The sequence below is a fragment of the Paraburkholderia panacisoli genome, assembly GCF_008369935.1.
Classification (GTDB): Bacteria; Pseudomonadota; Gammaproteobacteria; order Burkholderiales; family Burkholderiaceae; genus Paraburkholderia; species Paraburkholderia panacisoli.
In genome coordinates this window covers 56,940-101,989 of sequence record NZ_VTUZ01000036.1, presented here as the reverse complement: position 1 = coordinate 101,989, position 45,050 = coordinate 56,940, and the positions used below count along the sequence as shown (strand labels likewise).

Annotated in this window: 38 protein-coding genes and 3 pseudogenes (1 of these 41 only partly in view); 30 read left to right on the top strand and 11 right to left on the bottom strand. The window is 57.1% G+C overall.

What is annotated here, in order from left to right:
* Nucleotides 1-791: 791 nt before the first annotated feature.
* The 3 genes from FVF58_RS37070 to FVF58_RS37060 all read right to left on the bottom strand — a co-directional run bounded on the left by FVF58_RS37070 (nucleotide 792) and on the right by FVF58_RS37060 (nucleotide 3,421).
* Nucleotides 792-1,433, bottom strand: a complete 642-nt coding sequence (locus FVF58_RS37070; RefSeq protein ID WP_149674668.1) for an HD domain-containing protein — start codon at nucleotides 1,431-1,433, stop codon at nucleotides 792-794.
* 111 nt (nucleotides 1,434-1,544) lie between these two features.
* The gene (locus FVF58_RS37065) at nucleotides 1,545-2,555 is read right to left on the bottom strand and encodes a carbon-nitrogen hydrolase family protein (RefSeq protein ID WP_149674667.1); all 1,011 of its coding nucleotides are present in this window, start codon (nucleotides 2,553-2,555) and stop codon (nucleotides 1,545-1,547) included.
* Nucleotides 2,556-2,632: 77 nt separating this feature from the next.
* Entirely contained in the window at nucleotides 2,633-3,421 is a 789-nt protein-coding gene (locus FVF58_RS37060) for an alpha/beta fold hydrolase (RefSeq protein ID WP_149674666.1), read from the bottom strand.
* Nucleotides 3,422-3,585: 164 nt separating this feature from the next.
* Between FVF58_RS37060 and FVF58_RS37055 the strand changes: the two genes are divergently transcribed.
* Together FVF58_RS37055 and FVF58_RS37050 are read left to right on the top strand one after the other, a co-directional pair.
* Nucleotides 3,586-4,524 carry a LysR family transcriptional regulator gene (locus FVF58_RS37055; protein ID WP_149674665.1) on the top strand — a complete coding sequence of 313 codons (939 nt, stop codon included), beginning with the start codon at nucleotides 3,586-3,588 and terminating at the stop codon, nucleotides 4,522-4,524.
* 896 nt (nucleotides 4,525-5,420) lie between these two features.
* Complete coding sequence (locus FVF58_RS37050; RefSeq protein ID WP_149674664.1) at nucleotides 5,421-6,122, top strand: LuxR C-terminal-related transcriptional regulator; 702 nt, start codon at nucleotides 5,421-5,423, stop codon at nucleotides 6,120-6,122.
* A gap of 43 nt (nucleotides 6,123-6,165) precedes the next feature.
* Here the strand turns inward: FVF58_RS37050 and FVF58_RS37045 are convergent, their stop codons facing one another.
* From FVF58_RS37045 to FVF58_RS37030, 3 genes and pseudogenes are all read right to left on the bottom strand, one after another.
* Nucleotides 6,166-8,118, bottom strand: a complete 1,953-nt coding sequence (locus FVF58_RS37045; protein ID WP_149674663.1) for an ATP-binding response regulator — start codon at nucleotides 8,116-8,118, stop codon at nucleotides 6,166-6,168.
* A 71-nt stretch (nucleotides 8,119-8,189) separates the two neighbouring features.
* Complete coding sequence (locus FVF58_RS37040) at nucleotides 8,190-10,148, bottom strand: ATP-binding response regulator (RefSeq protein ID WP_149674662.1); 1,959 nt, start codon at nucleotides 10,146-10,148, stop codon at nucleotides 8,190-8,192.
* A gap of 1,078 nt (nucleotides 10,149-11,226) precedes the next feature.
* Nucleotides 11,227-11,382, bottom strand: a pseudogene (locus FVF58_RS37030) (IS5/IS1182 family transposase); the annotation flags it as partial.
* Between the two features lie 335 nt (nucleotides 11,383-11,717).
* Here FVF58_RS37030 and FVF58_RS37025 point away from each other — a divergent pair.
* Nucleotides 11,718-11,972 carry a hypothetical protein gene (locus tag FVF58_RS37025; protein ID WP_149674660.1) on the top strand — a complete coding sequence of 85 codons (255 nt, stop codon included), beginning with the start codon at nucleotides 11,718-11,720 and terminating at the stop codon, nucleotides 11,970-11,972.
* A 393-nt stretch (nucleotides 11,973-12,365) separates the two neighbouring features.
* Here FVF58_RS37025 and FVF58_RS37020 read toward each other — a convergent pair whose 3' ends face one another.
* The 3 genes and pseudogenes from FVF58_RS37020 to FVF58_RS51785 form a co-directional block, all read right to left on the bottom strand.
* Nucleotides 12,366-12,809: an SET domain-containing protein gene (locus FVF58_RS37020; RefSeq protein WP_149674677.1), complete on the bottom strand. Its 444-nt coding sequence runs from the start codon at nucleotides 12,807-12,809 to the stop codon at nucleotides 12,366-12,368.
* A gap of 195 nt (nucleotides 12,810-13,004) precedes the next feature.
* Complete coding sequence (locus FVF58_RS37015; protein WP_149674659.1) at nucleotides 13,005-13,274, bottom strand: DUF1488 family protein; 270 nt, start codon at nucleotides 13,272-13,274, stop codon at nucleotides 13,005-13,007.
* Nucleotides 13,275-13,454: 180 nt separating this feature from the next.
* A pseudogene (locus FVF58_RS51785) lies at nucleotides 13,455-13,793 on the bottom strand (tyrosine-type recombinase/integrase); the annotation flags it as partial.
* A 384-nt stretch (nucleotides 13,794-14,177) separates the two neighbouring features.
* On the opposite strand from FVF58_RS51785, the gene FVF58_RS37005 reads away from it, so the two are divergent.
* The 10 genes and pseudogenes from FVF58_RS37005 (at nucleotide 14,178) to FVF58_RS36960 (ending at nucleotide 21,745) form a co-directional block, all read left to right on the top strand.
* Nucleotides 14,178-14,837: a site-specific integrase gene (locus FVF58_RS37005; RefSeq protein WP_149674658.1), complete on the top strand. Its 660-nt coding sequence runs from the start codon at nucleotides 14,178-14,180 to the stop codon at nucleotides 14,835-14,837.
* Between the two features lie 187 nt (nucleotides 14,838-15,024).
* Nucleotides 15,025-15,258 (top strand): FitA-like ribbon-helix-helix domain-containing protein, encoded by a 234-nt coding sequence (locus FVF58_RS37000; RefSeq protein ID WP_149674676.1) that lies wholly within the window; start codon nucleotides 15,025-15,027, stop codon nucleotides 15,256-15,258.
* A complete protein-coding gene (locus FVF58_RS36995; protein ID WP_149674657.1) occupies nucleotides 15,245-15,664 on the top strand; it encodes a type II toxin-antitoxin system VapC family toxin in 420 nt (139 codons plus the stop codon). The genes FVF58_RS37000 and FVF58_RS36995 overlap by 14 nt, the downstream gene beginning before the upstream one ends.
* Before the next feature lie 517 nt (nucleotides 15,665-16,181).
* Nucleotides 16,182-16,526: a zinc ribbon domain-containing protein gene (locus FVF58_RS36990; protein ID WP_149674656.1), complete on the top strand. Its 345-nt coding sequence runs from the start codon at nucleotides 16,182-16,184 to the stop codon at nucleotides 16,524-16,526.
* A 218-nt stretch (nucleotides 16,527-16,744) separates the two neighbouring features.
* On the top strand, nucleotides 16,745-17,074 hold the full coding sequence (locus FVF58_RS53315) for a hypothetical protein (protein WP_246217350.1): 330 nt from the start codon (nucleotides 16,745-16,747) through the stop codon (nucleotides 17,072-17,074).
* A gap of 63 nt (nucleotides 17,075-17,137) precedes the next feature.
* Complete coding sequence (locus FVF58_RS36980; RefSeq protein WP_149674655.1) at nucleotides 17,138-17,419, top strand: hypothetical protein; 282 nt, start codon at nucleotides 17,138-17,140, stop codon at nucleotides 17,417-17,419.
* Nucleotides 17,420-17,612: 193 nt separating this feature from the next.
* Entirely contained in the window at nucleotides 17,613-18,005 is a 393-nt protein-coding gene (locus FVF58_RS54310; RefSeq protein WP_188131045.1) for a hypothetical protein, read from the top strand.
* A 1,319-nt stretch (nucleotides 18,006-19,324) separates the two neighbouring features.
* Nucleotides 19,325-20,359, top strand: coding sequence for a porin (locus tag FVF58_RS36970; RefSeq protein WP_149674654.1), 1,035 nt, complete (start codon nucleotides 19,325-19,327; stop codon nucleotides 20,357-20,359).
* A 184-nt stretch (nucleotides 20,360-20,543) separates the two neighbouring features.
* On the top strand, nucleotides 20,544-20,858 hold the full coding sequence (locus FVF58_RS36965; RefSeq protein ID WP_149674653.1) for a hypothetical protein: 315 nt from the start codon (nucleotides 20,544-20,546) through the stop codon (nucleotides 20,856-20,858).
* Nucleotides 20,859-20,959: 101 nt separating this feature from the next.
* A pseudogene (locus tag FVF58_RS36960) lies at nucleotides 20,960-21,745 on the top strand (IS5 family transposase).
* Between the two features lie 42 nt (nucleotides 21,746-21,787).
* Here FVF58_RS36960 and FVF58_RS36955 read toward each other — a convergent pair.
* A complete protein-coding gene (locus FVF58_RS36955) occupies nucleotides 21,788-23,170 on the bottom strand; it encodes an MFS transporter (RefSeq protein ID WP_188131044.1) in 1,383 nt (460 codons plus the stop codon).
* Between the two features lie 637 nt (nucleotides 23,171-23,807).
* Between FVF58_RS36955 and FVF58_RS36950 the strand changes: the two genes are divergently transcribed.
* From FVF58_RS36950 to FVF58_RS36920, 7 genes are all read left to right on the top strand, one after another.
* The gene (locus FVF58_RS36950; RefSeq protein WP_149674651.1) at nucleotides 23,808-24,569 is read left to right on the top strand and encodes an SDR family NAD(P)-dependent oxidoreductase; all 762 of its coding nucleotides are present in this window, start codon (nucleotides 23,808-23,810) and stop codon (nucleotides 24,567-24,569) included.
* Nucleotides 24,566-25,753 carry an acyl-CoA dehydrogenase family protein gene (locus FVF58_RS36945; protein ID WP_149674650.1) on the top strand — a complete coding sequence of 396 codons (1,188 nt, stop codon included), beginning with the start codon at nucleotides 24,566-24,568 and terminating at the stop codon, nucleotides 25,751-25,753. The genes FVF58_RS36950 and FVF58_RS36945 overlap by 4 nt, the downstream gene beginning before the upstream one ends.
* Entirely contained in the window at nucleotides 25,750-26,814 is a 1,065-nt protein-coding gene (locus FVF58_RS36940) for a phosphotransferase (RefSeq protein ID WP_149674649.1), read from the top strand. Before FVF58_RS36945 ends, FVF58_RS36940 begins: the two co-directional genes overlap by 4 nt.
* Nucleotides 26,811-27,614 (top strand): enoyl-CoA hydratase/isomerase family protein, encoded by an 804-nt coding sequence (locus FVF58_RS36935; RefSeq protein WP_149674648.1) that lies wholly within the window; start codon nucleotides 26,811-26,813, stop codon nucleotides 27,612-27,614. Before FVF58_RS36940 ends, FVF58_RS36935 begins: the two co-directional genes overlap by 4 nt.
* Nucleotides 27,611-28,765, top strand: a complete 1,155-nt coding sequence (locus tag FVF58_RS36930) for an acetyl-CoA C-acetyltransferase (protein ID WP_149674647.1) — start codon at nucleotides 27,611-27,613, stop codon at nucleotides 28,763-28,765. Before FVF58_RS36935 ends, FVF58_RS36930 begins: the two co-directional genes overlap by 4 nt.
* Nucleotides 28,766-29,225: 460 nt before the next feature.
* Entirely contained in the window at nucleotides 29,226-29,477 is a 252-nt protein-coding gene (locus tag FVF58_RS36925) for a hypothetical protein (protein ID WP_149674646.1), read from the top strand.
* Between the two features lie 326 nt (nucleotides 29,478-29,803).
* Nucleotides 29,804-30,661 (top strand): SDR family oxidoreductase, encoded by an 858-nt coding sequence (locus tag FVF58_RS36920; protein WP_149674645.1) that lies wholly within the window; start codon nucleotides 29,804-29,806, stop codon nucleotides 30,659-30,661.
* Between the two features lie 527 nt (nucleotides 30,662-31,188).
* Here the strand turns inward: FVF58_RS36920 and FVF58_RS36915 are convergent.
* On the bottom strand, nucleotides 31,189-32,049 hold the full coding sequence (locus FVF58_RS36915; protein ID WP_149674644.1) for an SDR family oxidoreductase: 861 nt from the start codon (nucleotides 32,047-32,049) through the stop codon (nucleotides 31,189-31,191).
* A 500-nt stretch (nucleotides 32,050-32,549) separates the two neighbouring features.
* Between FVF58_RS36915 and FVF58_RS36910 the strand changes: the two genes are divergently transcribed.
* The 10 genes from FVF58_RS36910 to FVF58_RS36865 all read left to right on the top strand — a co-directional run.
* Nucleotides 32,550-33,725, top strand: a complete 1,176-nt coding sequence (locus FVF58_RS36910; protein WP_188131043.1) for a cytochrome P450 — start codon at nucleotides 32,550-32,552, stop codon at nucleotides 33,723-33,725.
* Nucleotides 33,726-33,737: 12 nt separating this feature from the next.
* The gene (locus tag FVF58_RS36905) at nucleotides 33,738-34,985 is read left to right on the top strand and encodes an NAD(P)/FAD-dependent oxidoreductase (protein ID WP_149674642.1); all 1,248 of its coding nucleotides are present in this window, start codon (nucleotides 33,738-33,740) and stop codon (nucleotides 34,983-34,985) included.
* A 13-nt stretch (nucleotides 34,986-34,998) separates the two neighbouring features.
* Nucleotides 34,999-35,319: a 2Fe-2S iron-sulfur cluster-binding protein gene (locus tag FVF58_RS36900; RefSeq protein WP_149674641.1), complete on the top strand. Its 321-nt coding sequence runs from the start codon at nucleotides 34,999-35,001 to the stop codon at nucleotides 35,317-35,319.
* A gap of 3 nt (nucleotides 35,320-35,322) precedes the next feature.
* Nucleotides 35,323-36,759, top strand: coding sequence for an MFS transporter (locus tag FVF58_RS36895; protein ID WP_149674640.1), 1,437 nt, complete (start codon nucleotides 35,323-35,325; stop codon nucleotides 36,757-36,759).
* Between the two features lie 525 nt (nucleotides 36,760-37,284).
* Entirely contained in the window at nucleotides 37,285-37,992 is a 708-nt protein-coding gene (locus tag FVF58_RS36890) for a TetR/AcrR family transcriptional regulator (RefSeq protein ID WP_149674639.1), read from the top strand.
* Nucleotides 37,993-39,361: 1,369 nt separating this feature from the next.
* The gene (locus tag FVF58_RS36885) at nucleotides 39,362-40,351 is read left to right on the top strand and encodes an amidohydrolase family protein (RefSeq protein WP_149674638.1); all 990 of its coding nucleotides are present in this window, start codon (nucleotides 39,362-39,364) and stop codon (nucleotides 40,349-40,351) included.
* 69 nt (nucleotides 40,352-40,420) lie between these two features.
* Nucleotides 40,421-41,713: a Rieske 2Fe-2S domain-containing protein gene (locus FVF58_RS36880; RefSeq protein WP_149674637.1), complete on the top strand. Its 1,293-nt coding sequence runs from the start codon at nucleotides 40,421-40,423 to the stop codon at nucleotides 41,711-41,713.
* Nucleotides 41,713-42,780 (top strand): alcohol dehydrogenase catalytic domain-containing protein, encoded by a 1,068-nt coding sequence (locus FVF58_RS54305; protein ID WP_281291330.1) that lies wholly within the window; start codon nucleotides 41,713-41,715, stop codon nucleotides 42,778-42,780. Before FVF58_RS36880 ends, FVF58_RS54305 begins: the two co-directional genes overlap by 1 nt.
* Nucleotides 42,773-43,765 carry an aldo/keto reductase gene (locus FVF58_RS36870; RefSeq protein ID WP_188131042.1) on the top strand — a complete coding sequence of 331 codons (993 nt, stop codon included), beginning with the start codon at nucleotides 42,773-42,775 and terminating at the stop codon, nucleotides 43,763-43,765. Before FVF58_RS54305 ends, FVF58_RS36870 begins: the two co-directional genes overlap by 8 nt.
* On the top strand, nucleotides 43,762-45,050 hold the 5' portion of the coding sequence (locus FVF58_RS36865) for an AMP-binding protein (protein WP_223191196.1). 421 nt of this gene lie beyond the right edge of the window; the window shows 1,289 of its 1,710 coding nt (coding positions 1-1,289); the start codon lies at nucleotides 43,762-43,764; the stop codon falls past the right edge of the window. Before FVF58_RS36870 ends, FVF58_RS36865 begins: the two co-directional genes overlap by 4 nt.

Sequence of the window (45,050 nt, the reverse complement as noted above, 5' to 3'; positions counted from 1 at the left end):
CGAAGACGGCGTCTCGAAGACGTGGACCGTCTAATCTCGTCGCCGGCGTGACGTGGACGAGAACTTGCCGCGGTGCTCCCGATGTCGTGCGGAATGGGATATGCCGTTGAGTGGCGCATTGACAATGTCGCATTGGCATGACGGCTTTCCGCAGCGCCGCCGGCGTGTCCTCAACGTCGCGTATCACTGCAGCACCGGACTGTTCAAGTGGCTCATCACCGCGATGCGTATGAATGGCGCGAACCGGTTCAAACAGTCTGTTCCAAGGCGTGCATTTCCTGTGACCCTAGTCACTTGCGCGGGCATTTCGTGTTGTCTGACTTCGATATGCTTCTGTTTCCCAGCCACCTCCTAAGGCAAAAAATAGGGCGACCTGGTCCTGCGATATCCGTGATCTCATGTCTGCAAGTTCGCGCTCTGAACTGGCTAGAGTACGCTCGGCGTCCAAGGTGGCAAGCGCCGTGTTCCGACCGCTATCTTGCAATTCTTGCGCATCGGCCGCGGCTTTAGCGGCTTCGTCACGCGCAGCAATGAGCCTGTTCTCAGCGGCTCTTGTGGGTCGATCAAGGTAAACCGCATCGGCCAGAGTTCGTTGAGTGTTGTCCGACGCCTGCCAACACGCGCGGAGGCATGGCCACATTCCCGTGGTCAATGGCAGGCATCGAATAACCCTAAACGACTCCGGCGCCAGAACTCACTCGCAAGCGGGAGTTCGCTGCGCTCGGGACACGTCCTCGTAGCAGTTGTGCTTACGCTGCCGGAGAACGGTACTTTCCAGCAGCGCTGCTATTTCAGCTTTCGAAAGGAGAGTGGTCGATGAAGTCACATAGGTTCGCACACTCGAATCCATGAATGTGGCGACGCGCGACATCAGCCAATCCTGTTCCAATCGCAGTATGAGGCTTCTTCCTGGCGACCTCCGCAATCGCTTGCTGAAATGCCAATTTGAACCCGACTCGCGGATAGAGTTGGAGCACGTCGTCGACGAAGGACGGTGTAATCTCGTCCATGAACATACCAAACACGTCAACATGGGCACCCATGTAGATAAGGGCGATTTCAGGCTGCTTACGGTCTGCGATGCCACCGCTGGAGTGAAGCGCGATCCCATCCCAGACGAGTTGAGCTTTCGCCTCTGGATAGTTGTCCGTCAGCAAGATGCGACTTGCAGCATCGGCGCCATCGACTTCGAACCGGTTATCGGCGGAATATTCTTCCGAAAGACCGAGGTCGTGAAAGAGGGCCGCGAGGTAGACTACTTCTCGGTCATATTTCAAGCCGCGCTTCTTACCGAGGTACTCTGCGAACCACCACGTCCGGTGGACGTGACCCATCATCGCTTTTGAGTGAACTTGTTCGACGATCGAAGCGGCCTTGCGAGTAAATTCAGAATCGGGAGCGGTAAATCCTCCGATGGTCACAGGTGTACTCATAACATCCTCTGTAGATGAGAAATTGACAAGTCTTCGAGACTAGGAAAAATGCTTGACGTAACGGCGCCACAAGTGGGACGGGCCTGGACACTAATAGAGCGCAATTGCCAACTAGGGCTGAACCGGGCCTTCGGGCTCCGTGACCGTCTCCAGTGGTAACACCATATTCTGAACGCGCTTCGAAGGTGTCCGATTCAATAGAAGGCGTGTGACATCGGGCCGCGAATAGTGGCCGGCGGGGTCCGCTGCGCTCTTGGCGATCGAAATGACGCCGAGGTCGAGTTCCGCATAAAGCAGGCCCTCATACGTATCCGCTACCGTAGGCGTCAGCAGACTTCCATCCGGGCCGTAGATCGCGGCGTGCCCGCCACCCGCCCGAATCAGCCCGTGCTTTTCGGGCGTATCGCACAGTGTTTCGATCATGGCGTTCGAAATCGTCGCACACGGCGCGAGGAAAAAGCACTGGCCTTCCACGGCGTACACGCGGCTTACTGCGATATTGACTTCGGGACTCAGCGCATTTGCAAATGGTTGGTATAGCGAAAAGCTGGGCCATGCGCCAATGTGAATCTGCTCATTCTGGGCGTACATTGCGTATTTCGACAACGGTTGCAAATGCTCCCAGCAACAAAGTGAGCCGATACGTCCAAGCGCCGTATCATGCACGGAAAGATCGCTTCCGTCTCCCTCGCCAAATACAGTGCGCTCGACGTGAGTCGGCTTCAGCTTCCGCCGTCGTGAGATAGATTGCCCGTCGGGTCCGATGAGCCACTGCGCGATATAAAGCGTGCCTCCATCGCGTTCCGCAAACCCAAGCGACACCATAATGTTGTGCTCCGCTGCAGCCCCGGAGATTCGATCGGCTTGCGCAGAACGATGCTGCAACGCGTTGTCGAAATATCGTTGGACAAAGCCTTTTTCTATTGCCCACGCCGGGCTGCCCAGCCAGGTGTGCCACGGGTAACCGGGAATCCACGTTTCAGGAAAGGCGATCAGCTGCGCCCCTTCGGCCGCTGCTTCGGCGATGAGCGATACGGCTAGTTCGACGCCGCCGTCGAGATCGAGGAAGGCAGGCCCGGCCTGTACGACCGCAGCCTTGAATTTTGGATGGCGGATACCCACGAAAGTCTCCTTAACGAAAGCAACGCTCGGCAGGCAGCTCAAGGATTGCGCTTGAGTCGCGGCAAAACATTGAGAGCTCAGCGCTCGAGTTCACTGACGAACCGCCTGATTGCAGCTGCGACTGCGGACGGCGCTTCCAAAGGCGACAGGTGGCCGATTCCGGCCAGGACCTCAAGGCGAGCGTGGGCTATTCTCGGAAGCAGTTCCGCCTGCAGTGTTTCGACGCGATCCACCAGGTCCCGCTCACCGGCGATCACCAGAACGGGGACATTGATAGCTGCCACGTCGGCACTAATATCTTCCCGCGTCGCGATGTTCGGCCACGCCTCCTTCGCCAGCGGCGCGCCGCGCAGACTATCTTCGATGACCTGCTCGCGGCGCTCTGGTGCGAGCGGGCTGCCGGTCAGGACATTGTCCAGCACCCAGCCGACCGATTCGCGCGAGTTGTAAGCGCTCACCATGACCGCGCGCTGCTCATCCAGGAGCGCCATCGGCGAAGGCGGCGACGGCGCAACGAGCACGAGTCCCTCCAGCCCCTGTGGTTGGCGTGATGCGAGGAGTTGCGCGACCTTTCCGCCCATCGAATGACCGACGAGCACGTAGCGCGGAAGAGCCAGCGCTTCGATCGCGCCTTGCGCGTCGTCGGCCAGATCGGCAATCCTGTAGCCGTCGTCTGGTGCTTCCGAATGGCCCCAGCCGCGATGGTCGGTCGCGACGGTCCGGTATGCATCCGACAGTTCATTCGTGACGAACTGCCAGGTGCGCGACGATCCACCCCAGTAGTGCAGGAAGATCACCGCCCGTTCGCCGTCTCCCTTCTCGCTGACGTGAATGCGGATGCCGTTTGACTGGATGTCCATTCCCATGCTCGCTGTGCTCCGTGTGTTCGTGACGGGTTGGGGTTGCGGCCTTATCCGGCTGGACCAGCGTTCGGACCGTGGTGATATCGTAGATATTTGCGTGAGGTTTGATAATTGGCGTTTCGTGACGTGCAGTCGATAATGACGGTATCGAATCGAGGAGAAGGCTCATGGACCGGTTCACATGCATCGGCGTATTCGTGACGGCGGTCGACGAAGGCAGCTTCGCGGCGGCCGCCCGACGTTTCGGACTATCGGCGGCGATGGCCGGCAAATATGTGAGCGCGCTCGAGGCTGAGCTGAATGCGAGACTGCTTCAGCGCACCACCCGCCGCCTGAGCCTGACGGATGTCGGTCACGCTTACTACGACCGGTGCAAGTGGATTCTCGAAGCGTTCGACGAAGCGAATCGCGAAGCAAGCGATTCGCAAAACATCGCCCGCGGCGTGTTGCGAATCGCCGCACCCGTGACGTTCGGCGCGATGCATCTGGGTGGCGTTGTCGCGCGTTATATGGAGGAGCATCCGCACGTCAACGTCGAAGTGTTATTGAACGATCGCTATGCCGATCTGTTGGATATCGGAGCGGACGTGGCAATACGGATCGGGCGGCTGCGTGACTCCGGCCTCGTCGCACGGCGGATCGCTCCCTGCCGTATGGCCGTGTGCGCGTCCCCCGGTTATCTGAAGCGGTACGGAACCCCACGCACCCCCGATGATCTGCGGCGCGCGCCGCGGCTTGTATTCAGCGAGGCGGTGTCAGCCGGCGACTGGACGTTGATCGACACGAAAAACCGCGCGCATGTCATTGACGGACCGAGTCGCATGTCAGCCAACAACATGCAGATGCTGCTCGCCGCTGCACTTGCGGGAGCAGGCGTCGCATACGGGCCGACCTTTGTTTTTGGCGAATATCTTGCGCGCGGCGAACTGGTGGCGCTGTTTCCCTCTTACCGCGCGTCGGAATTGACGATTCAGGCCGTGTATCCTAGCGCGCGTCATGTGCCGCTCAAGGTGCGTCAGTTCATCGACCACCTGGTTGATGCATTCGGCGACCAGCCTCCGTGGGACTGCGTCCGGCCGTTGCACCGAGAGCAAGTGGTTTCGTGAATACGCGCTAACAACGCAAAATCGCGCGCCCCAAAGACGAATGCTCCTTCATCGGCCATTCCCGACATTCAAGCCTCATGGTTCATGAGGCAGCTTCAGGTCACCTTCCTGCCAATCGGATCCCTATGACCGCGAATGTCACCTTCACTTCCAGCGGATGCGTACTCTCAACCAGTTGCAGTGGTTCGACCCCAGGCAACCACAGCGCCGGCTTACGGGGCAGTTAATAAGGACCATTTGGAGTCGTATGCGAGTCGCGACGCCCAGCGGAGGCTGCGCGCTTGGCTTGACCGCGACAGTTTGTGGAACCCCGTGCGCGGAAGCGGAACCTCGATTGTCCGAGGTGGTCACCTGGAGGTTGCACTGCGCGAGCAACCCGCTGCCTTCCGGCGTCGGCGTCACGCCGTTGACGATTTCGATCGGCGTGCCCGCAAAGGCGATCTCCGGGACGACACAATGATGCGTCCCCGCAAACGCCGGCCAAATGTGAGTTCCGTTGACAGGGTGTTGGGATCTCATTGTGATGTTCCTCCCTTCCAGAACGCGATGTATGCTCTTCGATATGTCGCGCCACCGGCCGGTCGCGAAAAGCAAGAATCAGACCCTCAACGAGGCGAAGCAGGCGATGACGACTCTGAAAGGTTTGCGCGATCGCGCGATGCTGCCGACTCTGGATTCCGCGTATCCAGCCTGCGTGCGAGTGCAGCGCCAAACGGCCAGAACTGCGTCGATCCCGTCGACCCGAAGTCAAGGGCACGCGCCTACTGCGGCGCTTGAGGCACGAATTTCGACGCTCGGAGAATGCCAGTGTTCAAGTTAGCTATCAAGCGGTGTCGTGCACAAACGTAGCGCGCAATCGATGGTTTTTCTCTGAGGTATTGAGGGGGGATGCGGCCATGAAGATCCTATGGGTCGATGACCACGAAATTCTCTGCGTTGCTCTTTCCGAATATGTCCAAACACACGCATCGGAGTTGAGCGTAGTTCCAATCGAAGTCACACCCGTATTTACGCTTGCCAGCGCGCTTGAAGAAATGAGCAAGGCACCTCCCCCAGACCTTGTATTCCTGGATCTCAATCTGGACGGTGAGAACCGTGGCGCCACGACGCTGGAACATTTCCAGGCTGGCAATCCATCCAATGTTCCCGTGGTCGTCTGCACGGGACTCGCTCCTGGAAACGATGATGAAGTTGAAATCTTGCGAATGTGCATGCGTGACTACGCTGCTCGAGGAATCATTTTGAAGGGCGGCGCACACAAAAAAATGTTCATTGGACTGAGCAGGATTTTAGGAGGTGAACTCTGGATTCCGGAAGAAGTCTTGATGCGCTTTGCCTGCCCGACGCAAGCGCCTTCAGCTATCCGGAATCAGCATCATCTTGGACTCTCTCCACGAGAGTGGGACGTGGCGCGTTGCATTGCAGGTGGCCTCTCAGGAAAACAGATCGCAAGGGAGCTTAACGTCACCGAGGGACATGTCAGACAGGTTTCCTGTGTCATTTACGACAAGCTTCAAGTCAGAAATCGCGTAGAAGCGGCACTAAAAGTCAATGCCGAGATGGGCGGCGGAAGTGGGCCAGCCAAGAGACTGTCGTGAAGGTCTCTGCTACACCACGCCTTACGTTACGCCGCCATCACTTTCACCCGCTTTCGGTCGATGTTTTTGGCTTATGTTTTGCCAGCAAGGTCAATAAGGTCTGTTCAGAAACCGGTTTCGACAGAAGCTTCATGCCACTGGCGGCTACTTTTTTGAGAACAGCTGACGAGGTGTCCCCCGACCACAGGACCGCAGGGATCGAAGCGTCGGTAGCAGCGCGGACTGCCGCAATCGCGGCAACACCGTCCTCGTTTTTCAGCCGGTAGTCAGAGAGGATGAAGTGCGGACCACTTGCCAAAGCTTCGATGCGCAGCTGCTCGATCACGTCGGATGATGATTCTCCCGCCACGACGTAGCATCCATGCTCGATCAGGCGCATCGATATTTCGATTCTCAAGTCGCTATTGTCCTCGATGACCACCACGACCATACTGGTCAGGTCCAGGTCGCCGCTTTCAACCGTCTGAACCTCGAGCAACCCTGGCGGGATGCGTCCTGCGAAGGGGACCGTAACCGAAAAACGCGATCCCCGCCCTGGCGTCGAGTCCATGTCCAGTTTGTGACCAAGAAGGTTCGCGAGACCCTGAACTATGGACAGACCCAGACCAAATCCCTTTTCACGATCCCTCTCGGGATTATCGACCTGTACATAGCTTTTGAAGATATCCGCCTGTCTATCTTCGGGGATACCGATCCCGTTGTCCCAGACGCTTATCTTTACGAGGTTGCCCCGCCTTTGGCAACCCACCAGAATATGCCCCTTCGTTGCTCCCTGTTCGGAAGGCGTGTAACGGACCGCATTGGTCACCATATTTCGGACGATCCGGTCCAACGCATGTCGATCCGTATGGGTCAGATAGGGCCGGCTATGGAGTCTTAACTTCAGCCCCTTCGCCAGGGCTAGCGGCTGCATATCCACAACTATGCTGTGTAAAAGGGAAGCCAGCCCCACCTCCTGAATTTCTACACTCCAGGTGCCGGACTCGAGGCGGCAGATATCCAGCGTGCCGTTAAGCATCCCCTCCATCGCATCCACTTGCCTTTGCGCAATCGAGACGTCTTCGGCCAGCCTGGTTGATTCAATGGTCCGCTCGATATAGTTCAACTTCAAGCCGAGCGTTGTGAGCGGCTGGCGCAAATCATGGCTTATCGCAGCGATAAGTTGGTTCTTCTCCGCCCTTGCCGCTTCGGCCCGCGATCGCGCCTCTTCGAGAATAATCTCTTTTACACATGCGTGCTTCTGATCGTAACAAAGAAACCATGCGATGAGACAATAGCCAATTAGTTGAGCCGTAAGCGACTCAAACAAAGTTGGCCGATTAATTAACAGAACTCCTCCCACGCTAAATCCGAATGGGATAGTGCCGAGCACGAGTGAACCTAAAGTTGCACGAAGACTAGGTGCGAGCAGCAGCACAGTAAATACATGACACATCAGCGTCATCTTTAGGAAGAAAGTCCTGTGAAAAATAATATGAATATCACCGTGGTAGGCCCAGAAAATGGGTGGCTCTATCCCAAAGCTACCCGCCCCCCACCACACCGATGTCAGTATGACCAATGCAGCCCATGCCCCGTGCATCTGCTCGACCGGGTTGACGCCCGCGTGCTTTGGAAGCGCCATGGTCCTTTTCAGTAAATATATTGCCATGGGAGCGGCCATCCCCCACAGCCCGAAGATCCAGGCCACACGGAACAAACGATAAATATCCGACGTCTTGATCCAATTTCCAAGTACGAACACGAACAGGCTTACGAACAACATCAACGCCATCCAATACACCGCTCGACGCGACAGTGATTCCAATAAATCGCGTTTGACAAGGAGATTCTGCTCGGCACTGAGTGCCGCAACCGGTCCCCGAACAAGATTCACAAATTCACCGAATCTGCGGCGCCCGATTTTGTGAGCCGTTTCACTCCCGCTCAGTGATATTCTGGCCCCGGGCTTTTCGCACACGTCAGAATCACGTCGTGTTTGAGTACTGGACGCCATAGAAGGCCTCCTCGGAGGGGCACGTTCAGCATACGCCCCTTTGTGCTAATTACGTTCTACCGCCATCACCGTCACCTGCCTTCGGTGGAAGTTTTTGGCTTATGTTTTGCCAGCAAGGTCAATAAGGTCTTTTCAGAAACCGGTTTCGACAGAAGCTTCATGCCACTGGCGGCTACTTTTTTGAGCACAGCTGACGAGGTGTCTCCCGACCACAGGACCGCAGGGATCGAAGCGTCGGTAGCAGCGTGGACTGCCGCAATCGCGGCAACACCGTCCTCGTTTTTCAGCCGGTAGTCGGAGAGGATGAAGTGCGGACCACTTGCCAAAGCTTCGATGCGCAGCTGCTCGATCACGTCGGATGATGATTCTCCCGCCACGACGTAGCATCCATGCTCGATCAGGCGCATCGATATTTCGATTCTCAAGTCGCTATTGTCCTCGATGACCACCACGACCATACTGGTCAGGTCCAGGTCGCCGCTTTCAACCGTCTGAACCTCGAGCAACCCTGGCGGGATGCGTCCTGCGAAGGGGACCGTAACCGAAAAACGCGATCCCCGCCCTGGCGTCGAGTCCATGTCCAGTTTGTGACCAAGAAGGTTCGCGAGACCCTGAACTATGGACAGACCCAGACCAAATCCCTTTTCACGATCCCTCTCGGGATTATCGACCTGTACATAGCTTTTGAAGATATCCGCCTGTCTATCTTCGGGGATACCGATCCCGTTGTCCCAGACGCTTATCTTTACGAGGTTGCCCCGCCTTTGGCAACCCACCAGAATATGCCCCCTCGTTGCTCCCTGTTCGGAAGGCGTGTAACGGACCGCATTGGTCACCATATTTCGGACGATCCGGTCCAACGCATGTCGATCCGTATGGGTCAGATAGGGCCGGCTATGGAGTCTTAACTTCAGCCCCTTCGCCAGGGCTAGCGGCTGCATATCCACAACTATGCTGTGTAAAAGGGAAGCCAGCCCCACCTCCTGAATTTCTACACTCCAGGTGCCGGACTCGAGGCGGCAGATATCCAGCGTGCCGTTAATCATCCCTTCCATCGCATCCACTTGCCTTTGCGCAATCGAGACGTCTTCGGCCAGCCTGGTTGATTCAATGGTCCGCTCGATATAGTTCAACTTCAAGCCGAGCGTTGTGAGCGGCTGGCGCAAATCATGGCTTATCGCAGCGATAAATTGGTTCTTTTCCGCCATTGCCGCTTCGGCCTGCGATCGCGCCTCTTCGAGAATAATCTCTTTTACACATGCGCGCTCCTGATTGTAACAAAGAAACCATGCGATGAAACAATAGCCAATTAGTTGACCCATATACCAGCAAAACCATACTGGCCGTTCAAATAACAGATAATTTCCCACGCTAAATCCGAATGGGATAGTGCCGAGCACGAGTGAACCTAAAGTTGCACGAAGACTAGGTGCGAGCAGCAGCACAGTAAATGTATAGCTGATCAGCGTCAGCTCCAGGAAACCAATCCTGCCGGAACCGGTACCATGAAACTGGAATTGGAGGGGGATTAACCCAAAGCTACCCGCCCCCCACCACACCGATGTCAGTATGACCAATGCAGCCCATGCCCCGTGCATCTGCTCGACCACGTTGACGCCCGCGTGCTTTGGAAGCGCCATGGTCCTTTTCAGTAAATATATTGCCATGGGAGCGGCCATCCCCCACAGTCCGAAGATCCAGGCCACACGGAACAAACGATAAATATCCGACGTCTTGATCCAATAATCGGGTATTATCCAATATCCAGATTTGAGCTCGAACAAGCTTCCGAACAACGCTAACGCCATCCAATATATCGCTCGACGCGACAGTGATTCCAATAAATCGCGTTTGACACGGAGATTCTGCTCGGCACTGAGTGCCGCAGCCGGTCCCCGAACAAGATTCACAAATTCACCGAATCTGCGGCGCCCGATTTTGTGAGCTGTTTCACTCCCGCTCAGTGATATTCTGGCCCCGGGCGTTTCGCCCACGTCAAAATCACGTCGTGTTTGAGTGCCGGACACCATGGAAGGCCTCCTCGGAGGGTCACGTTTAGCATACGCCTCTTTGTGCTAGCGGTCTGTGCCCGCTGTGCCGGGAATTGGATGGAAGACTGTCAAAGCTGACAATCGAGGGTAAGTGTGCGGCGGTGCGCAGTATCAGCAACCCGCAGTTGTCCTTGTGTCGCGTCGACCTGAATCCGTTACCCGGCGTGTGCCCCGCGCTCTCAAGAAGTCACTTTGACGAATAGTCGCAAAGCGACACCGAACATTTGTTCGCCCCTTAAGGAACATTTGATACCGAGCATCAAATAATCGATCTAACTACAACTGACAAGGTTACACGGCAGAACAATGCAGCATAATTCGAAATAAGGATGGTGTAATTCATCGCAAGACAATTCAGATTCTTCTTTTCTCGCATACATATTAGGAATGGAGAATTATTATCGAACGGTGAGGAACATGCAGTGCATACATAGGCTCCATGTGCGATGTATTTCACCTCAATTGTCGTTGCCGACCTCGTTTTGATCCTGATGCCGATATTCAAGCGAACGCACCCGACGCCCAACGCATGCTCGAACCGACAGCATCGCGAATATACGGTTCATTCGTGCATCGGCAACTGCTTCAATTTCACGTCGGCAGCAATAGTGCGCTCTCTATTGCGCACCGGGCTTACCAGCCCACCGGCGGTCATTCAGGTGCTCCTGTCACCTCAGACGCTAAGCGCGGTATTGCCGCGCATGTCGGCCGCTACGTCCTCCGCCTATGTCAAAGCGGCCGCCCTAACTGAACCTGATTTCATACTGAAGGAGTTAAGCCATGAAGACGACAATATTCGTGTCTGCAGTGCTCCTGGGCATTCTCTCGCTTGCGGGCGTAGCGCAAGCGCAGGATGCATCCGGGCAACAAGATGAGCAATCGGCATCGGCCAATGCTAGCAATAACTCCGGGTATGGTGGGGTTTCAGGGAGCACCAGTGCAAGCGGCAGTATGGATCGCTGGGGGTCGGCTACCTGTGGTCATCTACCCCATTGCAACCCCGACAGTGGTCACTAGATAGTCACCCCTGAACATTTCGTGTCTCGTGCCGCCTGCGTCAAACCACTGCGTGGGCGGCAGTTTTACAGTTGGACAAAGCAGCGAGAATCAAGGCACAAAGAAGCCGCAGCTTCCTGATGATCATCCTCAGGTTGTAGCCCGCGCCGCACAGCACCGCGTGCATCGAATCGCCGAGCGTGCTTTTAAGCCAACTCGGACCTCAGTCAGCATCCAAGAAATCTAAGGGTGCCTCGCTTCCTCTCGCCGTAGCATCGCGTCTAGCTTGGTACGCGTCAAGAGATCTCAGTGTCATGGAACCACGTGGGTGGAAATGCGTCGATCTCTATGGCTCGAACGGCTCCATGATTTTGATGGCGCCGGACGACGCATGCCAGTTGGAGCCGCTCACGACAGTCCCATCAAGGGCCGCGGCATTCAGCTCAGCACGCGTACGGGGGTACGTCCGGGAGCTTTGGAGCAGCCAAGATCGCTGGACAGGGGTTTCCGAACCGACAAGGCTTCGTCGATGCCGTGGCGAATGAAAGTATCTTGCCAAAGGAAGCATTCAGAAACTGTGTCTTCCCTGACGATTGCATTCGTCGCTTTGGCTCGGATCAAGTTTCGTTTGAAACGCCAATCAACGAAGACGGCATAGGCACCATGAGCCGACTTGTGAAGTCGGAAGACCCGATTCTGGGCATGGCGAAGATGAACGAGGACAACGATGCCACGTTGCTTGTAATGCGGCTGAACCCGGCGCTCCGCAACCTTGGCCCAACCATCCTGAGCGTAGAGCTACCGTAGTGGATTGTTCAACCGAGCTGCCCACCGTGAATGATCGCTTTCCGGCTGCGGACTTCTCTTCTGGGTCGCGAGAACTCATTCACTCGCATTGGCACATGACATTCGAGGCCACGACGGCGCGAGGGGCGGCAAAGCGCCCCTCAGTTGCCCATCAGTGGCCGACATTCCTACGTCCGCAATGGCCGAAATTTTGCCGCCCGGAAGCCGATGCCAATGACTGGAGCGCCTCCGGTACCTGCCGCTGCCGATCTTACGGCACGTGCAGTAGACGTGAGTCCGACAATCGGCGTTCGTTGGCGCTCTCCGGAGCCGTCGCAACGCAACGCCAGATAAGCGTATATGACGATGCGGGGATCGAAGCAGCCTGCCAAGGAAGCGGAATGGCGACCGTCGCTATGACTGACCAGCGCTTAGCATCGATTGCCTGCATGCCGAAGCGCCACAACGACATGAGTACTGGACACGCACTTCTTCTGTGACCTCGCCGTCGACGGCAAGACCGTAGTCGATGAACAGCTCCTCACCCGCAGCAATAGCGACGAGCGCGTGAATGAACACACGGTCGCCGACCTCGATGGCTTCGCAGTTTGGCAAGCAGGCATGGTTGACGAAGCGCGCACTGTTACCGCCGCGGCTGCCATCGATCACGCGTCTGTTGCTCAGGCCGAACACGAAGGTATGCCCGGCGGCCGATTGCTGGCGGGCGGCTGCACGACGCCAGCTGGTGACGTCGCCTTTATATTCGATCAGTCGCTCGCCAGCGGCAAGCGGCCGCAATGCGAACAGCCCCTTGCCGTGCACCAGTGAGCGGCGTGCCGTGATACGTCGCGAGCGCATTGTGTTGCCCTTCATCCCGTAACGAGTTTGTTGACGATGTCCGTTCAGCGGCGAAGCATATCGCCGCCGCCGCGCATATTCAATCAGCCAATAAGAAGATTGCGCGCAACTAACGGTCAACCGCAAAAAACCACTCTGATTCGCTCCGCCATAAACCCGCTTGCAAGAGACGTGGCGCAATTCCTCGTCATCGACTCACGGTCGCGCGAAATCCTCGGCTGTCAACTCGAGGTGCGTGGTGGGATGGGCGAGCACCTTGCGTTCGGCGATCGCCCGGATGCGGCCATAGCCGTTCCGGAAAGCCTTGAGGATACGACCGTCATCGGCGTTGGGTTCGAGCCAGAAGTATTCCTGCAGTGCCTTGACCGCAATCACGCATTTAACGAAGCCATGGGGTCGCGCAAGGCTGAAGGACACGCCACGGCGGTCGTCCTGCACCTGGGGTTCGAGTTCGAAAGTTGCCATGACAAGTCAGCGGACGATCCAGAGACACGCACGAATCATTGTTGCATAGCCGATGCGTCCTGAATACCGGGATCATGCCGTGTCCGGCCGTTCGCACGGCTGTGGCGTCTTGTTGTCAGGGGTGGGCCCGAGCAGGTTCGCCGGTATGACGCGTTGCGTCGATGCATGGCCCGCGCGACCTCATTTGCGCGCCCCAAAAACCTCCCCGAGCTGCCGCGCCCGCTTGACCTCATCACTGCGCAGGTAAGTGGAGGTCGTGGAGACAGAGGCATGAGGGAGGTTGTCACGCACGGTTGCTAACTGGGCACCACGACCGAGCGCGTGCGTCGCGTGCGTGTGTCGCATCCAGTGCGGGCTCGCGCGGTGCAGTTTCTCTGCGAGGGGCGCGTGGTCGGCTTCGATGGTGTCCCCCGCGAGCCGGAAGAAGCGGCGCATCACACCCTACAGGCGTACGCTGCTGATGGCCGCGCCGCTGTCGGCTTCGAGGCTGCCGACGACCGGCGTTTCCGGTCGCCAGCGTGGCTAGCCCGCGTTAGGCCTAACGCGCGAGGGCCTCCCAGGCAAACGGAGGCAATGCGACGCGCGCGATCTTTTTTCCTTTACGCGCGGGGCAAGCCATCGCGCAACGTCGTCGGTGATCTGCGACTCGGGCGGTGGTGCGGTGTGTAGTAGCTCGATCACGTACGCGACGGTCCTCGCCTGCTGCTCGTGTCCGTCGGCCGGATGAGCGAGCAGGGCGGAGAGATCGTCGCGATGGATCGCCCGCGCGGCGGCCAGCAGCTGACGACGGATTTTTCCGAGGAAGTTCGTTAATCCAAGGCTGTCGGCGGTGTTTGCTCGTGGGCGCGGGCAAACCTCCTCGTAATATCCGAGAATGGTGCGTCGAATTCTTGGAATTGCACGATGGCAAAGCCTCCCGTTATCGAATCTCACCAGTTGCGCCACGCGCTGAAAGTCGCGGCCGTCACAGGACAAAATCCGGTCCGTGATGTGGCGCTTCTGCTCCTTTTCTACGGTACCGGATTGATGCCCAACGAGGTGGGTAAGCTTCTCTTGACCGACTATCTGAGCGCGAACGGGACTGTCCGTGTCGATTCGGTAGTGCGCGCCGAGATCTCCTTCAATGGCAAGGCTCGACCGTTGGTGTGGTCGAACGCCAAGCTCCGCCGGGTGATTGATGACTACCTCGCGTACCGGCTCGCCGCACGACATGGCGTTACTACCACTCCGGCTGCGTATCGCGGGCTAGACCAGCACGGGCCCCTGTTCAGGGCGGCCGACGGGGAGCCGTTCACGTTCACGCGGCGCGTCACAGGCAGCGGCGCGATTAGCTACTCATGCGAAACGCTGACGGAGATTGTTCGACGACTGCATCAACAGGCCGGTATCGAGGGCGGCAACGCATCGGCCGCGCGACGCACGTTCGCGGTGAATCTCCATCGGCAGGGGCGTTCGCTAAAATTCATTCAACAGTTGATCGGCGTTTCCAGCCTAAGCGCCGTAAAAACCATGGTCGAAGGTGATCCGGTCACGCTGGCGTCGATCGTGAGCGGAGTGATTTGATGGAAGGAGGGCTGGGCTGGGCTGCGGATCGCTCAAGATGCAGCCGCTCTGGGCCGTTATCTGCGTGCAGACATGACCTCGGGCATGTGGGTCGTGCTTGATTGCCTAGCGCCCGGAGTTGCTATCAATGCTTGCACTTTCAGCACCGCATGCTATCATTGATAGCACTTGTAGTGCGGAGCGAATCATGGCAAATCTTTTGGTTAGAAACGTGGATGATGGACTTGTCCAAAGCCTGCGCGAGCGCGCAGCAGCGCACGGACGCAGCGCGGAAGCCGAGCATCGCGAAATCTTGGCGAAGGCACTGCGCGCGCCGCAGCGCAAGACCTTCGCCGAAGTGTTGATGAGCATCCCGAACGTCGGCACCGATGCCGATTTCGCGCGTGTGGATGATGGAGAGGCGGCGAATGTATTTGGTTGACACCAATGTCATCAGCGAAGTTCGGAAGCGAGATCGAGCGGACAAGGGCGTGATGGCCTTTTTCCGCAAGGCGGCACAGGATGATGTCGATCTGTACCTCTCGGTGGTGACGATTGGTGAACTGCGGCGAGGGGTGGAGATTATTCGCCACCGCGGCGACAAGGCGCAGGCAACGCGGCTCGAAAACTGGCTCGTTGGCGTACTTCAGGAGTTTAGCCAGAACATTCTGGCGGTGGACGAGGAGATCGGGCAACTGTGGGGGCGCTTGCGCGTCCCTCACCCGGAGCACGCGCTGGACAAGTTGATCGCCGCAACCGCGCTAATTCACGACCTGACTGTGGTGACGCGGAACGTCGATGATTTCACAGGCTCGGGCGCCCGCGTATTAAACCCCTTCGAAGGGTAGTACTGGATTAACGTCGAGGAAAACGGGACAAGCGAGTTCGACAATGGCTGCCGGCTATCTCATCCCGAATCGGCTTGGCAACGTACTGGCGTTGATCTAAGTTCTCTCGCTTGATCGTCATTCGCATCGAAGCGAGGATGGATTGCGCGATGAGCTTGACGGAACGCCCCGCTCTGGTTCGAGCTGGGCGGAAGTTGCTGGAGAGCATAGAGAGTTTTTTCGTGTCGCATCGTCCGGAGTTCATAGGGTGTCCCTCGTTGCGAGGCACGTGACCCCCGACGATGTGGGCGGTTCGGACTGGTTGCCTGCGGACTACACGGGCAAACTTCTCGCTCTCGCAGTCGACCTACACGACAGGGCAGAAAGGCGGTCGCAGCGATGGCAAGTGTATGTGCCACTGTTCGCTGCTATCGTCGCCTTGGCGAGTTCCAGCGCAGCGTGGGTCGCAGCGCTTCACCACAATTGCTGATAGAAAACCGCACTTTGGCGGGAACAATAACCACGTATCGGGGGGGAGATGATTTACATCGTTGGCTGGCTGGTCGTAATGCTGATCACGGCGCTAGTTGCAAACACAAAGAACCGCAACCCTGCAGCATGGGCTTTACTCGCGATCCCGCTCGGCCTGATCGCAACGATTGTAGTCGCTTGCTCGTCGAAGCTGAACGCCGAGTTGCAACAGCCCCTGGCGGGGAGCCGACCAAATAATCGCGGTCTGGAGGCTCTGCGGCAAACAGAACACACGGTTCTTGGCTCCGTCTCGGGCAAGGATTGTCCGCAGTGCGCGGAAACAGTCAAGGGCGCTGCGAGGATATGCCGCTACTGTGGCCACAACTTCGAACCTGCGACCGGCGAAGCTTGATCAGGCCGCGACAGCGCCAAAGAATGGGAAAATTCGATGAAACGCGCAGTTCTTTTCGCGACAACGGTTATGGTCGCAACTATTACGCACGCTGCAGACAACGGTCTCCCCGCTGACTTCGACCCGGCCAAGGTTATCGCCTATGGACAGGCAACGGCCAACTCCCGAGCGTCCCGAAAGCTAAGCCTGGCGATCCGGAGCTGGAAGATCTGATTGTCATGCCCGATTCACAACCGAAGGAACACCCGCCGCAGGTTCCCACGCACGACCGAGTAGCCGGTGCGCAGCCCACGCACGCCACGGTTTTGGATAGCTGCCGCGAGTGGGTCGCACAGTCGAACACCGACCTAGGCCGCTCGGTTGAAATGGGGTACGCCACGGGCTTTATGAATGCCGTAGAGGTGTACGGGCCGAAAATTAGAAACGCCACCATCGGAGAGATCACAGACTCCTACACGCGCGTTTGTCGTGAGCACCCGGATCTGACGCCGCAATTCGCATCGCTTGGCGTCATCATCGAGTTTCAGGCCGACAAACCGATGAAGTAATGCGCTGCCAGCAACGACACGGTGCGGTCTAGCGAGCAGGAGAATTGTCGAAAGGGAGAATGTATGAGTGAGAATCTGCGCGTGTTTGTTGTCATTGATGAAGCTATGCATGGCTTGCATTGCGTCAGCGTTCATCGTAAGCACCCCACCGTAAGCGGTGGCCACGCGGTACACGCGGCCACGGTCTTGGGCTTGCAAACGGATCCAGACGTCGTGTACATCGCCCAGACCTATGACCGGTCGAACGACATTCATAATTTCGCAGGTGTGTACGGCAATTACGACGAAGCGCGTTCAGCGTCCGGCGCAAAAGGCTCGCCACGTCCGACGAAGATTGAAGCCTAGGAAAATACGAACATATAAAACCACGCCATGAAAAATGCCAAAACCGCGGCTTTGTATCTGGTCGCTGCACTGGGCTTCGGAGCATCAGGGGCTTACGCACAATCAGACAACAGCGGCCTATCTATGGACCGTGTGTATCAAGGTCACATCCAATTTCCTGATTTCGCCGGCAGGGACAGTCAGGGGAGAGCCATTGCGTGATGTCGTCGGCAATCTGCGGCTCGGCCGGCCGTGCCGTGCGCAGGACCTCGATCACGTGTGCAACCGTTTTAGCGCGCTGTTCGCGTCCGTCGGCCGGATGGTCGAGCAGGACGGCGAGATCGTCGCGATGGATCGATCGCGCGGCAACCAGCAGCTGTCGACGGATCTTCCCGACTACGCCGCGTGCGGATTTACCGTCACCCAATGCACCGGGCAGGTAGCGCCCCACCGCCTGCCGGACCGGCAGTCCGGCGTACCACGCGCGCAGGACAGCGAGCTCGTCGGCGCCGGGCAGGCCTGTGGGGATGGGGGCGGGCAGCGAAGGAGCAGGGGCGGGACGCGATTTCATGAGCGCGAGTTTAGCGCAAAAAAAGATGCATTATGATAAGAAAACTTATCTTACTAGACGTTTTCATCGACACGATTCTGCAAAGATCCGGCACTGGGCTATGTACGTCCTCCACTCGTCGTCCGAAGGCCCTCTTGAGGTGTGACAGGATGCTGGAGTATGGCGGGAGAGTCCACCCAAGAATCGCCTGCGCAATCTCAGCATTCGAAGTACTGGCGTATTGGCGCCTGGTTGCGACCACTAGACGAAGTGCATCACGGCATATCGTTCTTCGAAGGAGGTTCGTTAAGCCTCCGGAGAGGGTATCGTTCAACCGGCCGTGCACTGGCCGGTCATCAAAGCTGACGCAACCGGGGCGAAGTACACGACGCCCGATCCTAATGCTTGGTGTCGTCGTGGTGGGTGCGCAATCGACACACACACTATCTGTCGTCTCGTCGAACGCTTGGGCGTCGCAGCTTCGCGATGTCGTCCTCCTGAGCTAGCGCACCTTTGGGCAACTCCGCTGCGTTCCTCCTCGAAGCGCGACGACTGCGAAGTTCCGCATATGTCTGGGGAGCAGGGCCCCTCAAAGTACGCTGGCGAACAGCAGGCTACGAGCCGGCTTCCGCTGGCGTCGCGAGTAGGCAATGTCGCCGCTGCCGCGCATGTTGCCCACCACGATAGCAGCGTCAAATCCCCCTTCGAAACGATCGATTGGGTGTCAGCGAGAGTGATGTTCGCTGAGACATCACACCGATGCCTTGCGCAGAATCTCATTGACCTGGCGCAGTTCAAGGTTTCCTCGCTCCAGCTCTTTAAGGCGTTCCGCTCCAAGGCATTGTCCTCGATCCGCAGGCACCGATTCCGTTTTTCCTGACGCATCCAGTTGCGCTGCGTCGAGCCAGCGTAGCCGATCCTGGCGGCAATCGACGTGATCACCACATTGCAGTCGTGTCCACTCTCCGGGGCAGTCGTCGATGCCCTTCTCATGCGACGTTCAAGTCGTCGCTATCGTCGGGGGGAGGCATGTCGAGCACTATCCGGCCAAGCCTCGGGTATCCACCGATATGCGTTAGTGGGACTATATTACCATAATAAGACGTGAGTTCCCGAATCCGTTTGTCTTCAGCATGTCCGCTTTCAATTGTCGTACTTTTGGGTCGTTTTGCGTTGCCAGTCTGCCAGTCTGCCAGTCTGGCGGTCATGGCCGTGAATGGCTGTCGAGCGGTGCGGCCGTACAACGGTTGGGTCGATCATGCACCCGCATCACGACACCGATCGATGTCACAGGTTTCCTGGTCCTGTCAATTGCATGAGTGGCGGGATGCCAGTTACGATTTTGAGATAAATCAGAATAGTCAGTAGTACATAGTATGGAGATTGTTGTGAGGCAATACTTATCTGGATTGTTGATTGCTCTGCTTCTAACTTCTACTCAGGTTCGGGCACAAAGTGACATTTTTCTATATGGAATCCTCGATACCAGCTTGGAAGTCACAAATGCTGGAAATGGCGCGACGGTAAGAATGGATTCTGGGGGATTGAACGGGTCTAGGTTTGGCTTGACAGGTACGGAAGACATCGGGGCTGGTTACAAAATAAAATTTACCCTTGAACAGGGGATTTTATCTACCACTGGTGCCGCATCTAATCCTGCGCTCGCGTTTAGCCGTCAGGCTTGGGTCGGAGTGGCTGCTCCCTGGGGTGAGGTACGAGTCGGACTACAGAACTCGCCCGTGTACATACCGGTGACTGGTGTGCTTGATGCATTCACCGTCAACACGTTGGCATCCGGCATGGACAGTTTTTTAAGTATCTCGCCAAGACAAAATAACGCAATTACGTATCTGAGTCCGGACTTCCATGGACTTACCGGCCAGGTCATGGTAAGTCTGCGTGACGCAACTACGAAACCGGATAACGGTATTGCCGCCTATAACCTCGCCGTAGAATATAGTCACGGGTCGTTAAATTCTGCAATAGGCTATCAACGGGTTACCAACTTCAAAGGTAGTTCCACCCTCAACGCGCTGTTCGCCGGGGCCAACTACGCATTCGGGCCGCTTCGAGTTTTTGCTGCATATCACAACGCAAAAATCACAGGTCTAGTTGATAAGGACGTTTATGCGCTATCAGCCAGCTATCAATTCAGCGTTTCAACAATGCTTTCCTTCGGTGGCGCTCACGCCCACGACAGGACTGGCATGGGCAATGGTGGTGACCAAGTTGGGCTGATGTACTGGTATTTCGTCTCAAAGCGTACCACTCTGTACGCAAGCGCAGCATTTTTGGACAATCACAATAAAGCGACTTTCACGATTAACAGTGCTCCGACGGGGGGGATCCCGGTTGCGTACCCCGGTGCCAACCCTAGAGGCATACAACTAGGTATCCAGCATCGGTTCTAGAGATCGGCTGGCGCTCCGTGCACTTGGACCTTTGACAAAATGAACGAAGGTGCGGGTTGAACTGCCCCGGGTGTCGCGGTAAGCCCCACGCCTTTGGGCGACTCAGTATTCACGGCGCGGTCAAAGTGCCGCCAGGCGTCGATTCCATGCAGACTGGAGCGTCACAACTACGCGCATATTGGGCGTGAACGTCATCGGTGATCCCTCTGTCGACCGCAAGACTGTAGGCAACGACACGCTCAGCACCGGAAGAGATGACGGCGTGTGCATCAGTGAACGTCCGCTCCACAACTTCCATCGCATTGCACATGAATGCGCATGCACGATCAAGGAAGAGGCGCTGTTGCAACCCGCGGCGGCCTTCGATCACGCGTCAGTAATGCAACCGGAATACGAACGTATGGTCGGCAGCAGACGACTGGCGGGGGGCTGTCCATCGCAGTCACATAGCCTCACTATTGTCCCGGTCGTGGGTGAGCTGTCTTCCGTTCAGACCTGAAGCACAGCGCTGCCGAGGCACTTATCAAGAGGCCAGTTCAAAAAGACCCCAAGGGCGCTGTTTACTTTCCCGGCGAGTTGCTAACTTTTGGCATCTCAAGGATGCAAGCGCCGATCATTGACGATGAATTGTGGACACTGATCGAAGCTTTGCTGCCGTCACCGAAGCCACGGCGCAACAAGTATCTGGGCCGCCTTCCCGTATCGGATCGGGCTGCGCTCAACGGCATCCTGGTTGTGGTCAGGACAGGGCTTCGTTGGAACCACCTGCCGGCCAGCATTGGCTTTGGATGGGGTCCGACCTGCTGGCGACGGCTTCGCGACTGGCAAAAGGCTGGCAAAAGGCTGGCATATGGGACCGGCGGCATGAATTGTTACTCGCGAACTTGCGCGAGGCCGACCAGGTCGATGTTTCCCACGCTGCTGCGGACTAGTCGTCGGTGCGAGCTGTTGGGGCGGGCGAAAAACTGGTCCGAACCCCGTGGAACGTGCGCGACGCGGTTCGAGACGCCACATCCTCGCAGATGCCAACGCCACCCCAGTTAGCGTGATCATGACAGGGGCCAACCGCAACGACGTCGCCCCGTTGCTGCCGCGTGTCGACGCGATTCCACCGATTCGCGGCGCACGCGGGTGGCCACTGCGGAAGCCCTAAATCATCTACGCCGATCGCGGCTTTGATTCCGAGCCTATCGACAGGCGCTTCGCGACTTCGGCATCAAGCCCGTGATCGCGAAGCGCCGGACCGGACACGGCAGTGGGCTTGGCAAATTTCGATGGTTGGTGGAACGGACTCACTCTTGGCGATGCCACCCGGGACAGATTGGATGCGACTCATATCTCGACATTCAGGCGTCCGTCATCTGCCATAGACCAATCCAACAATGATCTAGCCAACGCGAGTATTCGACGAACGCCAGTGTCGTAACGTTATGATTTCGTCCCTAATGCCGCGACGCCAGGCGTCGCGATGTCTACCGACTCCACTTCATCAATTGCGTCGTCGGCAGCGCTAATCAACTTCGCATACCGACGCCATGCGAGGCCGAGAATGATTGCGCCAGTCAACGCGGCTGTGGGCGTCACGATAGCCATCGCAATCCCGACTTTGGCGCGGTCATGAAACAGATGCTGTGTCATCATCGCGACGATCAGCGGACCGAGGCCGGCCCCGATCATATTAGTGCAGAAAAGATACAGACCGGACAAACGCCCCCTCAAGGCAGGCGGCGTAAGCAACTGAAGTGAGGTGGCGCCCATGTTGAGTCCGACCGCTGCCGCAAAATACACCACGAATATTCCCACAAGAAAAATCCATGGACTGGGTGAGAGAAAGGCGACGACGCCAAATGGGGAGGAGACGGCTAGAGCTGACGCTGCGATCATGTAATGGCTGCCCTTTATGCCGCGTGCCCACATGCGATCCGCCAGGTATCCACAGCCAAGAGTGGCGATAGCGCCACTTAAGCCGAGAGCAAGCGCCAGCGCTGGACCGATCTCACCCGGTCTCCAGCCGTAGCTCCGGCCCATGAATGCTGGTGCCCACGCCATCAGGGTGTAGCCCATCAATGCATTCATGGAGAATCCCGCGAACTGGGCGGCCATGATGCCTCGACGCCGACGAAGCACGGTGAGTAGCGGAGTGGCAGCGGGCGGATGCCCGAAGGCCCGTTTTTTTCGAGTGGGCTCAGGCAATGTCAGCGCGAGCAGGCCGAAGACAAGTGGAGGACACCCCGATATAACAAACGCCGCTTGCCACGGGTCAAGGTGGCCCAAGGGCGTTTCTATCCCACGAGAGTGAGCAAACAGCGTCAGTAGATAGCCACCGAGACCAAGAGACATTGCGATACCAAACGTGGCGCCAAACGAAAAAATTCCCAGTGCAGTGGCAAGCCGCCGCCGTGGGAATGTGTCGCTCAGGAGAGCATATGCCGCCGGCATCAACGTTGCTTCGCCGATGCCAACACCCATGCGAGCGACGAAGAGCCATCCGAACGACGTGGTAAGGCCACAGCCGATACAACTCAAGGCCCAGACAATTGTGCCGACGAAGATGATCAGCTTTCGTGGAAAGGTGTCGACGAGCCACCCAAACGCTATTCCGCCAATGGCGTAAACCAGCGTGAACGAGAAGCCAATCAGGAGCCCGATCTGGACCTCGGTTAAACCCAAGCTCTTCTCGAGGGGTTCCACCAACAGCGAAATGATTTGTCGACCAAAAAAAGACAGGATGTATAGACATAGCAGCAGGCCGACCGCATACCACGCCCGTGCGCCAGCACGTGGCTCAGCGGATTGCTGTGTGTCGTTCAAGGAAGGATGATGGGCCAAGATAATGGACCTCTATCAGTTTGCAGTTTTGCGTTCTAATCTCGCGGCGCCGAGATCGGCTCGTCGAGACTGTCTCCTATCCCACGTTGCGTTCGGAGCACGAAAAGGAAATCGAGTACCGAAATGGGATTTAAGTACAATAAACGTCGTTTTCGGCATCGTCAAGGTAAAAGGGAGAAAGTTCCGCACTTCGCTCCCTGGAGGCCGTCGATTGAGATCGGCCAGACGCGTGGACGAACATGCAGCGCTAAAAAGGGGTGGATTTCCACTGAATGAAATCAATACGTAGCGATTAAATAATCGTCAGACATAAGTGTGCCTCGTGCGAACAACATGGCGAATCCCTGCCCGATCCGACGAGGCAGTACGGGCAGTTCAGAGAAGGGGGACGGCCTGCAGATGAATCGGCCGTCCTGTTTTCATCCAACGTACATACCCGACACGGTCCTCGTCGCACGGCACCTGTACATAGTCCTGCTCGCAATCGCATTGAGTGATCTAGTTTTATGTGGTACGGTGGTACCACAACGGGTATGGATACCCGAAATGGGGATGGAATTGAGGGTGCAATCAGCACCGCCTGAGGTCGCCCTTGATGTTGTGACATGAGGAGATAAGCATGGAGATAGCTGGACTTGCCGTGATTGTCACGGGCGGGGCTTCTGGTTTGGGTGGGGCAACAGCACGTCACTTGGCCGCGCTGGGGGCCAAGGTAACGATCTTCGACTTGAACGAAGAATCTGGCCGTGCACACGCCCAAGCGATCGGAGGGCGGTTCGTAAGGGTGGATATTTCTCAAGAGGACAGCGTTATTGCCGCGCTCGAAGAGGCGGAGCGCTTTCACGGCGTCGCGCGCGTATTCGTTGGCTGCGCCGGCGTGGCGCTTGGCGCAAAAACGGTAGGTCGCGATGCAGCGCCGCACAGTTTGCGTCAGTTCCGAGACACGATAGAGGTGAACCTGATCGGTAACTTCATTGTGAGTTCTCGATTCGCGGCACGGCTGAGCGAGTTCGAGCCGCTTGCAGAAGAGCGCGGCGTGATCATCAATACAGCGAGCGTCGCTGCTTACGAAGGGCAGATCGGACAGGTCGCATACGCAGCGTCAAAAGGCGGCGTGGTCGCCATGACACTTCCAATGGCTCGAGACCTGGCGCCACTATCAATCCGGGTTGTGACGATTGCACCGGGATTGTTCTGGCCGCCGATGTTGGCTGCTTTGCCTCAAGAAGCTCAAGATTCACTCGGAAGTCAGGTCCCGTTTCCCGCGCGCTTAGGCAAACCGCAGGAGTATGCGCACCTCGTAGAAAGTATCGTGCGCAATCCAATGCTTAACGGCGAAACGATTCGACTGGATGGTGCGATCAGGATGGCACCGCGATGAACGATTTTTCTACTACTCCAAATCTTGACCGAGGCCGTCGACTAGCTGAGCGCGTCGAGATGTTCGTCCGCAAACATGTTGTACCTTTTGAGCGTGATCCTCGCCAGGGCCTGCACGGTCCTGATGACGAACTCGTGCAGCAAATGAGGGACATGGCGCGCGCCGAAGGGCTGCTGACGCCCAATGTACTTCCCGATGGCAGTCATCTGACCCATGGAGAAACCGCTTTGGTTTTGCGTGCTGCGGGTTTATCACCCCTTGGACCGCTCGCGCTCAATGTCGCCGCACCCGACGAAGGGAACATGTACCTCTTGGGAAGAGTGGCGTCGCCAGCGCAAAAAGATCGATTTTTAACGCCGCTCATCGAAGGTCGGGTTCGCTCCGCCTTTTTCATGACCGAGCCGGCCGAAGAAAACGGTGCTGGCTCCGATCCGTCAATGATGCTGACTACCGCTCGACGGGATGGCGATTTTTGGGTGATCGACGGTCGCAAAGCCTTTATCACGGGAGCTGACGGCGCTGGCATGGGCATCGTTATGGCACGCTCCGAGCAGGGCGCGACGATGTTCCTGGTTGCATTGCCGGATCCGGCGATTCGCATCGAGCGTGTTCTCGACACGCTTGACGATTCGACGCCTGGAGGTCACGCCATCGTGCGGATTGATGGTCTTCGTGTCCCGGAGAGCCAGATACTCGGAGCGAGTGGAGAAGGTTTCAAGTATGCCCAGATTCGTCTCGCACCTGCTCGACTCACACACTGCATGCGTTGGCTTGGTGCGTGCATCCGGGCTCAAGAGATTGCAACCGCATACGCATTAAAGCGTCGTGCGTTTGGCCAACTACTCATTGAGCACGAGGGCGTAGGCTTCATGCTCGCGGAGAATCAAATTGACCTGAAGCAGGCCGAGTTGATGATCGACTGGTGCACAGGGGTGCTGGACAGCGGCGCGAAGGGTATTGGCGAATCTTCCATGACGAAGGTTGCTGTATCCGAAGCACTATTCCGTGTCGCAGACCGTTGCGTTCAGGTAATGGGCGGGACAGGCTTGACGGGCGACACGATAGTCGAAAAAGTTTTCCGGGAGATACGCGCATTTCGAGTGTACGACGGGCCCACCGAAGTGCACAAATGGTCGCTCGCCAACAGGATCAGAAAGGATGCAACAAAGAGGATGGCTCAATGAAAGAAGCTATTTCATTCAATGGGACATCGGAGGTCCGCAGTGAACACCGCTTCGATATCGCCAGCCTGACGCAATGGATGACTGAGAACGTGAGCGGATTTCGAGGTCCAGTAACGGTCGAACAATTCAGAGGCGGACAGTCGAATCCCACCTACAAGGTGAACACGCCCGACAAAGCGTACGTAATCCGGCGCAAGCCACCGGGCGATCTTTTGCGAGGCGCGCACGCTGTGGAGCGCGAGGCACGAGTGTTGCAAGCGCTTGAAGGCGTAGATTTTCCTGTCCCTCATATGCACGGCATATGCATGGAAGATGCGGTGATTGGCACGTGGTTTTACGTGATGGACTTCGTACAGGGGCGAGTCCTCTGGGACGCGACATTCCCTGATGTTACCCGTGACGAGCGACCGCGCTACTTCTACTCGATCAACGAAACGCTCGCGAAGTTGCACAGCATCGACTACCGGTCGGTGGGCTTGACCGATTTCGGGCGCCCCGGTAACTACTTCGAGCGGCAGATTGCGCGTTGGTCCAAACAATACACAGGTGACGTTGAGGCCGGTCGGGATCCACATTTCGAGAAGTTGATGGAATGGCTGCCCGCACACATTCCGGCTGGTGATGAAACTACCATCGTGCATGGCGACTTTCGCGTCGACAACATGATATTCCATCCTACGGAGCCCCGCGTCCTGGCCGTCCTGGACTGGGAATTGTCGACATTAGGCCATCCACTTGCCGACTTTGCGTACAACGTGATGATGTACCGTATGCCACCGCTGATCATCGCGGGCCTTGAAGGCGCAAATCTACGTGAGCTGAACATCCCAAGCGAAGATGAATACGTGGCTGTCTACTGTGCTCATACGGGACGTGACGGTATCGAGAACCTGAACTTCTACGTCGCCTTCAATATGTTTCGACTCGCAGCGATCTTTCATGGCATCAAAGCACGTTGGAAGCGTGGCTCGGCGGCTTCGCCCCATGCGAAGGAGTTGGTCGCCGCGCTGCCGTTTGTGGCGCAGCGAGCCTGGGAACAGTCGCAAGGAGCACTCTCATGAAGTCATCTGCTACTTTGCTCTTTGAGCGCGATGGGTCCATTGCGAAGTTGACACTGAACCGGCCCGAGGTAGGCAATGCAATCGACCTCTCGTTGGCGAAGGGGTTGATGAAGGCCGCTATAGATTGCGACGAAGATGATTCGATAGGCTGCGTCGTGCTCACGGGTGCAGGACGCTTCTTTTGTACAGGAGGCGATGTGGGGGGATTCGTGTCTGCCGGCGATGCGGTGCCTTCTTTGTTGAAAGAACTGACCGCGTACTTGCATATGGCCATAGCGCGGCTCGCAAGGATGCAGAAGCCGTTGATTACCGCTATAAACGGTCCGGCGGCTGGCGCTGGGCTCAGCCTGGCGGTTCTCGGAGACATCGCTCTATCAGCTCGTTCGGCGCACTTTACTCCGGCCTATACAGGCATTGGCCTTTCACCGGATGGTGGTGCAACGTGGCTCCTTCCTCGTCTTGTCGGCCTGCGCCGGGCTCAAGAAATTGTCTTGACGAACAAGCGGCTAGGTGCAGACGATGCGGCCGAGTTAGGTCTGGTTACACGCGCGGTGGATGACGAACTTCTGGCTGATGAGGCTAGGGCGATAGTTGCACAACTCGGGAAATCGACCACCGCCGCAATCGGAAGAACACGGAATCTGCTGCTTTCAAGTCTGGAGTCGAGTTTCGAGACACAGATGGAAGACGAAGCGAGGGCGATCGCCGAACTCAGCCGAACCTCGCAAACTCGTGACCGTATCCAGGCATTTGTTTCTAAGCGCAACGCCAGTCCAAGTCATCGGGAAAGCACGGTATGAACGCATACATTGTCGAGGCGGTCCGGACTGCCGGTGGTCGCCGCGCCGGCAAACTCGCCGATTGGCATCCGGCTGATATGGCGGGAGAAGTGCTGAATGCACTGGTCGATCGTTGTGGAATTGATCCCGGCGCCATAGAAGACGTCATCTTTGGCTGCGTAAGCCAGGTTGGTGAGCAGAGCTTCCATATTGGACGTAACGCCGTCTTGGCATCCAGGCTACCAGATAGCGTTCCGGCCGTTTCAATCGACCGCCAGTGCGGCTCATCCCAGCAGGCTCTCCATTTCGCAGCGCAGGCGGTCATGTCGGGCACGCAAGACGTCGTGATTGCGGCTGGCGTCGAGAGCATGAGTCGCGTTCCAATGGGTACGCCGACAAGCCTCGCATTGAAAGCAGGATTAGGTGGCCCCTGGAGTGAACGAATCCGCAGACGCTATGGAGTGGATGGCTTTAGCCAGTTCACCGGAGCCCAACTAATTGCTGAGAAATACGGGTTTAGTCGGGAACAACTCGACCGGTATGCCTTGAAGAGCCATCAACGGGCCGCAGCAGCCACCAATGCAGGAGCCTTTAGAGCCGAGATTGTGCCACTTGAGGTGAATGGGGAGTCACACGTTATCGACGAAGGTATCCGGTTCGATGCGACAGCAGAGTCGATTGGATCGGTAAAGCTATTGCGGGACGGCGGCGTATTAAGTGCAGCAAACGCAAGTCAGATCTGCGACGGTTCCGCCGGCGTTCTGGTGGCCAACGAGCATGGATTGAAGGCGCATGGACTGACGCCCCTTGCCAGGATTCACAATCTTACGGTTACTGCAGGGGACCCGATTGTCATGCTCGAAGAGCCAATTCCGGCCACACGAAGAGCACTGAAGCGAGCAGGCCTATCAATCGATCAAATCGACCTCTACGAAGTCAATGAGGCGTTTGCACCGATACCGCTCGCCTGGCTACAGGCCGTTGACGCGGATCCAGATCGCCTCAATGTGAATGGAGGAGGGATTGCCCTAGGACATCCGCTCGGTGCCTCCGGGGCCAAGCTGACGGCAACGCTAGTGCATGCGCTGCGAGCGCGTGGAAAGCGGTATGGCTTGCAGACAATGTGCGAAGGCGGTGGCATTGCGAATGTCACCATCATCGAAGTCCTCTGATGCACGCTCAAGGCTTGCACTTCATCGCTGGTTGACCTATTATGGGATTAAACTCCCATAACGACACACGGCACCTATCGCAAGACCGTAGATTGAAGAAGGCAACCAGACGAACCCTACCTGGTAGCGGACACCCATTCAAAGGACGTCTCATACCGTCTGTCACCGATCAGGGCGCTAAGCGCAGCGCTTGCGGCAGCTGGTGCGCATTTTTTACTGCTGCGGTTTTTGTATGCCTTGTCTCTCATGGACGGGCAGATCATCGCGTTGATGGTCACCCCACTGCAACTTGACTTCGGATTAAGCGATGTTCACGTGGGATTGCTCGAGGGTTTTGAAGCAAGAGACAAACTCTTTTGCTCGTTGGTGAACTTGTGCTCTCTACGGGCACATTTCGTTAAGGCGTAGTTGAGCCGAAGGCAGTGGCGGCCGGTTCGCTGCAGCCTGGAAGGAGACGTCGATGAAAAGCGCAGAAATCTGTTTGCGGTCAGTTGTTGAGAAGTGGTTTGCAACTGCACCCGTCCGGGTAACCCGATTCAAATGGAGCGGGATAGGTCACAGCCGCTCTGTTCGAGTTGAGGCTCGCTCCTCAAGTAAGGCCTTCTCCATCGTCTTTTTCAAACACGAGGATGGTGCATGGCGAGTCTTTCCACCAGACGGGCGGCGTCCTGCCATGCGCTTCTATATGAATGTTGAATTACCCAAGGGATAATCTCATTTGCGCGATTGATATCGATGATGATCGTGTCTTGACATAATTATTCCCCGATTTCGATGTCATTACGAAGCTTTGGCTTGCTAGCGAGCGGGAACTCGATGAGTTTCTCGGCTAGATGCTCAATGGGGAGCAAGGGCTTCGCCTACGGGAAGATTCTAGCCGCTTTCTTGCCAGGGGACCATTCGCATGTTTGCAGTCGATGAGGCGATCACGCTACATGTCGCTGACAAATCCTAAGGGTTCGAACTGCATTGCTGCGATCCCGCCAGCGCAACACATATTACTTAACTGGGGCCTCGAATTTTTGACGAGATCGAACCATGACAGACGATAGCAGTACATTGCCCCTTGCGGTCATCACCGGCGGTGCCGGTCATATTGGACTCTCCTGCGCGCGGCGGTTTCGCGATCACCGAATTCTAATTTCGGATCTTCGGCCGGATGCGGTCAATTCGACAGTTAGTATGCTCCAAGCCGAAGGAGTGAATGCTGTTGCGATGCCCGCGGACATCACGCGTCAGGCGGATGCGAGTGCCCTGGCGGAGGCCGCAAACGGTATGGGCGGATTTGCGGTCCTGATTCATGCCGCTGGCGTCGCGCCACCTACGCCCCCTGAGATCATTTATGCAGTGAATCTATATGGAACTATCAATATACTGGGCGCCTTCGAACCCCTGGTAAAACCCGGAGTGGTGGGGGTTTGTGTGGCCTCAATGGCGGGTCACAGAACGCTTGGGCATCGCTTCGACTCCTTATTGTTGGAGCCCACACAGCGGCCGGCCGACTTGGCACGAGTCGTCGAAGCCGAGGCTCCCACGACGCCGAAACATCGCTTGGCCTATGCATTTTCCAAGCGTGGAACAATTCTGCAGGTGCAGCGTCGAGCTTATGCTTGGGGCCAGCGGCAGGGCCGATTGCTTTCAGTATCTCCGGGTGTACTCGGTGACACGGCGATGGGGGCCCAAAGACAGGCGGGTCTTGATCATCGTGGTAACGATTCGCCACTTGGAAGGCTCGGATCGGCGTCAGAGATTGCCGAGGTCATTCGATTCGTAGCTTCTCCGGCAGCTAGTTTGATGACGGGTATCGATCTGTTGGTGGACGGCGGTTACCTTGCAGCTGTAGATCACCAGTTCTCGGCTGATCGTCGTGAGAAGTGGCACGCCCTCGAAATTTAGAGGGGGCGGTGCCATCTGAGGTAACAGTGCGGGTGGTCCTTCGAGAGGAGGGAGGCCCCCCTGAATAGTCCGCTTCGGATTGTCCGTGGCTACACGGCCCTGTACACCAGGCGGAGATATGGACTTGACCACTACAGACATCAGCGGGGTGGTGGGGGCGTTAGCGTCGGCCGGAGTGGCCCACTAGCAGGGGAGGTATCGTGAAGTCGATGATCGTGGGCGAGTCCGCGGTAGAGATTGGCCTCCTTTGCCAGGAGGGGATAGCGCGGATTTTGCGAGGTGGTCACACCTCCTTCGCGAAGCGGACCACTTTCGCGCTCCTTTACATCTCAGAGGGTGATCTATCCAGTTTGTGAGGGCCTCGACGTTCCGAAGAGGATGCCACGTGTCGCAGCCGCCGCAAATGCGGCGCCGTAGTCGGCCTCGCACATCGTAGCGAGATACGGGAGAGAGTACCAGGGCTTTGCGGCGCGAATGTTGCGATGCAGAGCCCTGGTGGGGAACATGCGACGCTACGACTCGTGTCACTATGGCAGGCGGACTAGCTCAGTCGGCAAACTGTCGAGGATCTGGTCGCTGACAAAGTAGTCTGCGGTCAATGGTGCGAGCGGATGCCGTGCGTAAGATGAGAAATCTGTAACTCCCTCCTCGCGCAGTACTTGTTCATCCAAAAAGAAGTTGCCTGTCACTTCCGTTGCCTGCTTTGTCAGAATTGCGTATGCCGCATCCGCCATGATCTCGGGATCCCGACTGGAGTTGGCCATATCGCCGAGTTTGTTACGGACTGCAGCTGTGTCGATAGTGGTAACGGGCCAGAGCGAATTGACGGCGATGCCTAGTGACTTGAATTCGCGTGCTTGCCCTAATGTGCAAAGACTCATGCCGAATTTCGCAATACTGTAGGCAACATGCGGACCGAACCACTTCGGATCGAGGTCGAGTGGAGGAGAGAGGTTCAATACATGTGGATTCGCTGCGCGGCTTAAACAAGGTAGTGCCGTTCGAGTGCAGAGATAAGTGCCTCGGACGTTGATCTGCTGCATCAGGTCATACCGCTTCATATCCGTCGACGGCGTGTCGGTGAGCGAAAGGGCGCTTGCATTGTTTACCAATATATCGATACCACCAAAACGCAGTACGGCCTCGTCAAATGCCCGGACAACGCTCCCTTCATCACGGACGTCGACGACAAGCGGAAGAGCCGTACCGCCGGCGCGCTCGACTTCTTCCGCGGCGGTATAAATCGTCCCAGGCAGGTTTGGGTGTGACTCGGCAGTTTTGGCGGCGATAACGATGTTGGCGCCGTCTCGCGCTGCTCGGAGGGCGATTGCGAGACCAATACCGCGACTTGCACCAGTGATAAACAGGGTTTTCGATTGTAGGGTCATTGCCATGGCCAAGAAAAGAACGTTGATTTATCTCCACGCAACGGCGAGCAACAGGACCACTGGAACTCATAGTCAGTCGCCCCTCACATCTCGTCGTCTCGCCTTGCCAGCGTAGAGGCTGGCGAGTCAGCTTCCACCAAAGTAAGCGACTGTTGGATTGGACATCTCCTTCATGGTGCGAATTTCCTTTATGGGACTATGGTACCATAAAAGTGTGTGAGTGTCGATTTCATGGTGAGTAGCAGCAAATAGCTCGTCAGAGTGCAATGCCTCAAAAGCCTGGAGGTCGGCGGCTACTACCGTCCAGGCGCGAACACATCGACGATGACCACCACGAAGCCTCGTTCCGTGCTTGACAAGCGCTTTTTCTAAATGGTACAACAGTCCCATTATGAAAATTTATCCCGATGAAGGCGTTGGGTCCAGGGGCACGACAGACAGGAGCGAAAATGGGTTGTCCAGTGCATGGAAGGTTGAATGATGTTCCGGCGGACCGGGTCGTGTCCTTTAACTATCGGACTGGGGAAGCGATGGTTGCCGATCCGTGGACCGTGTTACACGACTTGGGAACCGGTCCGGGCTTTTTCTATTCGCCGGAACTCGGGGGCCATTGGTGTGCCGCGAAGCGTGAGACTGTCATCGACATCCTGCGCAATTTCGAACTTTTCTCCAGCCGAAATATTCGGGTACCTCGTTTGGAGCGTACGGTTCCGTCGATTCCGCACCACATGGACCCTCCTGAGCACGGCAGGTATCGGATTAGTGTCGTGGAACTTTTCGGTCATCGGATCCTGGACGAACTCACTCCAGCAATTCGCGCCACTGCCCGCGGGTTGGCGAACGAGTTGGCCACGCGCAACGAAGCTGAGTTTGTACGCGACTTCGCCATGCGTATGCCGGTTGAGATTTTCATGCGAATGTGCGGTCTGCCGCTTGAACGACGCGACGAAATGATCGGCTGGGTGCAGAGCTATTTTCATGGCGCCTCTCAGCAGGAATCTAACGACGCGCATGAGAAGTCGATTGACTATCTCAGTGGTTGGCTCGATGAGCAATTGGTAGATCCGGACAAAAGCGGTGGTCACATCATGCCTTCGCTGCTGAAGACGCGAGTCGACGGAAGACCGCTTAGTCGCGAGGAGATGCTGTCGATCATCATTACGCTCTTCAATGGAGGACTCGACACGGTGGCTGCTCAGATGACGCACATCATGCGTTATCTGGCCGAGCATGAGGATCAGCGTCAGAAGCTGCTGAATAACCCCGACAAAATCCCTGACGCCGTCGAGGAATTGCTCCGCCGTTTCAGCATCATAAGCATTGGTCGTGAAGTCACGCGTGACGCAACGTACGCCGGTGTGGAGCTTCGTCAAGGCGACATGGTGCTTTGCCTTATCTCTGCCGCAGGCTTGGACGAAGAGATATTCCCTCAGGCGCTTGAAGTTGATTTTGATCGCCCAAACCGACGGCAGCATTGCGCGTTTGGTTCCGGACCGCACATGTGCGTTGGCGCCCCTCTTGCCCGGTTGGAACTGCGCATCATGCTTGAAGAACTGCTCCCCCGATTGCCGGAGCTGCGGGTAAGGCCTGGAGCATCGCTCTCCTACCACACGGGTGTAACGCTCGGTCTGGTTGAGTTGCCGTTGCAATGGGGTGAGTCAGTCAACGTCTCTTGAAGAGAGAACGCCATGTTGAAGACAAGCATCAACTCATTGCGCTCACCTGGCACGGTGATTATTGGCGCAGGCCATGCTGGAGGATCGGTCGCAGCGTTTCTACGCCAGAATGGTTTTGCCGGATCAATCACCTTGATTGGGGAGGAGCCGCTGGAGCCGTATCAGCGACCACCTCTCTCCAAGGCATGGCTGAAAGGCGAAGCAAACGAAGAAGGTCTTCGGTTGAGACCCGCGGAGTTCTATCTTGAGAACCGCATACAGCTATACCTCAACACGCGTGTCGACGCCATCGATCGCTCGGCTCGGCTAGTGTGTATGGCGGATGGCAAAACAGTGAATTACGACAATCTCATCCTGGCCACTGGAGCCCGAGCCCGTACTGCGCCTTTCGAAGGAACATCGCTGCCGGTTGTGCTTGAACTACGCACTGCGGCCGACGCGGAAAAACTGAAGCTCGCACTTAAGCCCGGCGCGCGAGTGGTGATTGTTGGTGGCGGGTATGTGGGTTTGGAGGTAGCTGCATCGGCGCGTGCTCTTGGCGCCGAAGTCGTGGTAGTTGAGAGGGAGGCGCGTCCTTTGGCTCGGGTTGCTTGCTCGCAACTCTCGAGTTTCTTTCTTCGCTATCACAGTCAACGCGGCGTTACTTTTCGCTTGGGCCGGTCAGTGACATCCGTGCAGCTGCTGGATGGGGCGGCAAGCGTGTGCTTGGACGACGGCGAGCAATTGCCGGCCGATCTGGTCCTCGTAGGAGTTGGTGCGGTTCCAAATGAGCAATTGGCGCGTCATGCTGGATTGCGATGCGACGACGGCGTGCTCGTCGATCTCTCAGCGCGCACAGACGATCCGAACATCTTCGCAATTGGAGATTGCACGCGTAGACCGCTTCCACTGTACAACCGAACGGTGCGTCTCGAGAGTGTGCCAAACGCGCTTGAACAGGCGAAGCAGGCGGCGGCATCTATCTGCAACTTGCCGGCACCAAAACCCGAGACTCCTTGGTTCTGGTCAGATCAGTTCGATGTGAAGTTGCAGATTGCCGGTTTGCCCATGGACGTTGCCGAGATAGTAATTCGGGGAGACCCCGACGAAGACAGGTTTGCGGTCTTTCACGTCAGCGCCGATCAACGGATACAAGCGGTTGAAGCCGTAAACGCGGTGCCTGAATTCATGATGGGTCGTCAACTCATCGGTGCCAGGACCGAAATCAACATCGAGCGTCTGCGCAATCGAAATATTTCAATGAAGGAGGTCGCGATCTGATCGCGAAGAGTCTATGCCCCAGATCACTTTTATTACGGCTGATGGTGCGTATCGAACCGTGGATGCTCGAAATGGCGACAGCGTGATGCAGACCGCCATCAAGAACGGGATACCTGGAATCGATGCGGATTGCGGTGGTGCATGTGCATGCGCAACGTGCCATGTCTATGTTGACGAGTCCTGGCAAGACAGGGTAAACAAGGTGGGCGACATGGAAGCCAGCATGCTGGATTTCGCACAAGTTGTTCTGCCGAATTCCCGGCTTTCTTGCCAATTGCATGTTGTTGAGGCGTTGGACGGTCTGGTCGTGGCCATTCCTGAGAGCCAACATTGACCAATGGACACAGATAACTCTGCTGAGTTAAATGATCCGGCTGGAACGGTTGCGCCAGGGGAGGGTGTCGCAGGGGAGGATTGTCGGCACGAAGGTCTTCCCACCCCGCGGCGCTATCTTGCGCTAGCCGGGGTTTGGTTAGCCTTGATTGTCAGCATACTTGACAGCTCAATTGCTAACGTTGCGCTCCCGACGATTGCGCGTGATTTAGGGACTTCGCCTGCCGATTCGATTGCGATCGTAAGCGCGTTTCAACTGGGTGTTGTGATCTCGCTGTTGCCGATGTCAGCGCTCGGGGAAATCATTACCTATCGTCGAGTCTTTATCGGCGGTCTGTGTATTTTTACGCTAGCCTCCGTGGGTTGCGTAACGTCACACGACCTCACTGAACTGGTCGTCGCGCGGGCGATTCAGGGTATCGGCGGCGCGGGCATTATGAGTGTGAATGGTGCACTCGCTCGTTTTATGCATCCACCGCGGCTCCTCGGTGCGGCGCTCGGTGCGAACGCTTTAATCATTGCCGCGTTTGGCGCATTAGGGCCTACGATAGCCTCGGTCATGCTTGCGCTGGGTCCGTGGCAATGGCTATTCGCTATCAATCTTCCAGTTGGCGCAGTGGCATTAGCCTTGGCTTGGCGAACATTGCCAGAGAGCCCGAAGGCAGATAGACAGCTCGATCTATTGAGCATTGTTTTGAATATCATCGCTTTTGCGATGCTGTTGAGTGGGGTCGATCTGCTCACGCGAAATCCTTCCGGGTTATGGGGTGGCGCGGTCTTGATCGGTGGCGTCATTGCGGCGGTAGTGCTGGTGAATCGTTGTTTGTCTCAGAGTCGACCGCTTGTACCGATCGACCTTCTCAGGATACGCTTGGTACGTTTGGCTGCGCTAACGTCAGTGTCCACATTTACCGCACAGACGCTGACCCAGGTTGCTCTTCCTTTCTACCTTCAGGACGGTTTGCATTTTAATCTCGTGCAAATCGGTTTGCTTATGACGCCATGGCCTGCCGGCGTGGCGCTTGCCGCCCCCCTTGCTGGCAGGCTCGCGGATCGCGTGTCGGTCGAGGCGCTGATTGGGTGCGGCCTTCTCGTGATGGCAACTGGGTTGAGCTCACTTCTGTGGCTTTCACCTGGAATGGAGTTGACCGCTATTGCCATTCGGATGGGCGTCTGCGGTATAGGCTTCGGCTTCTTCCAATCGCCGAACAATCGTGCGCTATTGTCTTCCGCTCCAATGCACAGGAGTGGTGCGGCGGCTGGACTCATTGCGATTTCGCGTACCACGGGTCAGATCCTTGGCGCGATGCTGGTAGCGATATTTTTCCGATTGTTTGGTCACGTAGGCCAATCCGCTATAGGTGTCTCGGCCCTCATGGCAGTGCTAGCTGCGCTACTGGGTTTTGCACGCAAGTCCTCGGGCTCACGTACAGTCAACTGAGGGGCTTTCGCGTCCTTCAAGTTGCAACTGCGCTTCGGTTCTTGATCGATGCGTAACGGAAGCCGGGCGCCAGCGGGTTACCGGCGATGCCGGTGGCTGATGATCGAGCCCGCCTGGAGTTGGTTGCGCCTGCAGCGCGGCAGTCAGTTCAGCCACCGGTTCAACCAGCGCTTTGTGGCCACTACCTTTCAACGCACTTGAGAATGTTGATCAGCGACGGACTTGTCAGTCGGACATACCGTCGGTCCTGGCGGAAATCGCCGCAGTGGCGCGAGAACGAGGCGGCCTCGATTTTGTCGGGGAAAGTTTTGACGGATTTGCGCGATGGCGAGAAGAATTCCAACTGAATTCGCTGAGCGCAAACTACTGAGGAGGTTGCAAGAAATCATACAGTTTTGTTACATCGACGTTCGGCTCCAGAGAGGCGCAATTCTGTTGTTCTGTCTCGCCATGGGAATGGTGTACCATTGAGGAGATATACGTTCAGGACGTCCTTGTCGGCGGGCCGCGCCCGATTGGAGAATCATGTCGAACCTTGTTGGTGGGCGAAGCAATCAGAAAATGCGCACGCATATGGCACTAGTCGAATGCGCCGCACAATTTGTACGTGAGGGGAAATCGTTCACCGTTGCCGAGGTGGCGGATAGCGCTAGAGTGGGTCGCACGACAGCGTATCGCTACTTTCCGTCCGTCGAGACGCTAGTTGTGCACGCCACGCTCTACGCGGCAACGGAGGTTGAGAAACGAAGTATTGACGCGGCGCTCGAGAGCAAGCAAACGGTCGAAGATCGTCTCCGCTCGGTGGTTGAGGCCAGTGACGTCACGATTACCGACCACGATTACCTTTATCGCACAATGCTGAAGCTCTCCTTGAACAATGAGAGCTCAGATGACGAGTTGCTCCCGCATCGTAGAGGGGCACGCAAGGAAGTGCTTGAGTCGGCAATCGGTATGCTGCGTACTCAGCTTGGTACGAAGCGTTACGAGAAGTTAATCGGAGCGCTCAGCCTGTTTATTGGCATTGAGTCGGCCGTTGTGTTGCGTGACGTCTGCTTCCTCTCCACAGAAAAGGCTCGGGAGATCAAGGTCTGGGGGGCTCTCGCCATTCTTAAGGCTGCGTTGGCCGAAATGGACCAAGCCGGCGGGTCAAAATCTGCCAAAACCGAAGATGAACCCCTCGCCGCCAAGCGGATCGTTCGGAAGCCGGTGTCCCGAAAGGCGGCTCAACGTTGACGAAATGCCGCATAAACGTCGTCAGTAATACGACACTACACCGCTCCCAAGCGGGATTGCGAAACGCGATGTCGAGAAATCCTTGAACAGGACCGCGGGCAGGCGCCGACGAACGCGGTCGTATCCGCATTCATTTAGTCCGCGCGCGTGTTATCGAAATGCGCGTTGCGTCTCGTGCTGACGTGGTATTCGTCGAAGTGTTGTACTCGGTGAACATCTCGTAGATCGGATGCCAGTAACGGTTGGACAGCGAACGCTCGTCCAGCGGCTACCCGATGGGTCGGGTTCAGATTTATTGCGACGTGCCGCGCTCTTCGACCCATTTGACGAGTGCGGGAAGCCAGGTTGCGATATCGCCGCCGATATTTCGGGGCGAGATCGCATCTGTCGGACGAGGCCTCTATCGAGGAGGCGATGCGGCTGTGTCGGCTCTTGAGCGCCTTACGCACCTTCGATAGTGTCCGGGGATATCGATCACCATGAGTTGCTCTTCGGAGGTTAGGTGCGCGCGTGGATTACGCGCCCGGATACCTGTGCGGGGCGCTAGAAGAGCACATCGATACCGACGGTCACTGCTGTCTGGCTAGACGCGCCGATCGGGTTGCGCGTGCTGACGACCGCGTGTTTGTACGATGCGTAATCGACTGCTGTAAGGCGTGGTGCGCTTGGAAAGCAGACAGGCAAGCGAAATCATCGACAGACCGCGGCGACTGTCCGTGTCATTCGAGACGGCGGTCTGATAGTAGTCGCCCGTAAAACGATATCCGGCTTGATGAGCCTCGTCAGGCCGCCGAATCCGTTGTTCGTTACCAGGTGCGGGCCTCCCGGATTTTGCTGGTCCCCGGACATGAAGCCGCCCCATACTCGCACCGACCCGATTCTGAAACCCACACCGCTCAGGTAATAGCCGCCATTGATAAGCCGTGCCGACGAGGATATTCCGATGGCCGTACACGCCACCCAATATCCGCCGGCCACAGGTGGATAGCCCACGCCAGCCGAGCGGGTCGCTCCGCTGCTGAAATTTCCCGTGAGCCCGCCAACCGGATTGTCCATTTCGAACAGAACTCGGTGCCGCCGCCTTTCGCCCCGTTTGGCCTGATAACGGACACCACCTTCCCTTCCTTCAACTCCCCCGCTGTCAGTACCAAGTTGAGTTTGGTAGCACGCACGAGCGCCTCGGGCGCTCGGCTCTGGCAAGCATAGACGCTTTCCCGGCGGTCAATCCAGCGACTGCCGACGAAAAGTCGCTTGACGCCTCACGGACATGGCTATATCGTATCTATATGGAACTGCAATCCCATAAAGGGTAACGGATTCCGAATGGTTTCCTGGCCCAATGAGCCAACCACAGCTTCGGAGCTATCGCATGATCATCGACAGTCACGCCCATGTTGTTATGACCGACGAACTGTATAGGTACATGAGCGAACTGGTAGCCAGCCGTGCCAACCCGGCCGCGCCGTTCTCTGGAATCAAGGAGGAGGCGCTGCATGCTGTTTCGAACCGACTGATCGCAATTATGGATGGCGTGGGAACTGACGTGCAGTTTCTCTCTCCGCGCCCGTACATGATGCTGCACTCGATCAAGCCGGCCAAAGTAACCGCGTTGTGGACCCGTGCAGTCAATGATGCCATCCATGCCCAATGCCAGTTGCACTCGGACCGTTTCAGGGGAGTCGCCGGCCTTCCACAGTTTCGCGCCGAGAGCCCTGCAAACTGCCTGGCCGAGCTGGAACGATGTGTGAAGGAGTTGAGCTTCGTCGGCTGCCTGTTGAATCCGGATCCGACGGAGGGTGAAGAAACAGCGCCGCCCGGGCTTGGCGATCGCTTCTGGTATCCCCTGTACGAAAAACTGGTCGAGCTCGATGTGCCGGCGCTCATTCACTCAGCGAGTTGCTGCAATCCGCGAGAATCCTACACGCTGAAATTCATCAACGAAGAGAGTATCTCGATCATCTCCTTGTTGGAGAGCCGCGTGTTCGAGGACTTCCCGACATTGAAGATTGTTGTCGCGCACGGCGGGGGGGCTATTCCGTATCAAATGGGGCGCTTTCGCGCATGGGCCGAGAGACGGGGCGGTGAAACGTTCGACGAGAAGGTCCGCAAACTCTACTACGACACCTGCAACTATTCGCCCGAGGCGCTGGAATTTCAATTCCGGGTGCTTGGCGTAGACAACTGCCTCTTTGGTACGGAACGACCAGGGACCGGCACGATCGCGTGTAGGCATACGGGGCGGGACTTCGACGACCTGAAGCCTGCGATTGAGGCCATCCCATGGTTGACGGCTGAGGATAAGTACAAGATTTTCGAAGGGAACTGCCGAAAGGTTTACTCGCGCGCGTTCAAAGACTAGCGAGCGAACGATCTCGCAACCGGTCCCGCAGATCGGGCGGGGCGGCTCGACTAACAATGGAGATACCCCATGCTGTCAAAGGCTGACAATGAATTGATGTGCCGTGTAGAGGGAGACCAGCCCATGGGCATCTTCCTGCGGCGGTTCTGGATGCCGGCATGTTTGTTGGATGAGATTCCGTCACCCGGCGAAGGGCCGGTTCGCGTCAATCTGGTGGGCGAGCGACTCGTGGCCTGGCGAAATGCCGAAGGCCGGGTAGGTTTGATGTCCGAGGCCTGTCCCCATCGCGGTGCATCGCTCATGCTCGCGCGCGATGAAGGTGACGGACTGCGCTGCATTTATCACGGCTGGAAGATTGATGTCGCCGGACATGTATGTGAAATGCCTGGCGAGCCGAAAGATAGCCGCATGTGCGGACGGGTGAATAACACGACCTACCCGTGTGTCGAAGCGGGCGGACTGTTGTGGGCTTACTTGGGACCCGGAGAGCCACCTCCACTTCCAAGCTTTCCATGGATGAACTTGCCGTCGACTCATTACGTTGTGAGAAAAACGCTCTACAACGTCAACTTTGTGCAGTCGCTCGAGGGTTCACTTGATTCGGCACACAGTGATTTTCTGCATAGCGCAGAGACAAGTGCGTCGGGTGATTACGATCAGGATCAAGTTCACAGTGATGGCCGACGTTCGCGGCCGTCAATCGATACTTCACCCGAGATCGACGTAAGAGAGACCGAGTTCGGCTTTATCTATGGCGCAATCCGCAAGGCAATGGCCGATCCGGAGAAACTCGCATACGTGAGGGCTACGGCTTATGCCTTGCCGTTCTACAGCATGATCCCTCCCGTGTACATGCAGGCGTCAGTGCCGCTAGATAGCGAAAACACCGCAATGTACCTTGTCTGGTACGACAACGAACATCCACTGTCGCCGGTCGAAGTGAAGGCGCACGAAACTTTCCTCGGATTGCGGATGGGTGAGGATCTGCTGCCCGACTATCGCCGTCCTGGACGTGCCGGCAACCGATGGTTCCAGGATCGCGAAGGCATCAAGGCGGGTAAGACCTACACCGGACTGTATGGCACGACCATGCAAGACATTGCTGTGCAGGAGTCGATGGGGCCCATACAGGATCGCACCATCGAGCACCTGGGGATGACCGACAAGGCAATTGTCCACATGCGACGCATGCTCCTCGCAACGGCTCGTCAGATTAGAGACGGCAAGGAACCTGAAATCCCTGCACTCAATAGCGACTACAGCCAGGTACGAAGCGCCGCGGCGACGATCAATCGCGAAGACGATTGGTGGGAAAAGCTTTACGGCGCCGCGTCAACGGCGTCACTGGGAAAGGCTGTTTGATGCGAGGCCTCGTTCACGTCGGAGACGGCAAGCTGGAGTTGCGCGATCTCCCAGCGGTATCAGCGGGTGAGTGTGGAGCGGTTCTCCGGGTGGAGGGGAGCGCTGTTTGTATCGGAGATGCCGAAACACTCCATGGATATGGTCCGGTGATGACTACGCCTTTGGTACTCGGGCACGAGATCGTGGGGCGCGTCGAGGATGTGGGTCCCACCGCCCCGCGTGCGCTACAGGAGTTGCGCGGTGCAAGGGTCATGATCGATGACGCACGGCCTTGCGGGAAGTGCGATTGGTGCCTGCGCGATCAAAAGCGATTCTGCAAATCACCGCGATATGGACACATTGTTCAAGACTCATCCTCCAGTAACTGGGGAGGATATGCGGAGACTGTGTCGCTCGATGAACAATCGGTACTGGTCCCGATACCTGAAGATTTGCCCATCGAGCTTGCGACCTTCGCGTTTCCCGTAGCTTCGGGCGTTGAATGGCTCCACCATGGCGCAGAGATCAAGGTAGGGGAATCAGTGGCGATCCTCGGCACGAGTCGGATGGGCGCGGCAACAGCTTTGGTGGCTCTGCACGCGGGAGCGTCGAAAGTCGTCGTGTACGGCGATTCACGTGGTGTAGACGCGATTAAAACCTGTTGGGCAATGGGAGCTGACGTGCGCAGCTTTCCCGCTGCACCGAAACTCGAAGGACCCTACGAGGTGGTCGTGGTCGTGACAGAGACTCCCGTGGAGTACGTTGCGGCTTCGGTCGAAATGGCTGGTCCACTTGGGCGAGTGATATTGGCATGCACTTCAACCAGACCGTCTGGGATGGAGCCGGAGACGGTTCGTCGCAAGGGACTCACCCTTAAAGGCGGACGTGGTGCATCGGCTCAGTCTCTGAAAAAGGCGGTAGAGATTGTCTCGGCCGAGCGAAAGAGGCTTCGAGAGTTTGCAGGGGAGGTCCACGGATTTGAGGCTGCGGAAGCTGTTCTCAAAGGATTGCTCGATGGTGGTGCAGTTCGTGGAGCTCATGTCGTCATTCAGGATGCAGCCTCGTCAAGGAGCAACGTCGATGCGTAAGCGCCGTTTAGGACGTACCGGGTTTGAAGTCTCTGAGATTTCATTCGGCTGTGGTGGGACCGCGGGGCTCATGGTCCGCGGCAGCGAGCACGAACAGTGCGCTGTCGTCGGCAACGCCCTGGAGCGAGGAATTAATATCTTCGACACGTCTCCGACGTACGGCGGCGGCGACTCGGAAGTCAATCTGGGAAAGACGCTCAAGACCCTCGGAGCATCGCCGATCATCAGTACCAAGATCGACTTCGCCCCTGGTGACCTTGATGACCTGGAAGGCGCAATCGTCCGTTCCGTCCAGCGCAGCCAGGAACGGCTGAACCGCGAACGCCTGGACATCCTGTACCTGCATAGTCGTGTGGGACGTCAACGGGATCTGGGTGGTCGTGTTCTCTCCGTTGACGACGTATTGCAGCCCGGCGGGGTAGCTGACGTCATGGAAGGATTGAAACGAAAGGGCATCGTTGGTGCCGTTGGTTTCACAGGTCTAGGTCATACCGACTCGATTCTTGAGGTCATCGAAGCCGACCGCTTCGACCTTTTTCAAGCCTACTACAACCTCCTCAACCCGAGCGCGGTCGCCCCGACGGTTGCAGCGTGGCGGGCTCAGGACTACGGAGAGATGATCTCGAAGGCGTCGAACCGCGATGTTGGCGTGGTCGGTATTCGCGTTCTCGCGGCGGGTGCTCTTAGCGAAAGCGGTGAGCTTCATCGTTTTGCGAAGTCCTATTCATCACTGTCTCGAGCCGAAGTGGATGCGGACCGCGTGAAGGCGGATGCATTTCGCGCCTTCGTACCAGAAGGCGCGTCAATGGCCAGTCTTGCGCTGCGTTTTGCCTTGAGTGAACCCATGATCGACACAGTTCTAGTGGGTATCTCCGAGCGTTCACATCTCGACGATGCAATCGCTGCCGCACAGGCGGGACCCCTGGAGCTCGAACGGCTCCAGCAGATCGCCGCCCGTTTCCGTGAACTATATGAAATGGCATGACTATGTCTGAGATCCGCCTCTCCGATGGAGACTCGAGTGATGAAGGGTCAACCGACGATCGCCGGTGGGTCCGCCTCTACGCTCCCGGTATCGGCCCGGACGTCGCGATCGAGCCAGCATTGCCGCTTGACGCTTTTGAGGTCAACGTGGCGGCGCGCCCCGATGCGATTGCGCTCTGGTATTTCGATACCGCGCTTAGCTTCCGGCAGCTCGGCCAAAAGGTCGACGCCCTGGTTACAGCGTGGGCCGACCGGGTAAAGAAAGGCGACCGGGTCGTAATCTTGAATCAAAACACTCCGGCAACGGTAATCGGAGTGCTGGCGGTCTGGCGTCTGGGTGCAATCGTTGTGCCGCTCAATCCCATGCTCAAACGGCGGGAGCTGGTTCACTATCTGCACGACGCTGAACCGTGTGCCGCGATTGTCGGGGCAGAGCAGGCCATGGCACTTCATGGTGCGATTTTGGACTGGGGAGGCAGCCTTTCCGCCGCAGTCTCGTTTGCCAATGAGTTTCTTCGTGAGGGCGACACGCCCGCCCTTCTCGGGAAAGTCAGTGAGGACATTGAGATGCCCGACGGATGGAGCCATCTGTCGGCGCTTCTCGACGAGCCGGGCACATCGTCTGGAGGGTCGATTGATCGGAGTGACATCGCCTTCCTGACTTACACGTCAGGAACCACGGGCGAGCCCAAGGCTGCACTCATCACTCACGCAAATGTGGCGTCCAGCGCGGAGGTCTATCGTCAATGGCTGGAACTTACCTCCGATGATGTCCTCTTTGCGGCCGCGCCCTTTTCGCACGTAACAGGGTTGGTCGCCCATATCGCGGCAGGGTTGGTCGCGGGCGCTGCTGTAGTCATGTGCTATCGGTTCGAAGCAGCCACTGTACTCGATTTGTTGGCGCGCCATCGCTGCACGACGACGGTGGCGGCCATTACTGCTTACATTGCGCTGCTTGACCAGCCCGCGTTCGACCGCTCGCGCCTATCCCATTTCCGCAAGTTGTTTAGCGGAGGCGCACCCGTGGCGCCGGCGATCGTCGAGCGATGGGAGGCAGCGACGGGCGTGTATATCCACAACGCCTATGGTCTGACTGAGACGACGTCGCCCTCGCACCTGGTGCCTTTGGGACGCCGGGCTCCGGTGGATGAATTGACTGGTTCGCTGTCGATAGGTGTACCAGTCCCCGGAACACGTTGCCGGATAGTCGATTTGCAGTCGCGTGCAACGTTGCCCTTTGGCGGAGATGTTGGCGAGTTGATGACCTCGGGTCCGCAGGTCGTCGC

Excerpts from the sequence above, each read along its gene's own strand:
- FVF58_RS37070 (WP_149674668.1), bottom strand. The coding sequence starts at position 1,433 with ATGAGTACACCTGTGACCATCGGAGGATTTACCGCTCCCGATTCTGAA.
- FVF58_RS37060 (WP_149674666.1), bottom strand. The coding sequence starts at position 3,421 with ATGGGAATGGACATCCAGTCAAACGGCATCCGCATTCACGTCAGCGAG.
- FVF58_RS37055 (WP_149674665.1), top strand. The coding sequence starts at position 3,586 with ATGGACCGGTTCACATGCATCGGCGTATTCGTGACGGCGGTCGACGAA.
- FVF58_RS37050 (WP_149674664.1), top strand. The coding sequence starts at position 5,421 with ATGAAGATCCTATGGGTCGATGACCACGAAATTCTCTGCGTTGCTCTT.
- FVF58_RS37045 (WP_149674663.1), bottom strand. The coding sequence starts at position 8,118 with ATGGCGTCCAGTACTCAAACACGACGTGATTCTGACGTGTGCGAAAAG.
- FVF58_RS37040 (WP_149674662.1), bottom strand. The coding sequence starts at position 10,148 with ATGGTGTCCGGCACTCAAACACGACGTGATTTTGACGTGGGCGAAACG.
- FVF58_RS37020 (WP_149674677.1), bottom strand. The coding sequence starts at position 12,809 with ATGCGCTCGCGACGTATCACGGCACGCCGCTCACTGGTGCACGGCAAG.
- FVF58_RS37015 (WP_149674659.1), bottom strand. The coding sequence starts at position 13,274 with ATGGCAACTTTCGAACTCGAACCCCAGGTGCAGGACGACCGCCGTGGC.
- FVF58_RS37005 (WP_149674658.1), top strand. The coding sequence starts at position 14,178 with ATGGCAAAGCCTCCCGTTATCGAATCTCACCAGTTGCGCCACGCGCTG.
- FVF58_RS37000 (WP_149674676.1), top strand. The coding sequence starts at position 15,025 with ATGGCAAATCTTTTGGTTAGAAACGTGGATGATGGACTTGTCCAAAGC.
- FVF58_RS36995 (WP_149674657.1), top strand. The coding sequence starts at position 15,245 with ATGTATTTGGTTGACACCAATGTCATCAGCGAAGTTCGGAAGCGAGAT.
- FVF58_RS36990 (WP_149674656.1), top strand. The coding sequence starts at position 16,182 with ATGATTTACATCGTTGGCTGGCTGGTCGTAATGCTGATCACGGCGCTA.
- FVF58_RS53315 (WP_246217350.1), top strand. The coding sequence starts at position 16,745 with ATGCCCGATTCACAACCGAAGGAACACCCGCCGCAGGTTCCCACGCAC.
- FVF58_RS36980 (WP_149674655.1), top strand. The coding sequence starts at position 17,138 with ATGAGTGAGAATCTGCGCGTGTTTGTTGTCATTGATGAAGCTATGCAT.
- FVF58_RS36970 (WP_149674654.1), top strand. The coding sequence starts at position 19,325 with ATGGAGATTGTTGTGAGGCAATACTTATCTGGATTGTTGATTGCTCTG.
- FVF58_RS36950 (WP_149674651.1), top strand. The coding sequence starts at position 23,808 with ATGGAGATAGCTGGACTTGCCGTGATTGTCACGGGCGGGGCTTCTGGT.
- FVF58_RS36945 (WP_149674650.1), top strand. The coding sequence starts at position 24,566 with ATGAACGATTTTTCTACTACTCCAAATCTTGACCGAGGCCGTCGACTA.
- FVF58_RS36940 (WP_149674649.1), top strand. The coding sequence starts at position 25,750 with ATGAAAGAAGCTATTTCATTCAATGGGACATCGGAGGTCCGCAGTGAA.
- FVF58_RS36935 (WP_149674648.1), top strand. The coding sequence starts at position 26,811 with ATGAAGTCATCTGCTACTTTGCTCTTTGAGCGCGATGGGTCCATTGCG.
- FVF58_RS36930 (WP_149674647.1), top strand. The coding sequence starts at position 27,611 with ATGAACGCATACATTGTCGAGGCGGTCCGGACTGCCGGTGGTCGCCGC.
- FVF58_RS36925 (WP_149674646.1), top strand. The coding sequence starts at position 29,226 with ATGAAAAGCGCAGAAATCTGTTTGCGGTCAGTTGTTGAGAAGTGGTTT.
- FVF58_RS36920 (WP_149674645.1), top strand. The coding sequence starts at position 29,804 with ATGACAGACGATAGCAGTACATTGCCCCTTGCGGTCATCACCGGCGGT.
- FVF58_RS36915 (WP_149674644.1), bottom strand. The coding sequence starts at position 32,049 with ATGACCCTACAATCGAAAACCCTGTTTATCACTGGTGCAAGTCGCGGT.
- FVF58_RS36905 (WP_149674642.1), top strand. The coding sequence starts at position 33,738 with ATGTTGAAGACAAGCATCAACTCATTGCGCTCACCTGGCACGGTGATT.
- FVF58_RS36900 (WP_149674641.1), top strand. The coding sequence starts at position 34,999 with ATGCCCCAGATCACTTTTATTACGGCTGATGGTGCGTATCGAACCGTG.
- FVF58_RS36895 (WP_149674640.1), top strand. The coding sequence starts at position 35,323 with ATGGACACAGATAACTCTGCTGAGTTAAATGATCCGGCTGGAACGGTT.
- FVF58_RS36890 (WP_149674639.1), top strand. The coding sequence starts at position 37,285 with ATGTCGAACCTTGTTGGTGGGCGAAGCAATCAGAAAATGCGCACGCAT.
- FVF58_RS36885 (WP_149674638.1), top strand. The coding sequence starts at position 39,362 with ATGATCATCGACAGTCACGCCCATGTTGTTATGACCGACGAACTGTAT.
- FVF58_RS36880 (WP_149674637.1), top strand. The coding sequence starts at position 40,421 with ATGCTGTCAAAGGCTGACAATGAATTGATGTGCCGTGTAGAGGGAGAC.
- FVF58_RS54305 (WP_281291330.1), top strand. The coding sequence starts at position 41,713 with ATGCGAGGCCTCGTTCACGTCGGAGACGGCAAGCTGGAGTTGCGCGAT.
- FVF58_RS36870 (WP_188131042.1), top strand. The coding sequence starts at position 42,773 with ATGCGTAAGCGCCGTTTAGGACGTACCGGGTTTGAAGTCTCTGAGATT.